Source organism: Vagococcus sp. 211 (genome assembly GCF_056322705.1).
In genome coordinates, this window is record NZ_CM150475.1 from 1,382,046 (window position 1) to 1,439,716 (window position 57,671).

Annotated in this window: 45 protein-coding genes, 2 pseudogenes and 1 other annotated feature (2 of these 48 cut by a window edge); of the genes and pseudogenes, 9 read left to right on the forward strand and 38 right to left on the reverse strand. The window is 36.5% G+C overall.

The genetic code is table 11. The features are described 5' to 3' along the window. The 13 genes and pseudogenes from ACVWM0_RS06800 to ACVWM0_RS06860 form a co-directional block, all read right to left on the reverse strand. On the reverse strand, positions 1-20 hold the start of the coding sequence (locus tag ACVWM0_RS06800; RefSeq protein ID WP_476471890.1) for a UvrD-helicase domain-containing protein. Its footprint begins 2,029 nt before the window's first position; only the first 20 of its 2,049 coding nucleotides appear in the window; the start codon lies at positions 18-20; its stop codon lies off the left edge, out of view. Then, the gene (locus ACVWM0_RS06805; RefSeq protein ID WP_476471891.1) at positions 4-2,388 is read right to left on the reverse strand and encodes an AAA family ATPase; all 2,385 of its coding nucleotides are present in this window, start codon (positions 2,386-2,388) and stop codon (positions 4-6) included. The genes ACVWM0_RS06800 and ACVWM0_RS06805 overlap by 17 nt, the downstream gene beginning before the upstream one ends. Before the next feature lie 298 nt (positions 2,389-2,686). Continuing rightward, positions 2,687-3,409, reverse strand: coding sequence for a helix-turn-helix domain-containing protein (locus ACVWM0_RS06810; RefSeq protein WP_476471892.1), 723 nt, complete (start codon positions 3,407-3,409; stop codon positions 2,687-2,689). Then, positions 3,394-4,053, reverse strand: a complete 660-nt coding sequence (locus ACVWM0_RS06815) for a helix-turn-helix transcriptional regulator (RefSeq protein ID WP_476471893.1) — start codon at positions 4,051-4,053, stop codon at positions 3,394-3,396. The genes ACVWM0_RS06810 and ACVWM0_RS06815 overlap by 16 nt, the downstream gene beginning before the upstream one ends. A 331-nt stretch (positions 4,054-4,384) precedes the next feature. Continuing rightward, positions 4,385-4,796, reverse strand: a pseudogene (locus ACVWM0_RS06820) (transposase). A 1,666-nt stretch (positions 4,797-6,462) separates the two neighbouring features. After that, the gene (locus ACVWM0_RS06825; RefSeq protein WP_476471894.1) at positions 6,463-7,443 is read right to left on the reverse strand and encodes a TIR domain-containing protein; all 981 of its coding nucleotides are present in this window, start codon (positions 7,441-7,443) and stop codon (positions 6,463-6,465) included. Between the two features lie 10 nt (positions 7,444-7,453). After that, complete coding sequence (locus ACVWM0_RS06830; RefSeq protein WP_476471895.1) at positions 7,454-9,832, reverse strand: ATP-binding protein; 2,379 nt, start codon at positions 9,830-9,832, stop codon at positions 7,454-7,456. Between the two features lie 279 nt (positions 9,833-10,111). After that, complete coding sequence (gene sufB / locus ACVWM0_RS06835; protein WP_476471896.1) at positions 10,112-11,506, reverse strand: Fe-S cluster assembly protein SufB; 1,395 nt, start codon at positions 11,504-11,506, stop codon at positions 10,112-10,114. Between the two features lie 15 nt (positions 11,507-11,521). Then, on the reverse strand, positions 11,522-11,989 hold the full coding sequence (sufU, locus tag ACVWM0_RS06840; RefSeq protein ID WP_476471897.1) for a Fe-S cluster assembly sulfur transfer protein SufU: 468 nt from the start codon (positions 11,987-11,989) through the stop codon (positions 11,522-11,524). Beyond that, on the reverse strand, positions 11,976-13,208 hold the full coding sequence (locus ACVWM0_RS06845) for a cysteine desulfurase (protein ID WP_476471898.1): 1,233 nt from the start codon (positions 13,206-13,208) through the stop codon (positions 11,976-11,978). The genes sufU and ACVWM0_RS06845 overlap by 14 nt, the downstream gene beginning before the upstream one ends. 2 nt (positions 13,209-13,210) lie before the next feature. Further along, the gene (sufD, locus tag ACVWM0_RS06850; protein WP_476471899.1) at positions 13,211-14,500 is read right to left on the reverse strand and encodes a Fe-S cluster assembly protein SufD; all 1,290 of its coding nucleotides are present in this window, start codon (positions 14,498-14,500) and stop codon (positions 13,211-13,213) included. An 18-nt stretch (positions 14,501-14,518) separates the two neighbouring features. Next, positions 14,519-15,289, reverse strand: coding sequence for a Fe-S cluster assembly ATPase SufC (sufC, locus tag ACVWM0_RS06855; RefSeq protein WP_476471900.1), 771 nt, complete (start codon positions 15,287-15,289; stop codon positions 14,519-14,521). Between the two features lie 329 nt (positions 15,290-15,618). Next, positions 15,619-16,695 carry an acyltransferase gene (locus tag ACVWM0_RS06860; protein ID WP_476471901.1) on the reverse strand — a complete coding sequence of 359 codons (1,077 nt, stop codon included), beginning with the start codon at positions 16,693-16,695 and terminating at the stop codon, positions 15,619-15,621. Positions 16,696-16,882: 187 nt separating this feature from the next. On the opposite strand from ACVWM0_RS06860, the gene ACVWM0_RS06865 reads away from it, so the two are divergent. The 4 genes from ACVWM0_RS06865 (at position 16,883) to lrgB (ending at position 20,669) form a co-directional block, all read left to right on the forward strand. Then, positions 16,883-18,649, forward strand: coding sequence for a LytS/YhcK type 5TM receptor domain-containing protein (locus tag ACVWM0_RS06865; protein WP_476471902.1), 1,767 nt, complete (start codon positions 16,883-16,885; stop codon positions 18,647-18,649). A gap of 19 nt (positions 18,650-18,668) precedes the next feature. After that, on the forward strand, positions 18,669-19,397 hold the full coding sequence (locus ACVWM0_RS06870; protein ID WP_476471903.1) for a LytR/AlgR family response regulator transcription factor: 729 nt from the start codon (positions 18,669-18,671) through the stop codon (positions 19,395-19,397). A gap of 157 nt (positions 19,398-19,554) precedes the next feature. Further along, positions 19,555-19,983, forward strand: a complete 429-nt coding sequence (gene lrgA / locus ACVWM0_RS06875) for an antiholin-like murein hydrolase modulator LrgA (protein WP_476471904.1) — start codon at positions 19,555-19,557, stop codon at positions 19,981-19,983. Beyond that, on the forward strand, positions 19,983-20,669 hold the full coding sequence (gene lrgB / locus ACVWM0_RS06880) for an antiholin-like protein LrgB (protein ID WP_476471905.1): 687 nt from the start codon (positions 19,983-19,985) through the stop codon (positions 20,667-20,669). Before lrgA ends, lrgB begins: the two co-directional genes overlap by 1 nt. A gap of 53 nt (positions 20,670-20,722) precedes the next feature. Here lrgB and ACVWM0_RS06885 read toward each other — a convergent pair whose 3' ends face one another. The 4 genes and pseudogenes from ACVWM0_RS06885 to ACVWM0_RS06900 form a co-directional block, all read right to left on the reverse strand. Next, the gene (locus ACVWM0_RS06885; protein WP_476471906.1) at positions 20,723-21,541 is read right to left on the reverse strand and encodes a MetQ/NlpA family ABC transporter substrate-binding protein; all 819 of its coding nucleotides are present in this window, start codon (positions 21,539-21,541) and stop codon (positions 20,723-20,725) included. 20 nt (positions 21,542-21,561) lie between these two features. Next, positions 21,562-22,248: a methionine ABC transporter permease gene (locus ACVWM0_RS06890; protein WP_476471907.1), complete on the reverse strand. Its 687-nt coding sequence runs from the start codon at positions 22,246-22,248 to the stop codon at positions 21,562-21,564. After that, positions 22,241-23,272, reverse strand: coding sequence for a methionine ABC transporter ATP-binding protein (locus tag ACVWM0_RS06895; protein ID WP_476471908.1), 1,032 nt, complete (start codon positions 23,270-23,272; stop codon positions 22,241-22,243). The genes ACVWM0_RS06890 and ACVWM0_RS06895 overlap by 8 nt, the downstream gene beginning before the upstream one ends. A gap of 74 nt (positions 23,273-23,346) precedes the next feature. Continuing rightward, positions 23,347-23,604 (reverse strand) — a binding site (T-box leader). A 124-nt stretch (positions 23,605-23,728) separates the two neighbouring features. Next, positions 23,729-26,800 (reverse strand): annotated as a pseudogene (locus tag ACVWM0_RS06900) (type I restriction endonuclease subunit R). A gap of 81 nt (positions 26,801-26,881) precedes the next feature. Between ACVWM0_RS06900 and ACVWM0_RS06905 the strand changes: the two are divergent. Continuing rightward, the gene (locus tag ACVWM0_RS06905; protein ID WP_476471909.1) at positions 26,882-27,460 is read left to right on the forward strand and encodes a restriction endonuclease subunit S; all 579 of its coding nucleotides are present in this window, start codon (positions 26,882-26,884) and stop codon (positions 27,458-27,460) included. Here ACVWM0_RS06905 and ACVWM0_RS06910 read toward each other — a convergent pair. From ACVWM0_RS06910 to ACVWM0_RS06920, 3 genes are all read right to left on the reverse strand, one after another. Beyond that, on the reverse strand, positions 27,399-28,322 hold the full coding sequence (locus ACVWM0_RS06910; protein ID WP_476471910.1) for a site-specific integrase: 924 nt from the start codon (positions 28,320-28,322) through the stop codon (positions 27,399-27,401). The genes ACVWM0_RS06905 and ACVWM0_RS06910 overlap by 62 nt on opposite strands. 124 nt (positions 28,323-28,446) lie before the next feature. After that, positions 28,447-29,661, reverse strand: a complete 1,215-nt coding sequence (locus tag ACVWM0_RS06915; RefSeq protein ID WP_476471911.1) for a restriction endonuclease subunit S — start codon at positions 29,659-29,661, stop codon at positions 28,447-28,449. After that, positions 29,654-31,261, reverse strand: a complete 1,608-nt coding sequence (locus ACVWM0_RS06920; protein ID WP_476471912.1) for a type I restriction-modification system subunit M — start codon at positions 31,259-31,261, stop codon at positions 29,654-29,656. Before ACVWM0_RS06920 ends, ACVWM0_RS06915 begins: the two co-directional genes overlap by 8 nt. Before the next feature lie 193 nt (positions 31,262-31,454). Here ACVWM0_RS06920 and deoC point away from each other — a divergent pair, with 193 nt between their 5' ends. After that, positions 31,455-32,093, forward strand: coding sequence for a deoxyribose-phosphate aldolase (gene deoC / locus ACVWM0_RS06925; protein ID WP_476471913.1), 639 nt, complete (start codon positions 31,455-31,457; stop codon positions 32,091-32,093). Positions 32,094-32,137: 44 nt separating this feature from the next. Here deoC and ACVWM0_RS06930 read toward each other — a convergent pair whose 3' ends face one another. From ACVWM0_RS06930 to abc-f, 4 genes are all read right to left on the reverse strand, one after another. After that, positions 32,138-32,398, reverse strand: a complete 261-nt coding sequence (locus ACVWM0_RS06930; protein WP_476471914.1) for a metal-sensitive transcriptional regulator — start codon at positions 32,396-32,398, stop codon at positions 32,138-32,140. Between the two features lie 34 nt (positions 32,399-32,432). Beyond that, positions 32,433-34,067, reverse strand: a complete 1,635-nt coding sequence (locus ACVWM0_RS06935; protein ID WP_476471915.1) for an FAD-dependent oxidoreductase — start codon at positions 34,065-34,067, stop codon at positions 32,433-32,435. Positions 34,068-34,069: 2 nt separating this feature from the next. Continuing rightward, positions 34,070-34,378, reverse strand: coding sequence for a rhodanese-like domain-containing protein (locus ACVWM0_RS06940; RefSeq protein ID WP_476471916.1), 309 nt, complete (start codon positions 34,376-34,378; stop codon positions 34,070-34,072). Positions 34,379-34,483: 105 nt separating this feature from the next. Further along, positions 34,484-36,016: a ribosomal protection-like ABC-F family protein gene (gene abc-f / locus ACVWM0_RS06945; protein ID WP_476471917.1), complete on the reverse strand. Its 1,533-nt coding sequence runs from the start codon at positions 36,014-36,016 to the stop codon at positions 34,484-34,486. Positions 36,017-36,339: 323 nt separating this feature from the next. Here abc-f and ACVWM0_RS06950 point away from each other — a divergent pair, with 323 nt between their 5' ends. Together ACVWM0_RS06950 and ACVWM0_RS06955 are read left to right on the forward strand one after the other, a co-directional pair. Then, a complete protein-coding gene (locus ACVWM0_RS06950; protein ID WP_476473684.1) occupies positions 36,340-37,152 on the forward strand; it encodes an NUDIX domain-containing protein in 813 nt (270 codons plus the stop codon). Between the two features lie 25 nt (positions 37,153-37,177). After that, on the forward strand, positions 37,178-37,879 hold the full coding sequence (locus ACVWM0_RS06955; protein ID WP_476471918.1) for an alpha/beta fold hydrolase: 702 nt from the start codon (positions 37,178-37,180) through the stop codon (positions 37,877-37,879). A 38-nt stretch (positions 37,880-37,917) separates the two neighbouring features. Here the strand turns inward: ACVWM0_RS06955 and ACVWM0_RS06960 are convergent, their stop codons facing one another. The 4 genes from ACVWM0_RS06960 to ppdK all read right to left on the reverse strand — a co-directional run bounded on the left by ACVWM0_RS06960 (position 37,918) and on the right by ppdK (position 43,780). Next, positions 37,918-39,582, reverse strand: a complete 1,665-nt coding sequence (locus ACVWM0_RS06960; RefSeq protein WP_476471919.1) for a glycerol-3-phosphate dehydrogenase/oxidase — start codon at positions 39,580-39,582, stop codon at positions 37,918-37,920. A gap of 106 nt (positions 39,583-39,688) precedes the next feature. Continuing rightward, on the reverse strand, positions 39,689-40,510 hold the full coding sequence (locus tag ACVWM0_RS06965; protein WP_476471920.1) for a pyruvate, water dikinase regulatory protein: 822 nt from the start codon (positions 40,508-40,510) through the stop codon (positions 39,689-39,691). Next, positions 40,510-41,133 (reverse strand): helix-turn-helix transcriptional regulator, encoded by a 624-nt coding sequence (locus tag ACVWM0_RS06970; RefSeq protein ID WP_476471921.1) that lies wholly within the window; start codon positions 41,131-41,133, stop codon positions 40,510-40,512. The genes ACVWM0_RS06965 and ACVWM0_RS06970 overlap by 1 nt, the downstream gene beginning before the upstream one ends. A gap of 19 nt (positions 41,134-41,152) precedes the next feature. Continuing rightward, positions 41,153-43,780, reverse strand: coding sequence for a pyruvate, phosphate dikinase (gene ppdK / locus ACVWM0_RS06975; protein WP_476471922.1), 2,628 nt, complete (start codon positions 43,778-43,780; stop codon positions 41,153-41,155). A gap of 216 nt (positions 43,781-43,996) precedes the next feature. Between ppdK and ACVWM0_RS06980 the strand changes: the two genes are divergently transcribed. Next, on the forward strand, positions 43,997-44,854 hold the full coding sequence (locus tag ACVWM0_RS06980) for a YitT family protein (protein ID WP_476471923.1): 858 nt from the start codon (positions 43,997-43,999) through the stop codon (positions 44,852-44,854). 50 nt (positions 44,855-44,904) lie between these two features. Here the strand turns inward: ACVWM0_RS06980 and ACVWM0_RS06985 are convergent, their stop codons facing one another. The 10 genes from ACVWM0_RS06985 to ACVWM0_RS07030 form a co-directional block, all read right to left on the reverse strand. After that, on the reverse strand, positions 44,905-47,247 hold the full coding sequence (locus tag ACVWM0_RS06985) for an HAD-IC family P-type ATPase (RefSeq protein ID WP_476471924.1): 2,343 nt from the start codon (positions 47,245-47,247) through the stop codon (positions 44,905-44,907). Positions 47,248-47,261: 14 nt separating this feature from the next. Further along, on the reverse strand, positions 47,262-47,771 hold the full coding sequence (locus ACVWM0_RS06990) for a GNAT family N-acetyltransferase (protein ID WP_476471925.1): 510 nt from the start codon (positions 47,769-47,771) through the stop codon (positions 47,262-47,264). A gap of 127 nt (positions 47,772-47,898) precedes the next feature. Then, positions 47,899-48,339, reverse strand: a complete 441-nt coding sequence (locus ACVWM0_RS06995) for a hypothetical protein (protein WP_476471926.1) — start codon at positions 48,337-48,339, stop codon at positions 47,899-47,901. Positions 48,340-48,576: 237 nt separating this feature from the next. Beyond that, positions 48,577-51,249 (reverse strand): cation-translocating P-type ATPase, encoded by a 2,673-nt coding sequence (locus ACVWM0_RS07000; protein WP_476471927.1) that lies wholly within the window; start codon positions 51,247-51,249, stop codon positions 48,577-48,579. A gap of 210 nt (positions 51,250-51,459) precedes the next feature. After that, positions 51,460-52,203, reverse strand: a complete 744-nt coding sequence (locus ACVWM0_RS07005; protein ID WP_476471928.1) for a tRNA lysidine(34) synthetase — start codon at positions 52,201-52,203, stop codon at positions 51,460-51,462. Positions 52,204-52,219: 16 nt separating this feature from the next. Continuing rightward, the gene (locus ACVWM0_RS07010; RefSeq protein ID WP_476471929.1) at positions 52,220-54,073 is read right to left on the reverse strand and encodes an LTA synthase family protein; all 1,854 of its coding nucleotides are present in this window, start codon (positions 54,071-54,073) and stop codon (positions 52,220-52,222) included. Then, positions 54,058-54,894 (reverse strand): ammonia-dependent NAD(+) synthetase, encoded by an 837-nt coding sequence (gene nadE, locus ACVWM0_RS07015; protein WP_476471930.1) that lies wholly within the window; start codon positions 54,892-54,894, stop codon positions 54,058-54,060. The genes ACVWM0_RS07010 and nadE overlap by 16 nt, the downstream gene beginning before the upstream one ends. A gap of 111 nt (positions 54,895-55,005) precedes the next feature. Next, complete coding sequence (locus ACVWM0_RS07020; RefSeq protein ID WP_476471931.1) at positions 55,006-55,269, reverse strand: type B 50S ribosomal protein L31; 264 nt, start codon at positions 55,267-55,269, stop codon at positions 55,006-55,008. A 91-nt stretch (positions 55,270-55,360) separates the two neighbouring features. Further along, positions 55,361-56,632, reverse strand: coding sequence for a transcription termination factor Rho (gene rho, locus ACVWM0_RS07025; RefSeq protein WP_476471932.1), 1,272 nt, complete (start codon positions 56,630-56,632; stop codon positions 55,361-55,363). A 17-nt stretch (positions 56,633-56,649) separates the two neighbouring features. Then, positions 56,650-57,671: the 3' portion of a UDP-N-acetylglucosamine 1-carboxyvinyltransferase gene (locus ACVWM0_RS07030; RefSeq protein ID WP_476471933.1), read on the reverse strand. The gene runs 244 nt beyond the window's last position; only the last 1,022 of its 1,266 coding nucleotides appear in the window; its start codon lies beyond the right edge, outside the window; its stop codon occupies positions 56,650-56,652.

Genomic DNA, 57,671 nt, shown 5'->3' on the forward strand with positions numbered 1-57,671 from the left:
TCACTAATCAATCGAGTCATTTGTCTCCTCCCAAAAATGTTCCTTCAGTTCTTGTAATCCAAGTTCGATATATTGTGGGATTCGTATTTCAAACTCAGGCTCTGTTGTATTAAGAAAAACTAATCCTGTTGAAAATTTAGACTTTCCATCAGATAATTTAACTTGATACATATAAGAATAATTTACAATTTCAAAGTCTTCATTGATATCTTTAAAGTATTTCATTTTGGGATGAACATACTGTAAAAGCTTTATCAATGATTTCTTATTTTTAAATTCGTCATTATTATTCTTAGAATTAGTCAATACTATTGCTTCTTCAAAACTTGTTGCATAGTTTCCATTAATTTTTCCTTGAGTGAAAAGTGATACATTACAATGAGATATTTTTAATGATTCCATTTCATCAATATGATCTATGATGAAGTTACTGATTCTTTTCTTATCATCAGCAGTTTCATTCAGATTCTCTTTTTTTATAAAAGCTAGTAATGACTGATTAGTAGTGATATACGCGTCAGAATTAACACGGTACTTTAAATCTGTTATTGGCTCAGGAATACGATCTTCTGCATCAACTTTACTCAATTTCACTGTCTTCTCTTCCTCAGAACGTTTCAAATCTAAGTCAGTAAAAATTATTGTTTTTATCTTCAGTAAAGTTAATAAAGTTGTAAATTGATGTGCATAGGCACCATCAATTCTATAAATTTTTAAATGATGTTTGTTCAAAATTTCATCATTATCAATAAGATATCTCAAATACGTCTCTTCGGATACTCCTTCAACTAATACTACTGCATCCGCGAAAAAAATATCTGAAGCTTCTAACCTTAAATATTTTTTTATATATTCAAAAATTCCTAAATCGATTTTCATTTTTGAAGTTAATTCTTCGTCTCTTATATTCTGTACAGTAATTTCATTTTTATTGTCATATCCTAGATAAACAATATTATTTAAAGTATTTCCAGAGTGAATTTTGCTATTTAAAATAGAAGAAGAATGAGTTGTTATAATTATTTGAAAAGTATCTAATTTATTTTCATTTTTACTTCCTAGTAATTTAGCAATGGCCTTAGAAATATTTTTAATAAAAAGCTCTTGCATTTGAGGATGCATAAATGATTCTGGCTCTTCAATACACAGAATATTAATTGCACCATTTACATCTTCTTTCCCATACAATTCAATATAATCAACAATCTCAGAGATTATAACCATTAAATTAGTATATCCTAGACCAAATTGATTTTCAGGAATATAATTTTCATTCTCTTGGTATTCATAAATAATGCTATGATTAAAAATTGTTGGCAAATTGATGTCTGGTTTTAAGTTCATCTTTAAATTTTTAGCTGATTCTACGCTTGTTACTGCATCTTGTAAAATTTTTGTAATGTTATCATCAACAATGTTTTTAGTTTGGTAATTTAATTGATAGATATAATTATCTAAATCTTCAGTCTCATGATTTTTTATATAAGTAGATACGATTTTATTATATGCATTTGTTAATGTCTTACCATCTTTTACTGAATTCGCAGCAATCGTTTTTACTTTTAATAATGAAGATAAAGTAAAATCTTTTGCTGGTTCATCACTACCATCTGGGTAGAAATTTAGAATATAGTATTTACCACAAAAATGTTGCAAATAATTCCTAAAATTTTCTTCTTCAAAAAAATTAATAAATCTTCTTATTTTTTCATTATCACTGACTTTACTTTCTAGCTCCCTTATTGAAGCTTCAGTAGTATTTTTTGAAAAAAGTTTTTCAATATCATCTACAGATAAGTCCAATTGAGACAACCTTACCATTACATCTTTATTTAAATTAGCTAATGAATCTAAAAAATTAACTTTATTATTAATTTCATATTTTATTTGTATATTTACATCTGCTACATCTTCATTTTCTTCAACAGGTTCTTTTTTTACATCTCTGACAATTAGAATATCTTCAAACTTGCCAATTACATCATCTTTATCATTAATACCTATTTCTAAATTAAATTCTAACATTGGTAAGTTCTGAGAAGTAATATTTTTAATTTCCTCCTGAGTTTTCATCCAGATATGCTCGTTATACCATTTACGTAGATAGTTAAAATTAAAGTCAGTATGCTTGAAAACGTCTGATGATCCACTTTTCTTATCTTTCAAACATTTTAATAAAGACAAAATAGTAGTTTTTCCTGAATTATTCTTACCCACCATTAATGTGGAATTTTTAGAAATATATTTTTCTGTTGCTTCTTCACTCTCATTTTTCTTTTCTATATTTAGTTTTAATTCTTCAGCCCAAGTTTCATGTGCAAACTCTATTTTTTGTGAATTTTCTCCAAATTTTCTATAATTTCTAACAGATAGGCTTTTTAAGTACATTCTATTTCTCCTTATGACATATATTCTCAATATTTAATTTGCAAAGTATTGATTTCTTTAATTGATGATTTGAAATTTAAAAAAATTAATTATCTCTTATTCATGTGTTAGAAAAAACAGATAACTTCTTTTTCTAAAATATCCTTTTCTAAACTACTGTGATTTAAACGTTCAATAACAAGATTGCTTTTTCTCAATCTATTTAAATTTACAATTAAACTCTTTGTGCCACCTTTTATTGTTCGAATAGATATTAACTTCTAACAATAGACCTATTTCCAGTTCCCTTACTAATTTTTTATAATTTATATTTATCTACTGGCCACATGATTGCTCCATTATAGTCCAGTTCCTCATCTATATTCTCATCTACTTTATGCTCTAAAAGATTAAATTCTTTTATCAATCTTCCAATTATTAAATTTCGTAGCAATAAAATTGGTTTTTCCTGAACTAGTGGATTTTTCAATTGTTCTGCTATCTCTTCCTCCGTATATGAAACGCTATTCAAACTTAAAAGCTTAGCTTTTAAGTTTTTTGAAAGTAAAAACTTCCCTTTATTGTACTTATACCAATATAATAAAAAGTCTTTCATTTCATTATGTATTGATTCAACTTTTTTCTCATTACGATAATCTGTATTATTTATTTTTTTTGCTATGTTTTTTATGAAATCTTCTGCTATTTTTTTGGGAATTATTATACTTGGTTCTCTAGAACAAATGAAATAATTTTGAATAAAGTCTATTGGGTAATCTTTACCTACTAATATAAGTATTTTCTCACCTAACTTTACATATTCATCATACTTACTTTTTAATTCTATACTATCTCGTAGTAGATAATCTAGAGTAACTCCGAATATCGTTCTTAGTTTTATACAATTTTCCAATGATGGCATAACATTTTCATTTTCCCACTTTACAATTGTTCTTGTCGAAACATTTACTTTTTCAGCTAACTGATTTTGAGTTAAATTTTGTTTTTTTCTTTCTTCTATTATTTTCAAATGAATTCCCATCTGTTAAAACCTTCCTTTTCAAACAATTCTAAATATCCTGTAATATCATCTAGACTTGCTTCTAATTCTTCTAATAAATCTAAATAATCCACTGGGTCTCTTTTATCTTTAATCCCAATAAATCCCGCACTATCATTATATATTCTGCTATATAGTCTATTTTCGTCAACATACTTCACTCTTTTATCCATCATCCACCTACTACAAGATTGATACGCATTTTTGCAAGCAAAATAATCGGCTTGATTGTCTTTTAAAAAATCTTCATAGCAACGCATAATTAAATCATATTTAGGTGCTACAATCCAATGATTACTATTGACTATTTCATATCTAGTTATAAATTCCGTGATATTCTCTATCACACAATATTCACTTATCTCTTTTCCAAATTTATAATATTTTTCATTATCATCAAAAATCGGCTCTATGTTTTCAGAAACTAAATCCTCTATCGTTATATCATACAATTCGCTTAAAAAAGCTAACACTCTCGGATCAATTGTTGTCTCTCCAATCTCCCACCTACGAATCGTATCAACTTGAATACTAATCCCTATTCCATCCTCAACTATTTTTGTTAATTGCTGTTTAGAAAAACCTTTTTTCTTTCTTTCTACTTCCAATTGTTCATTAAGTTGCATATACTTTCTCCTTTCTATTTATAGACATATCATATCAAGATATATTTATGATTTGAAGGAACCTAATTAACTAAAAACGCGTTAAATGGTTCTCTTTATTGAATATTCAATAAAAAATTAAAAATAGTCCATATTGACTGTTAATTTATTAAACCTTCCCTTCTCTTTCTACATCAAAAGTAAAGTTATAGAAAGATGAAATACCTATATAAAGATTAATTTTCCAAAAATGATATTAAAAAACCATAATATAACTTAATTAATACAACTAGATTTTTTACGTGTATCTATAAATAGTAAATATCCACTTCTTAAAGGAATCCAAGTACTCTTATTTACTTATACTATCCTGAATTCTATCATTTAATTTTCGTTCTCTAATGTACTTTTTAAGCGTTTTTTCGATTAAGTTCCACCATACTTACATAGTAGTCTTTCAACCAAAATCCACTCGTACCAAATTTATTTTTCAAGTTACGACTATTCATGAATTAACCTCTCTTCTAGAAACTCCACAAACCCTGACGCACCCATTCTAAGCGGAATACGCATTAGTTTGACGATATGATGATGTGGCATTAGCTTTTATTCCTTCTGTTTCTTTCATTTCACATAGTTTCCTTAAAACTTTGCTAATATCTCGCCGAGATTGCTTATAGTTTTTTTCGACAGTTCTGGGTAAAAATAATGTGATACTTAAAATTCCAACGATTACGTGCTAAACTTTTATCATCATCTGACACAAAGAAATCCCTTACATTTAGATGTGTCAATTAGCAACTTCTATCCAACATAATCAAAAGAGATTCTTATCACTATAACTACTTCTCTTAAAACAGTTTAGACTGCTTAGTCCGCACTTCACATATCTAAAAAAACTGAAAACTTCTAAGGGTGTTATGCTCAATCCCAGTCATTTATTTTTTTCCAATGTAGTCATCATAATATCAATCTCACTTCTCTCTACCTTACCTGAGTCCATGCCAGCAATTCCGATTGAAGCAGATAATTCTGCAAACCTTACACTCTTTTCGTTTCAATAAATTCCTGTTTAAAAGAAATTTCGCAGTATGATTAGTCAAGGAAATTAATTTCCTACGCTTACTTTAAGTATTTTATATTTGACATGCTCCACATTTTTTCAAGGACTTCTTCTTTTACTAACTGCGCAATCTTTTTTTATTTGAATCTGTAAGTGGTAATTCTATACTTGTAATCCAACTTCTTTTATCAGCCATCATATCCGGATCATTATTCTCTGTATAAATAATAAAACCAATTAATGATATTACTTCATAATAAACAATCTACATAATCTTCATTTGATCACTATTTATATCTAAACTATTTTACTTAAATACTCTAATATTCGTTGCACACAAGAGACAAACTTTACAAAATATTTAAATCCGCAAAAACCTCTTTCATAATTCAGCTATTCTATTTTGAACTTCTTCTTAATTCCTTTAATTCCTTTAATTCTATTATCTTATTTTAAGTTTTCATACTCATTTTTGAATTTTTCAATTGCTATTTCTTTAAAAAAACTCGTACTTCAGTTGCTTCTTCTTTATTAAAATAGTTTAATTGAGTATTCACTAAAACTTTTTTAACATTCTTCTTATTTCACTATGTGCGATGACAGATATGAAGCTCGAAGATATTATATATTCCGTTGGACACAAGGATTCAAAAATAACTAAACAAGTTTACAGTTATTACTTCCAAGAACAAGAAGAACATAAGGCTGATAAATTTGCTCAATTTATTGAATCAGAAAAAATCTATTTTAATTAAAAAGGAGAACTCATTATGACTTATAAAAATAATTACAAATCCATTCCCAAGCTATTGCCTCGGGAATGGATTTGGAAAAGAGCCTGAGAGGGAACTACTTGGAAATGATTATGTTACATTATTTACACTCTTTGAAATAGAGAAGTTAAAAAAAAATATACGTGTTACAAGTTTAGTCAAACTACTTGAAAACTCACCATATCACAATAACGGAAGAACATATGACACACCTTGCAACTAGAATATGTTAGATATCCTTTAATTTTAAAAAACGATAATAAAAAATTAATTTTCTTTGAATTTACTGGTGGGACAATTGAAGATTCCAGAAAAAAACTTAATGTTTTATGTAATTCTTTGAATTTAAAATACTATATTCTAAAAAGTTCTGAGACTCATCCTTTGGATAGAACAAGAAGGGATTATGGATTTATTATAACTAAAGTCAATTATGAGTACTACCAACAAAAAGGAGTCATTCCTTTAGCACACATTGTTAATTAAGCTCATTGTTGCTACTTTTATTTCTAAACATCAAAAGAAGCTAGCCATGCTGTTGTATAAGCATTACTAGCTTTTTTCCATTAATATTCACAATTGATTTGTTTTTTTTCATAAATTAACTTCATTAATTTTCACGTCAATCATGCTTTTTATCTCCAAAAAATTATTATTATGCATTGCCGTAAAATTTTGTCCCATTGAACGATTTAAAAACTCAAGAAATGAACCAATTTCATCACATATTCTACCTATCCGTCGAATTGTCACATTTAACTCCACAGTAGAGGTATATGAATCACTAAGATTTTTTAACCTATCACTATATTTTCTTTTCTCGTTAACCCAATATTCAATATACTCATATCGTTTTTCACCATAAATGTTAGGGATAATTTCTGCTTCATTTGGAGTGTATTTTAAATCTGCCTCGTTAATTATTATAAATGCTAACTTTTCAGAATATCTAGTATCTCTCATTAATTCTGTTACTTCATACATACAAGCTTCTGACTTCAGATAGTTATCTGTTATTAATGAAACAATTATATCATTTTCTTTTATTGTATCCATGTACTTTTCAATGTCATCTCGATAAACTAACTGGTTATCTCGATTAATCTTCACTTTGTACCTATACTTTTCATTTAGATTTTCTTCAACTATATCAGCCATCTGGGAAGTTTTATGATTGTAAGAAATAAATATTTTAACAATCTCTGCTTCCTTCATCATATTATGATAGTCACTATAGAATATGGGGAAAATCCCTCCATAATTAACTCCATCACTTTTCATATCTACATCAATCTGTAAAATAATTTTGTTATTTTCATTTAATTCTTTTATTTTAAAATCTTCAAATCCATTTAATTTTTCTACTAACTTCTTTTTTTCAGGTGTTTCAAAGGCGTAGCCTTTGAAATGTAAATCGCAGCCATCGTCTTCAATACCAAATAATAGAGTTCCTCCTCTCATATTTGCAAGTGCTGCAATCATTTTAGCAATCGTCTCTATATCTTCACCAGGATAAATATATCGAATATTTCCCCTCTTCTGCTCTTTTAATAATTCTTTTAAGTTAAGGTTCATTTCAAATCTCCTAATATAAATTTCTTAATGGAATAACAGATATTTTTGTAGTCTTTAAAATATCTCCTAAAGTTACCAATTTTACATTTTCACCATTATCAGTCCATAGCTCGTAATTATTACTATCTAGTACATTCAATTCTTTATCTTCATAGAAAATAATTTTATCTTCGTCACTTGGTCGTATCACAATATAAATTTCATTGTCATTCTTAGTTGCTTTGAAAATAGTGTCAGACAATTTTTTTTCTTGCCATTCTTCAAATGTTGACGGAACAAAGTAATTAACATTACTTGTTAATTTAGTAAAAACATTTTTTGTTGATCGTTCAATTAATTCATCAACTTTTTTCTTACTATAATAAGATTGCTTAGATATATGTTGAAATTGTTGCTTCATTTCATCTGTAATTTCTCCATCAAAATCTAGAAATTCAGCTAAAAATTGTTCATTTGAAACAATTGTATTTAAATCTTCAATAGATATATTTTTTTCAGAAATTATATCTCCAAAATGGTTAAGTTGTTCAGAAAATTGTTTAGATCTAAGTTTAGTTCGTTCCTCATATATAGATGAAAATAATTGTGCACATTCATCTGGTTTCTGTACAAATAGCTTCAAAACCTTATTAAATAACTCGTTGGTTTCTATAGTCCTATTTTCTTGAGTCTCTTTTGAGAGTAATGAATAAATATGATCCGAAATATCTTCAGAAATTCTTTCATTTGATTTCTTAATCATTATATTTTTAAATTTTTCAGGAACCGTTATTTCGGATAATACAATTTTTTTTAGTCTACTTTTATTAATTGTTGTCCATATCTCAATTAATTCTGGCATAAGATTTTCTGTTAAAATCAACTCATTAGGTCGGCAAAAAACACCAACAGAGTTCGGGATATAATATTCTTCAAAACCTTTATCTAGCAGATCATTTAACAACTGATAATAATTATTTAGCCAATTTATATAATCAATTTCTCCTACCCAGTCTGCCAGTTCCTGAATAGTTTTATTTTTAAGCTCTTTTTCAGAAATAGACTTTAAGGTTATATCATTATTTATTACAGTTCTCCAACCATCTATAAACCGATATTCAGGTATGTTAATATTGGGAATCATAGAAACGAGCTTCCAGACTTTTTCTTTAAATTTTTCTGTTGTTGAATTTGGTATACATATTTGAATTTCTCCTTCAAAATCTTTAATTGGTAATAGACTTCCTGTAACCGTCTTTATCACTTCTTCATTCAATATTATAGAATCCAGCTGACTAACTAGTTTCTTTTTATACTCAGAATTTTGTAAATGATCAAATTTACATAAATTAAACGTATCTCTTTCTGGGTTATTTTTAAAACAATCGAGAAGTTTTTTATATTGTGATATAGCTTCTTCAATAATTGCCATATTAACTGGATCTAATTCAAATATTCCATTTCTGTCAATTTCAACATTAAATTTTTTTGAATTCAATACTAATGGAAACGGATACTTTTCTGAACCAATTAAAGGAAAATTACAATTAAGTTTTGCTATATTTTCAGGAATTTCTTCAAAACGGGGGCGACTATTTTCTTCATTTATCGGTACTGCAATAGAGCCTTTAGAAAATTCTAAAGTTAGAATACTCTCCTTCTCATCCAACCCAGATTTTGAAACTGTAGTAATAAAAGCATTTGGGAGCATTTGGCTCTTTTTTAATTCTATCACTTCATATTTACTTTTATTATACTTAATAGAGCCTATTTTTTTATTGAAGCTCAACAAATATTTAAGATGATTAACTAAACTTTCAATCCCATATTCTATTGCTTCAATTGATTCTTCAACATTTTCAGAATATTCTAAATCATAAATAAATTTGGTTGAATTTCGTTCTTCAAAATATTCTATTGTTGTTAGTTTTGTCATTTGTTCAATTAAATCTATATTATCTTTTATTGAATCTCTAATGTCTTCCCTAGATTGTCCAGTTCTATCTAAATCAAGATTAAATGGGCGGTTATCATCTTCTAAAAAGCTTTCTATAGTGATTTTTGGAGAAAGCAAAGTCGTTGTAATAAATCCTGTACCAAATTGCCCTGTAGTTTTATCATCAGACTGCTTACTTGAAATTTGTGTGGCCATGCTCCAAAGATTTTCTTCTTTAAAACCTTTACCATTATGTTCAAAAGACAATTTGGAGTGCCCATCAAATTTAATTTCTATATCAATTTTTTCTCCATCTCTGCAACAATCACTAGCATTTTGTATTAATTCCCATATCCAACGCTTACGAAATATTTTTTGATTTTCTTTACTTGATTTTCTTAATTTTTCTAACTCATTAAATATTGTACCAACAGCAGAATTCAAAAGCATAGTATCTTTAATATCATGTACCAAAAAATCAGCTCCAATATACCTTTTCATTTTCCCTTGAAACACTTCTAAGAATAAATATCACACTTATAACTATTTTTCTATTATTATATCAAATAAACACACTACTAACATCTTGTTTGCGGTTTCTATCTCATTCAAAAAAATATTGAAAAAAAAAGTGTATTCACCAAAATAGAAAAAAGTTTGTTTTAAAAATCCCGTTGGTGCTACTTTTATTTTCAGATATATAAAAAATCTAGAAACATTGAATTAACAACGTTTCTAGATTAGATGTTAGTGTTATCCCACACTACCTTCCATTTCATAACTGATCAGTCTATTCAACTCAACAGCATATTCCATAGGAAGTTCTTTTGTAAATGGTTCAACGAATCCCATAACGATCATCTCTGTCGCTTGTTCTTCTGTTAGACCACGACTCATTAGATAGTATAACTGTTCTTCTGAGATTTTTGATACTTTGGCTTCGTGTTCAAGGGCCACATGACTGTTGTGAATTTCGTTAAATGGAATCGTATCACTCTTAGATAAGTCATCCATAATAATCGTATCACACTCAATATGAGAAATTGATCCTGCACTATCTTTAGCGAAGGTTACTTGTCCACGGTAGTTCACTTCTCCACCATCTTTAGCAATCGATTTAGATACGATTGAGCTTGATGTGTTTGGCGCGTTGTGAATCATTTTAGCACCTGTATCTTGGATTTGGTTAGCTCCAGCAAAGGCAACAGATAACATGGTACCACGAGCGCCTTCCCCTTCAAGGAACACACTTGGGTATTTCATCGTTGTTTTTGCTCCTAAGTTACCATCAATCCATTCAATGGTTGCGCCTTGTTCGGCACGAGCACGTTTTGTTACTAAGTTATACACGTTATCTGACCAGTTTTGGATGGTTGTATAACGGCAGTAAGCATCTTTTAATGTAAAGATTTCTACGATGGCAGCGTGTAAGCTATTGCTTGAATAAGTCGGTGCTGTACAGCCTTCCACGTAATGAACGCTAGCGCCTTCGTCAACAACGATTAACGTACGTTCGAATTGTCCAGTGTTTTCAGCGTTGATACGGAAATACGTTTGTAATGGGACATCAATACGTACACCTTTTGGTACATAGATGAATGTTCCACCTGACCATACAGCCGAGTTCAATGCCGCTAATTTGTTGTCCGTTGGTGGGACTAACTTAGAAAAGTATTGTTTGAAGATTTCTGGGTATTCTTTAAGGGCTGTATCTGTATCAGTGAAGACAATGCCCATTTTTTGGAACTCTTCCTTCATGTTGTGGTACACCACTTCTGATTCATACTGAGCGGAAGCTCCGGCTAAGTATTTACGCTCTGCTTCTGGAATCCCAATTCTTTCAAAGGTTTCTTTAATTTTATCTGGTACATCTTCCCAGTCTCTCGCTGGTTTGTCACTTGCTTGTTGGTAATACTTGATTTTATCAAAATCGATATCTGATATATCAGGTCCCCATGTTTGCATAGGCATTTTATTAAATGTTTCCAATGATTTAAGGCGGAAATCTAACATCCATTCTGGTTCATCTTTTCGTTTAGAAATTTCACGAACGACTTCTTCCGTTAACCCTTGTCCTGTACTGAAGACAGGTTTTACATCATCATGGAAACCAAATTGATACTCCTCTAGTTCTGGTACACCACTCATTTAAGTCACACTCCTCTATTCTTCAGTATGTATATGTCCTTCGACAGTTGTCATATTATCTTGCACAATGCCTCGTTCTAATGCTTTCCACGCTAATGTGGCACATTTGATACGAGCGGGAAACTTCGCCACACCACTTAACATGCGCGCGTCCCCTAAGCCTTTGTTTTTCTCGTCTTCTCCTTGAACTAAATTCAAGAATGAAGCAATTAATTCAATGGCTTCTTTTTCGGTTTTACCTTTGACAGCCACTGTCATCATGCTGGCACTGGCCATACTAATGGAGCACCCATGACCATCAAATTTAACGTCTTCTACCAGACCATCAACGATTTTCAATTGCAGTTGGATGACATCGCCGCATGTGGGATTATTCAACTCAATTTGGCTTGTTGAATCATCTAATATCCCTTTGTTGTGCGGGTGATTGGTATGATCCAAGATGACTTGGCGGTATAGATTGTCTAATTTAGATAAGGCCATGGCTAAAAAACTCCTTCGTTGCTAAGATGGCTTCAATTAAGCGATCCGCATCTTCTTTTGTATTGTATAAATAAAAACTTGCTCTGACGGTTGATTGCACATCCAAATAAGAAAGCAATGGTTGGGCACAATGGTGACCGGCACGAATGGCCACGCCTTCCATATCAAGAGCCGTTGACACGTCATGTGGGTGCAAGCCTTCAATGTTAAAGGCTATCACACCACTGTGTACAGCGGGATCACTTGGTCCATATACCGTTACCCCTTCAATCTCTAATAATTTAGGTAACACATACGCTACAAGCTCCGCTTCATGCGCTTCGATTGCTTCAAGTCCAATGGTTTCTAAATAATCAATGGCCGCACCTAAACCAATCGCACCGACGATGTTGGGTGTGCCTGCTTCAAATTTCCAAGGTAACTCTGTCCAAGTACTGTGATCATGGTAAACAAAATCAATCATCTCGCCACCATACTCCACAGGTTCCATCTTATCTAACCATTGACGTTTTCCGTAAAGTACACCGATGCCTGTTGGCCCACACATTTTGTGACCACTAAATGCAAGAAAATCGCAATTAAGTTGTGCCACGTCTACGACCATGTGTGGCACAGATTGAGCCCCATCTACGACGATGACCCCACCTTTTTCGTGCACCCACTCACCAAGGATGGCAACGGGATTAATCACACCTAAGACGTTAGACATATGCGCCACAGATAAGATTTTTGTCTTCTCTGTGATTTTTGCCTTGGCATCTTCCATATCTAATTGACCATCTTCCAATAAATCGATGTAAACCAGTTTTGCCCCTTTGCGTTTGGCTAACTCTTGCCAAGGTACCACGTTTGAGTGATGTTCCATCTGAGTAATCAGAATCTCATCCCCCTCAGAAACGAGTAAATCCCCTAGACTTTTAGCCAACCAGTTCAAACTTGTGGTTGTCCCTCTTGTAAATAAGACTTCCGCCGTTTCCTTCGCATGGATAAAGGCTCTCACCTTCTCACGTGCCCCTTCGTATGATGTGGTAGCACGTTCTGCCAGTGTATGCACTCCGCGGTGGACATTGGCATTGTCTTGTTCGTAATAGTCTGTGATCGCCTTAATCACCTGTTTGGGTTTTTGGGTCGTCGCAGCGCTATCCAAATAAACAAGAGGTTCATCGTTCACTTCTTGAAATAGGATAGGAAAATCATTTCTTATTTGTTGGTTCAACATGTCTAATCAGCCAACTTTCTATCAATCACTTTCACAAATTCTTCTTGTACACGTTTCACTGGGATAGCTGTAATAACTGATCCTAGGAAGCCACGTGTTACTAAACGTTCCGCTTCTTTTTGTGGTAACCCACGACTCATTAAGTAGTATAATTCATCTGGATCCAAACGACCAGCACTTGCTGCATGCCCTGCCGTTACTTCGAACTCATCAATTAATAAAATTGGGTTAGCATCGCCACGGGCTTTATCAGATAACATTAACACACGACTTTCTTGTTGTGCGTCTGCTCCTTTAGCTCCTTTTAAGATGTGTCCAATACCATTAAAGGTTAACGTACCACGGTCACGAATGACCCCATGTTGTAAAATATGTCCCACAGAATGAGGGGCTTTATTTGTCACACGAGTGTCAATTCCTTGTGTTTGACGACCAGAACTGATCGCAACAACTTTCACTTCTGAATGTGCGCCTTCGCCCACTAAATCAGAATCAAAATCTGCCACAACGTCTCCGTCGTTCATAATACCTAATGCCCAGTCAACGCTTGCGTCACGCATCACGTAACCACGACGGTTCATGTAAGTACTTACTGATTCGCCTAAACGGTCAATGGCCGCAAATTTCACTTTAGCTCCTGGACGAGCAATTACTTCTACCACAATGTTGGCTGAGATTTTTTTCGCGTCGTCTCCTGCTGAGTGAATGCGTTCCACGTAGTTTAATTCACTGTTATCATCTGCGACGATAAGCACATGTTTGACCATCGCGCTTGTGTCACTTGAATTATGTAAGAATAATGACTCAAACGCCTCTTTTACGACCACGTTTTTAGGAACATATAGGAAGACCCCACCGTTCATAAACGCCGCATGGAAAGCTGTTAATTTGTCTTCATTATAAGGAACTGCTTGTGTCATGAAATATTTTTGAACCAAGTCACCATGCTCACGCAATGCTGTAAAGATATCTGTAAAGATAACCCCTTGTTCAGCCAATTCTGTTGGCATTTGTTCGTAAAAAGTTGTTGTACGTCCTTGAAGAATCATTGGGTTATCTTCTAACTCGTCAAATGATGGTAAGACAGGTTCGCCTACCACTTCTTCATTTAAAGAACCAACGTTCATTAATGGCCAACGGTGGATTTTAACACGTTCGATAACGGGTAATGCTAAGTCATCGGCTTGTTTTAATGCATCCATACGTAAGTCTAACATCCATTGTGGTTCTTCTTGACTTGCAGAAAATAATGAAATGTCCTCAAGATACGCTGTTAAATTTGATTCCTTCATATACCTTGTCTCCTCCCACTAAGCTTCTTCTTGATAGTCGATTCCTAATTCTTCACTGATGCCTTTGTATCCTTCAGCCTCTAAGCGTTGTGCTAATTCAGCACCGCCTGTTTTAACCACACGGCCTTCCATCATAATATGAACCACATCAGGAACGATATAGTTTAGTAAGCGTTGGTAGTGAGTAATGATAAGAGAACCAAAGTTGTCTCCACGCATTTCGTTCACGCCTTTTGATACCACTTGTAACGCATCAATATCTAAACCAGAATCAATTTCGTCTAAAATAGCGAAAGTTGGTTCCATCATTAGTAATTGTAGAATTTCGTTACGTTTTTTCTCTCCACCAGAGAAGCCTTCGTTTAAATAACGTTCAGCCATTTCTTGTGGCATATCTAATAATTCCATTTTTTCATCTAATTTATCGATAAAGTCCATAACTGAGATTTTGTCATCTTCAGCGCGTTTTGAGTTGATTGCTGCACGCATGAACTCTGCATTGGTAATTCCAGGAATTTCACTTGGGTATTGAACAGCTAAGAATAGTCCTGCTCTTGCACGTTCGTCAACTTCCATTTCTAATACATCTTCACCGTCAAGTAAAATTTCACCTTCGGTTACTTCGTAGTTAGGGTTTCCCATGATGGCTGCTGATAATGTTGATTTACCTGTACCGTTAGGTCCCATGATGGCATGAATTTCGCCTGTTTTCATGGTTAAGTTAACACCTTTTAAGATTTCTTTGTCTTCAATCGACACATGTAAGTTTTTTATTTCTAAAACGGACATTCTGTTCCCTCCATTATTGGTTAAATAATTAATTCGTGTACCTTACTTATTCTATCCTAATTGAGAATGAACTTCAAATAGTTTTGCTCAAAATTTGAATAAGCCTTATATTTATTGATTTCGCCCCTCATTTTTCACAATCTTCCATTTGAGAATAACTATAATTAAATAAATACTATTACTTAGGTTTTTTAATAATAAAGGGACATCATATAACAAAAAAAACATTATGAGCCCCCCTTCCTTAACGGATAGGTCCTCATAATGTCAATGTAAAAGAGCCGGACATATTTTTTAGTCGTATCTGGCGCGTTGTTCATTCCCAAACGTTAGTTAGACGAGCTCTTCTTTTTGGTTCTTGTTATACGGCTAACGACCTTCCAAATGGCCTCATTCATCTTATCTAAGACATAGGCGGCCATAAAACTAATCACGCATATAAATAAAACAATGACTGGCATATAATTGATTAATTTTTTTCCATCTCCAAGCATGCTCAGTAGGTGTGCGTACACGGTTTTATCCACCATATAAGACATTAAATACATTGGTAATGTCACTTTAGCCACAGCTGTCACCAGTCGATTTTCTTTGAAAGGGATTCTCATCAAGACAAGAAACAAGGTCACAGATTGTAGAACCACCACAATCGATGGGTAATAGCCTTCAGTAAATCCCGCATAAGGATTGGCATAATGGAAATTGTATGCTACTCCAAACAAGGTGATGGCAACATTAAACAGCCCCATAAGCCAAATATCCTGTTTGCGGAGCATTTTAACAACATCATAACGCCGAATATATGACCCAATGCTGTAATACAAAATAGGATACATTTGCACCCAAAAATTTGGGAGGTAGAACACGTCAGTAAGGAACGGAGCATTGTTAACAAAACTAGGCAAGGAACACATAAACAGAAGGATGCCGATTAAATAAGTAAATTGTTTTTTTGTCACGTGATCAAACATGATATTCATAAATGGGACTAACAAAGCTAATCCGATATACATTTCAACATACCAAGCGTACCCTACCATCTTAAAAGCACTAATACGATAGATGGTCTCTTGTACACTAAAGTGTTGGTCATGTAAAAACATAAATAAGAACAACGTCGCAATAGAAGCCAATAAGTATAGTGTATACAACTGGACGATGCTCATGTAATGTTTTTTATCTACCTTTTTATTCGTCATTAAGTAGCCTGTGACAATTAAGAATAGGGGGACGCAACTAATAAACAGTTGATAATTTGCAGCAAAAAACAAGGAAGATTTAGCGCCAAAAGCTTCTTCTGGAATCATGGGCTGAACATTTTTTCTAAAATGAACGGCAATCACCGCAATAGCAGCAAAGGCTTTGACGTAATCAATATTGGGTACTCTTTTTCTAGATTGGCTCATACATAATCCTTTCAATCGTCATAAAGTCATGTCTCTCTTTATGTTAAACCATAACTGCGTAAATAACAATTATCATTCTTTTTATTTAGGACGTTTTTTATTTTTTCCTCCTATACCAATCATCTAAATAAAAATTATGCTAAACTATGACTAGTTGATTTTGAATAAACAAAGGAGTCTTTATTTTATGGTGGAATTATTTATTTTAATGATGGAACGGGTTGGGTTAATTATTCTTTTGGCCTTTTTACTGGTTAATGTGCCCTACTTCAAAAAAATCTTGCTTAGCCGAGATGATTATCGTTCCAAAATGCAACTCGTTATTATCTTTGGGCTATTTGCTATTATTTCAAACTTTACAGGGATTGAGATAAAGGACAATCAAATTGTTCCTAGTAGTATCTTGACCAATCTTCATGACAATGTCTCTATTGCCAATACGAGAACTTTAGCAATTGGGGTTTCTGGTATTGTTGCTGGTCCCTTTGTTGGTAGTATGGTTGGGGTCATCGCAGGAACTCACCGGTTCATTCAGGGAAGTACGTATAGTTTCTTCTATATTCCTTCTTCTATTCTTGTGGGGATGTTATCTGGATGGTTTGGTAACCGGTTAACAAAAAAAGGACAGTTCCCTTCTCCTATACAAGCGGCGGTTATCGGCGCCTTAATGGAGAGTGTCCAGATGTTGTTCGTTATGTTGTTTAGTGGGAGTGGGAGTTTACAGCAAGGTGTGGATCTTGTGAGTTTTATTGCTCTACCCATGATTATTTTGAATAGTATTGGAACCTTTATCTTCCTATCTATTCTCACCACCACCTTGCAACAAGAAGAACAAGCCAAGGCTGTCCAAACACATGATGTGTTAGAACTTGCCGCAGCCACCCTCCCTTATTTTCGAGAAGGCTTAAACGAGCGTTCTTCTCAAGAGGTGGCTACGATTATTCAGCATTACACAAAAGTCAGCGCCATTAGTTTGACGGATAAACATCGCATACTCGCTCATTCTGGGGCGGGGAGTGATCATCATATCCCAGAACTTGAGGTCATCACGGAATTATCTCGAGATGTGTTGAGTAGTGGGAAGTTGTCCATCGTGCATCATAAGGAGCATATCGGGTGTTCAAATCCTAATTGCCCTTTAGAAGCAGCCATTGTTATACCATTGTTTGTCCATAACCAAATCGTTGGAACCCTAAAAATGTATTTTACAGACGCGAAACAGCTAACCCATGTGGAAGAACAATTAGCTAAAGGGTTAGGCACGATTTTTTCTTCTCAAATTGAGTTAGGTGAAGCAGAAGTACAATCCAAGCTCTTAAAAGAAGCTGAAATCAAGTCCCTACAAGCTCAGGTCAATCCTCATTTCTTTTTCAACGCCATTAACACGATCTCTGCCTTGATGCGAAAAGATAGCGACCAAGCACGTACCTTATTATTGCAACTTAGTACGTATTTTAGAGGGAATTTACAAGGTGCCAGACAAACATTGATCCCCTTAAAACAAGAATTGGCACAGGTGGATGCTTATCTTTCCTTAGAACAAGCCCGGTTTCCGAACCGGTATACGGTAACCTTTGATATTCCAGAGGAGCTAAAACACTACGTGGTCCCTCCTTATGCCGTACAGATTTTAGTTGAGAACACCATTAAACATGCCTTTGGGGCTCGGAAAGAAAACAACTTAGCCCACGTCTCGATTAAAGAGGTCGATGGTCATCTAGACATTCGTGTGAGAGACAACGGACTGGGTATCACAGACGAGCGCTTGAATCAGATTGGCAAACAACCCGTTTCCTCTAAAAAAGGAACAGGAACAGCTCTTGAAAACTTATCTCGCCGGATGACCAATCTTTTTGGTGGTGAGGCTCAGTTTATTGTGACCAATCACCCAGAAGGCGGAGCAGAATTCAATTTAGTAATGCCTCTAACAGAACAATCAACAACTATACTTTAATAGAAGGAATGACGTATTTATGACACATGTACTGCTTGTTGATGACGAGCCATTAGCACGAGAAGAATTGACTTATCTAGTGACACAACACCCAAGTATTAGCTCCACATCGGAAGCTGATTCTGTGGAAGAAGCCATGGAGCAAATCATGGATCAAAAACCAGACATCATCTTTTTAGACATTCACTTAACGGATGAGAGTGGCTTTGATTTGGCTGAAAAGCTTCAGAAATTAAAGAAGCCTCCTTATTTAATCTTTGCCACAGCTTATGATGAATACGCCTTAAAGGCTTTCAAGGTCAATGCCATGGATTATATTCTTAAACCTTTTGACGAAGCCATTGTTCATGCGGCTCTTGACAAAGCTTTGGCTATTATTGGTTCATCTGCCCCTAAGCAGGCAAAGAAAAAAGAAGTGGTCGAAACCATTCCCATTCAAGGGGAAGATCGCATCTTTTTGGTTCATCCAAAGGACATTTACCTTGTGTCAGTGGAAGATAAAGAGCTAAGTGTTCATACTGAGAACGAAACCTATCAAACAACAGGAAGCTTAAGTAAGATAGAAAAACGCTTGCCCACAGATATCTTTTTTAAGACCCATCGCAGCTTCATTCTTAACACAACCAAGATTCAAGAAATCCAGCCTTGGTTTAATCACACCTTGCAAGTCACCCTAGATAATGGCTTAAAGGTACCTGTTAGCCGTTCTTACGTGAAGCCTTTTAAAGAAACCATTGGCTTATCTTAAGACATCGTAACACCCCACATTTGCCTAGTGCATTTGAGGGGTGTTTTTTTGTATCATACGCTTACATTTTTGCCTTTCGCGTCAAAACCCACACAAAGTTCTCCATTTCACATATACTCAATGTATCAAATGAACCACATAAAAAGGAGTCTTACAAATGGAAAAAAAAGTGTATTCATTCTTACAACAAGCATTCATCTTTGCCATTATCATGTTAATTTCAAAAGGGATCGCGTTCATCTTACCCATCCCAATGCCAGCTTCAGTGATTGGTTTAATTCTTTTATTCTTAGCACTAAGCACCAACATCGTTAAATTGGAACAGGTTGAATCATTAGGAACGAGTTTAACAGGTATCATTTCTTTCTTATTTGTTCCTTCAGGTATTTCATTATACAACTCACTAGATATTTTAAAAGTTTACGGTGGCCCAATTTTAGCAGTCATCTTCGTTGCTACATTCGTTATCCTAGCAGTTACAGGTTGGAGCGCTTCTTACTTATTAGGTCTTAAAGAACGTTCAGCTAAAAAAGAAAAAGGTTTGGCTTTTGCTAAAAAACATTCTCTAGAGGAGGTACAAAGATAATGACTCCATACGTAGGTATTGTCATCTCATTCGTTGTATTCGGTATCGGTACATTCTTATTCAAAAAAACAAACGGGTTCTTCCTATTCACGCCTCTCTTTGTGGCAATGATTCTAGGAGTGGTCGTATTAAAATTAACAGGTATTAACTATGAACAATACAATCAAGGTGGTAGCGTGATTAGCTTCTTCTTAGAACCAGCGACTATTGCTTTTGCTATCCCTCTTTACAAAAAAAGAGACTTATTACATAAATATTGGTTAGAAATTGTTACAGCAATCACTGTCGGTTCTGCTGTTTCTGTTACAAGTATTATCGTTGTTGGTAAAGTGATTCGTATGCATCCTCAAATGATGTTATCACTGTTACCACAAGCAGCAACAACAGCTATTGCGGTTCCTGTTTCTGAATCAATGGGTGGTATCGTTTCTCTAACTGCCTTCTCTGTTATTTTCAACGCCGTGATTATCTACGCTACTGGTAAAATGGCACTAAAATTCTTCCACATTAACAACCCAATTGCTAAAGGATTGGCACTTGGCTCTGCAGGACATGCCTTAGGGGTATCTGTTGGAATGGAACTTGGGGAAACTGAAGCAGCAATGGCAAGTATCTCAATGATTCTTGTTGGTATCATCACTGTTATCGTTGTTCCTTCAGCAGCTTCATTACTACAGTTAATATAAGAATAAAAAAAGAAAGAACTGAGTCAGACTAACTCGGTTCTTTCTTTTTTGCGTTATTTGACAACTGATATCGTGCCATTCCATTTATCATCAATGAATGCTTTCACGTCATCTGAATGTAGAGCTTCTACCAATGCTTTGATTTTTGGATCGTCCTTATCTTCTGAACGAACGGCAATAATATTAGCGTAAGGAGAGTTTTCTTTTTCAACGAGTACCCCATCTTTGTCAGGGTTCAAATCAATGCCTTCAGCGAAGTTTGCGTTGATTGCGACTAAATCCCCTTCATCGTTTTGGTACGTTGTTGTCATGATGGCTGGGTCAATGTCATATTTGAAGACTAAGTTCTTAGGATTTTTTTCGATGTCATCAAAGGTTGCTTGGGTTAGATCTGTGCCTTCTTTCACTGTGATCAACTCAGCATCTTGTAACATCGTAATCACGCGTCCCCAGTCCGTTTGAGAGTTGCTGACAAGTACCGTTGCTCCGTCTTTTAAGTCCTTCACGTCTTTCACGCTCTTAGAATACAAAGCCATTTTTTCTAAATGGATGGGACCTGCATTGGCAAAGTCATATTTTTTATCTGCCACTTCTTTATCAAAATAAGGCACATGTTGGAAATAGTTTGCGTCCAATTCTTTTTCCGCTAAGGCTTTGTTTGGTAACACGTAATCTTGGAAGACTTTGATTTCTAACTCATAGCCTTGTTCTTTTAGAATTGGCTTCACCTCTTCTAAAATTTCCGCGTGTGGCGTTGGTGACGCTCCTACCACGATGGTTTTATCGTCTTCTTCTTTTGAACCATTCCCGCATGCTGCTAAACCTAACCCCACTACTGCTAATAAACCGAATGTAAGTAATTTTTTCTTCATTTTTTCTTCCTCCTAGAATGTTATCGTTTATCTGTCACTTTCACCAAGACATCTCCCAGCCATTGGATGAAAAAGACAATGATTAATATTAAAATGGTCGCAACCATAATGATGGTATAGTTATTCCCCATAAAACCAGCTTGGTAAGCAAGGGCTCCCAACCCACCTGCACCAATCGCACCAGCCATGGCTGTAAAACCAATCATCGTAATTGTTGTTACCGTTAATCCTGAAATTAAAGCAGGTAAACTCTCAGGGATGAGTACCTTGTAAATCATTTGAAACTTCGTCGCTCCCATGGCTTCACTGGCTTCAAGAACGCCTTGATCCACTTCACGAAACGCAATATCCACAAGCCTTGCATAAAAAGGAGCGGCGGATATTACCAAAGCTGGTAATGCTGCCGTTGGTCCAAGCATGGTGCCAACAATGGCTTTTGTAATAGGAAACAATAAGATAATCAAGATAATAAAAGGCACAGAACGGAAGGTGTTACTAATCAATGACACCCCGTGGTACAACCCCTTTAATACCGGCTTATCGCTTTTGCCAAAGTAGAATAACATTAAACCAATCAGCAAGCCAATCAGTAACACAAACATCATAGAAACAAAGGTCATATACAATGTTTCTTTCGTTGCGACAACGAAGGCTTCTTTTTTCAAGCCTTCAAAATGAAAATAGGTTTCTAAAAATCCCTTATCCATATTGAATCACCTCTACTCCTACACCATATTTTTCAAAGAACACTAGACTCTCACTTAGCCAATTGCTTTCTCCTGTGACTTGAACCAACATGGAACCAAAAGAACTTTGGTTGGTTTGTCTAATGTCTGCTTGAAGGACGTTGATATCAATAGGATAGGTTCTAATGGCTTTGGTGATAACCGCCTCACTGGCTTTATCTCCTTCAAATATCAAACGAACCAACATCCCATCTGGGTAAGCATCTAACAGATATTGCACCGTTTCTTCACTGTCTTCTTGATGTGTCACCACGTCTTGACTGACGAAGGTTTGCGTCACCGTGTGTTGTGGGTTTTTAAAGACTGACAACACGTCTCCTGTTTCGATGATGCAACCATTTTCCATGACAGCGACACGGTGACAAATTTTACGAATCACATTCATTTCATGAGTGATTAGGATAATCGTTAGACCTAATTTGCGGTTAATATCTACTAATAACTCTAACACTTCATCTGTGGTCTGTGGATCTAGTGCACTTGTTGCTTCGTCGCACAGTAGAATCTCTGGATCAGAGGCTAAGGCTCTCGCAATCCCAACCCGTTGTTTTTGTCCTCCCGATAGTTCACTAGGATAGGCCTGCTCTTTCCCTTCAAGTCCCACTAATTTGATGAGTTCTTGTGCTTTCTTTTCTCTTGCAGCCTTTGGTAATTTTCCAAGTTCTAAGGGTAAAACAATATTATCCATCACTGTACGTGACCATAATAAGTTAAAGTGTTGGAAGATCATGCCCACTTTTTTACGGTAATCTCTTAAGGCACTGCCTTTGATTTTGGTAATGTCTTGTCCTTTGACGATCACTTCACCTGACGTGGGTTGTTCTAATTGATTCAATAGACGAATCATGGTACTTTTCCCAGCACCAGAGTAACCAATCATGCCGAATATTTCACCCTCACGGATGGTTAGATTGACATCATCTACAGCGGTGATGGTTTTATCTTTTTTTGTATAGGTCTTAGTAATATGTTTTAATTCAATCATCTCTGCCTTTGTCTCCTTTGCTTTATCAAAATAAAAAAAGCTTCCGTCCTTTATCTATTTTATCTCTAAAATAAACAAAGGACGAAAGCGTTGTTTCGTGTTACCACCTTAATTTATGATTGCTTCACAACAATCATCTCACCCAGTACGCAAGCTAACCTCTGCTTTGAATACTGTTGTCCGGTAACGGGAACTCCCGAAATAAGCTGACCACTGGGGCTGACCTATTTATGCCAAAAGACCATCTTCCATTTTCTTCCTGCTCCCCGTTCACACCAGCCGGAGTCTCTTTAAACTTTCCAAAAATGTACTCTTCTTTTCGTCGCATCTGTATTAACTTAAATGAATCTTAACAGAGTAAAAAATGATTGTCAATGATTTAAAACATAATTAGCAAAAAATAAAACACTCTTTCACTAAGCTAACCTTAGCGAGAGAGTGTTAGAGATACGACACTTACCTTCTTTCTAAAGGAAGAATTTCTCTTTCCATCACTGTTTCAAAATCATTTTTAACATTTCGCCAATATTTCAGACGACTGACAGGATTATCTGTACTTTCCTTATAACCTTGATAGTCAGAAGTGGCTTTCAGCTCACTTTCGCCACTTTGCTTTTCTTTACGCGGGTTATAATTATTGACCACATAGGACAGCTCTTCCTCATTGACATGCCATTTACTTGCTAAATCATTTATCTTGCTACTTTTTGTTTCTTGAATCATTTCTTCAAGCATATAAGACACGTTTTTATCTCTAAACTTTTCAGGCTCTGTCAAAATTTGATCCCACAGCTCTTTCACCAATCGCGCTAATTGGGTATTATTTTTCTCTAATTCCTCTAAATATTTATTGATTTCAGCTGTCGCTTTTTTGTCTTCTCTAGCAAACAACTCGTATTCATCATCACCACTAGGTATAAACGCCTGAATCAACATCAAAATGTATTCATAATTAATGTTGTCTGTCCTAATTGACTCTAATTCATAGGCAATATCAATGTCAATCTCTTCAGAATCTGGGCCTTCAGGGTCTATTTCCCTTGTTTTTAATTCTTCCAAAGCATTCTCATATTTCCCATTAAACTGCTCAATGTCATCTTGACTAATATTGAATTCTGTTCCCAATAATTCCGAATCATAATCACTGTAAACTTGAACCGCAGCAAATGTCGAGTCTACTCCCTGAAAGGCTTTGATAAATCTTTTGAGTTCTGCGGTACTTACTTGCTCTATATCAATAGCAGCAGGCTCAGAGATTACCTCTCTTAATATCTCTATCGCCTCAATGAACGCCGCCTTTGCCTCATCCCACTTAGGAGCAAGCACCTCATTTTCACCACCATTAGAATATAAAACAAGCGCTTCTTTCACTTTTTGTTCAAAGGTACACGGCGCTCTAAAAGTCACCACTTGTCCATATTTTTTATCTTTGTCAAATAACCGATTGGTTCGTGAAAACGCTTGGATTAAATCATGGGGTTTCATAGCCGGACGATCAATGAATAACGTAGATAAACACGGTGCATCAAATCCCGTTAACAAACGATCAACAACGATGACTAAATCCAGTTGTTCTGAGCGATTCTTATACTTATCTTTTTTTCTTGCTAATCGGTCATTGATGTTCCGATTATAAGCTCTTATTGTATCCATCCTAAATTGTGTTCCAAACATGGCATTGTAATGTTCCATGGCTTCTTTCATCTTCTCTTGATTGATAATCGATGCTTCTTCGTTCTCAGATATTGAATAGGTCATGGCTACTTTAGGAAAATCTGGTAAAACACGTTTCGTTGCCTCATCAATGTGAACCGTAGACTCACCGTCTTTTACTTTTTGAATCAACTCAAAGTACTTTTGTGCTTGAGCAATAGATGTTGTTGTTAATATGGCATTATACGTTTGCCCTTTTCCTTTGGTAAACCCTAATTTTTTTCTTGATTTATTGACAATCGAATGAATCACTTCTAACATATGCTCTTCTGTTTCATAGACTTTGTTAGGAAGATCTGCCTCTTTGTCCTCTAACGTCAAAGCCTCTTCATCCAAATCACCTGATGCATCTAATTGCCGAAGGACACTGTCTAGCTCTTCTTCAGAAAAAGTAGACTTATACTCTACTTGAAAACCTAGAACGGCTTTGTCATGAATGGCTTCTTTAACGGTGTACTCATGCAAGCACTCACCTTATTGCTGTGCCGTTGTTCTAGGTAAATCCCCTAGCACTTTTTTAGCATTTTCAGCAAAGATAGGTGTCCCTGTAAACCCGTACCACAGAGAACGGATAAAGAATTCTTGCATCTCTCTTTGTTTCCCTGGGCTCACAGCACGATGGCACTCATCCACAACAAAAGCAACCTTTAACTGTGTTAACTGATTGTATCGTTTGCTTCCTTCTTGGTCTGCAAATCGACGCATCACATGATTTAACTTTTGAATCGTTGTTATAATGACATTACGGTCATTAGATACTAATTTCTTGATTAAGTCATTGACATTATCCGTCTCATCAATATCAATCACGTCATTCTCAGCATAAGAGGTAAAAGAAGACGTTGTTTGTTGATCCAAATCAACCCTATCAACAATGAAAATAGTCTTTTGTAGAGAGGGTATTTGTAGTAAGTTCCGAGCTACTTTATAAGACGTCAGAGTTTTTCCTGAACCTGTCGTATGCCACACATAGCCTGATTGTTGTTTAGCAGATGCTTGTTTCACGGCTTCAATCGCGTGGATTTGATAAGGCCTAAGTAAGATTAGGGCTCTCTTATCATTATCAATCACCGTGTACTGCGTTACCATTTTATGAGCCATAGGAATCGATAAAACATCTTCAGTGAACGACAAATAATCTGTGACAGGCTGGTTATCAGGATCCACCCATTTCGTTAAGAACTGTTCATTCAATTTTGAATCTTGAGCTGTCGCGATATACCTTGTGTCAGTTCCGTTCGTCACGACAAACATCTGTAAGGACGAATATATTCCCGTAAATTTTCCTTCTCTTAAATATTTTTTTATTTGTCTAAAAGCGTCCATGTATGGATGCGATCTGTTTTTTAACTCAATATGAATCATAGGCAGTCCGTTAATAAGTAGCGTCACATCAAACCGACGATTCATATCCATTTCTATTTTCTTATTCGAACGGTATTGATTAATCACTTCGTAGGAAGAAATGCCTCCTGCCACATCTTGGCGATTAATGACACGTAACCGAATCGTACCTAATGACGCATCCTCACGCTGTACTTGAACTTTAGCTACACCATTTTCTCCAGCCAACCATTTAGCTGATTCATAGAAACTTGAAAAGCTTAACTGGTTTTTCACTTGATGAAACTCTTGTTCAGTCAAAGAAACCCCATTTAACACATCTTTATTATTATATTCTAACTTTTCTCGGACATTGTTCCATAAATCCTCTTCTGACCTCAAGTCTTCTCTGTAAGTCCATTGAGAATTTCCTGTAATCAACCGCTTGATTAAATTATCTTCCAATTCTTGCTCTGGCGTGAACTTTACCATGCATAATCCCCCACTTTTTAACCTTTTATGCTTTATTATATCATTAAATATTCACAAAAGATGCTGAATCTATCCTAATAATTGAACTGGAAAGCTTGGGAAGAGCGTAAGTTAGGTGATTATATCATTCAGTATAGTGAAAAAACTAAACAGAATAATCAATATCCTGTTTTCACCTCCTCTAGAAATGGATTGTTTTTTCAGAAGGATTACTATAAAGGGAATCAAATTGCATCCGAAGACAATACCGGATATAACATTGTTCCCAGGGGATACTTCACATATAGGCATATGTCAGATGATCTTGTTTTTAAATTTAATATAAACGATCTAGCTGATTATGGCATTGTTAGTACTTTATATCCTGTTTTCACCACAAATGAGCAATTAGACTCTAAATATTTACAGTATCAGTTGAACGAAGGATCTGAATTTAGACGTTTTTCTCTTTTGCAAAAACAAGGTGGTTCCAGAACATATATGTATTTAAATAAATTACAAAATATGATTTTAACGATCCCAAAATTAGAAGAGCAACAAAAAATAGGTTCATTCTTTAAACAGCTAGATGACACTATCGCTCTTCAAGAGCGACCATCTAAATACTTGATAAATATCGCATTATTTTGTCATTATCCTGATTTTCTAGCTCTTGTATAATATGTAAATAAATTTGTTGTGTAGTACTCATGTTAGCATGCCCTAATCTCCTAGCAACACTTGCTATTGATACACCCGCAAACAACAACAAAGACGCATGGGTATGACGCAATCCGTGAATGGAAATAATTGGAATATCGGCTTTCTTACAATGCCTTTCCAATCGTTGATTAACCGTTGAATTAAACACTCTGCCTTTGATAAAGAATGGATGTTCTTCAGGCAATCCTTCTATCATTTGAGCAAATTGCATATTCGTCTTCCAATCAAGCTGAACCACTCTCTTAGAAGCTTGATTCTTCGTTTCTTGAAAATAGCCAAGTCTATCTTTATAATTCCATGTTTTAGAAATCGTTAACGTTTGATACGCAAAATTAAAATCTTTTGGTGTCACGGCTAACGCCTCTGAAAAGCGCAAACCGGTCTTAGCAATCAACAAAATAAGCCAATCATAAGTCATCTCTTCCGTTAATTCCAGTTGACTTAGTAGCTTTTGTAAATCAAATTGGCTGATATATTTTATTTTCTTTCTACTCGGAGTCTTACCTTTCACTACAACCTTTCTAGTAGGATCTACAAGAATTAGTCTTTCATCAACCGCATCAACAATAGCTCCCTTTAATTGATGATGAAAATCCATTGTGGTTTGTTTTTCATGATTGATAGCATATTCATTTAATATCCGTTGGTACATCCGCCTATCTAATTCTTCCATTGTTGTATCAGGAGCAATCTCACGTAGCCGTTTCAAGGTCATTTTATACTTAGACAACGTTACCTCTCTCACAGCACCCACCTTATAAAGCTCAATCCATTCACGAAAATACTCATGAAACAAGGCATTCTTTCTTTCTGTTAACATAAAAAAACCTCCTATCATATTTCTTCCATTATGATAGGAGGTAACTATATAACTCAATTTTTAATCCTTGTTTTACTATTCTAATTTGTTAATCATGTATTACCTTGAGATATTATCCTCAAATTTAAACAAACATTTTTTGCAGAAAACTTTTTTTCATTGCTTTCAGTTCAGTTACTTCCCGCTCTTGAAGTGCGATAGTGTCGTCTAGTTGTTTGAAGAAGTTCCCTATTTTGGTTTGTTCTTCAACACTTGGAATTAAACATGGCGTTTCTTTAATTACCTTTAATCCTAAATTTTTAATTGTAGTACCTGTTAAACTACTCATAAAATATTTATAGACTTGATTAGTCTGTAACAAATAATAAACATATTCTTTACTATATTCACCTACAATTAAATAGGCAGTACTTTTTCCTAACATAATATTTTCACCGTTATATCTGGCTAGATTACCAATGGTTCCATTTATTGACATTAATATTGTGTTTTCATCCAGCAAATTATCATTTTTTGTTTTTTGTAATTCATCAACATACTTTGTTTCATCATTTACCAAAACACGTCCATCGACCAAATTGTTTCCATTAATGAATGGAACTAAACCATCTTCACGATACTTAGGAGTACCATGAATCCCATCGCCGACTTTAATTAGTCCATCCCCAAACGTACGCTGTTCCCAATCATCAGTAAATCCTTTGAAACGAATTTCAGGAACCTTTTCATCCTTTTTAGGAAACATTTTCTGTAAAAAGCCTTTTTTCTGCTCTTTAAGTAAATCTAACTTACGCTCTTGAAGAGCGATAGTGTCATCTAGCTGTTTAAAGAATGAACCTATTTTTTGTTGCTCTTCTAATTTTGGGATCGTTAAAATCATATTTTGTAATTTATTTAAATACATATATGTTCTGGAACCACCTTGTTTTTGCAAAAGAGAAAAACGTCTAAATTCAGATCCTTCGTTCAACTGATACTGTAAATATTTAGAGTCTAATTGCTCATTTGTGGTGAAAACAGGATATAAAGTACTAACAATGCCATAATCAGCTAGATCGTTTATATTAAATTTAAAAACAAGATCATCTGACATATGCCTATATGTGAAGTATCCCCTGGGAACAATGTTATATCCGGTATTGTCTTCGGATGCAATTTGATTCCCTTTATAGTAATCCTTCTGAAAAAACAATCCATTTCTAGAGGAGGTGAAAACAGGATATTGATTATTCTGTTTAGTTTTTTCACTATACTGAATGATATAATCACCTAACTTACGCTCTTCCCAATCGTTAGTAAATCCATTAAAACGTATGACTGGTGTTTCCTGTTTAGTCATGACTATCACCACGCTTTAGATAAGCTAATAAGTCATTCAACTCTTCTTGTGCTTCTGGTGTGGCTGCGACTAGGTCAGACATCATCTCTGTGAGAGCTGTTTTGGCTGTAGTAATGCTTGTCTGAACTTCTGTTAATTCTTTTGCAACATGGCTTAAAGAAATGGGCTCTTCTTCTTCAAAAGTATCAACATATCTAGGGATATTTAAGTTACAGTCATTGGCAACAATCTCATCAAATGTCGCAACAGAAGCGTATTTTTCGATTGCTTCCCGTTGATTGTAAGTCTCAATGATTCTATCGATATGACTCTCTTCTAATATGTTTTGATTTTTCTCTTTTTTAAATTCTTGAGAAGCATCAATGAATAAAATATCTTTTGTTTCCCTGTTTTTCTTCAAAATAATCACGGTAGTTGGGATACTTGTGTTAAAGAAAATATTAGCTGGTAAGCCAATCACTGTATCGATAGCCCCCATCTCTAAAAGAATTTTTCTTATTTTGCCTTCTGCGGCACCTCTAAATAAAACACCGTGAGGTAACACAATGGCCATAACGCCAGTGTCTTTTAAATGATAGTAACCGTGTAATAAAAAGGCAAAATCTGCTTTAGATTTTGGTGCGAGCACTCCGTACATAGCAAATCTTGGGTCATCTAAGAACCCTTTATCAGCGGTCCACTTAGCACTATATGGCGGATTCATTAGGACGGCATCAAAGTTCGTTGGCTCTTCTGTTGGCCAATCACTGTCCAGTGTATCACCGTTATTTAAATGTTGGTTAGCAACATCCACCCCATGTAGAATCATATTCATACGCGCTAAGTTATAGGTAGATGTGTTCAATTCTTGTCCAAAATAATTAACGGTTCCTGGTTCATTAGAATACTTCTTAACATTTAGTAGTAAGGAACCTGATCCCATGGCAGCATCGTACACACTAAATCCACGCTGATTTTCTTTTCCTTGTAAGACAATGCGTGTCATTAAAGTAGAGACGGCTTGTGGGGTATAGAATTCACCTGCTTTTTTACCAGAATCAGAGGCAAATTGTCCGATTAAGTATTCGTAGGCATCACCTAGGGTATCACCTTCATGGGCAATGTCTAAGCTATCTAATTCTTTCATAACAGCAGCAATCGTTTGATTTTGTTTTTGTGGTGTTGAGCCTAATTTTTTTGAATATAAATCCACATCTTCAAATAAATTTTCAAATAATTCACTGCTTTGCTCGATGTTTCTAAAGCCTTGAGCTAAGTCTTCTAATTGAAACCGCCCTTTTTGAATTTCTTTTACTAATGCAGTAAACGTTAATTCCGGCTCTAAAACATAGGAAAAATCATAGTTTAATTCTTTGATTAAGTCCTCTTTCAAATCAGCTTCTTGAAAAGCAGCTTCATAGACAGCTTGCGCCTCGCTTAAAGAGTGTACCTCTTCTTCTAACAGGTCTGCAGCATGATAAATCATTCTATCAGATAAATACTTATAAAAAACTAATCCTAATAAATAGTTTTTATAATCTGTGGCATCCATTTTTGAGCGCATAATGTCTGCACTGTTCCATAATGCTTGATAAAGCGTTGTTGACTGGTCAATTGACATAACTTCCCGACTCCCTCTATTTCCAATAGTAATAATTATAACATCTTGTTATATCTTAGCCCACTTTTCCTTAATAAACCATGATAATTCCTCTTATTTTTAAGGTTCTAACTTATCAAAGCCTTCAAAAAATGGTAGAATAGTTGTGTAGTATTAGCGTTTACAAATAATACACAATAGAAGGAGCTTTTTTATGAACTTAGCAAAATATGTTGATCACACTTTATTAAAGCCTGATGCAACAAGAGATCAAATCAAAACATTATGTGAGGAAGCAGCTAACTATGACTTCGCGTCAGTCTGTGTCAATCCTTACTGGGTAAGCTTCGCTAGTGAGTTACTACAAGGGGCAGAATCAAAAGTATGTACGGTTATTGGTTTTCCTTTAGGAGCTAGCACAACAGAAACAAAAGTATTCGAAACAAACAATGCCATTGACAATGGAGCTGGCGAAATTGATATGGTTATCAATATCGGAGCATTAAAAAATAAAGAGTATGACGTAGTCGAAGCAGACATTAAAGCTGTTGTTGACGCAAGTCATCCAAGAGCTTTAGTGAAAGTCATCATTGAAACTTGTCTATTAACAGACGAAGAAAAAGTAAAAGCGTGTGAGTTATCTGTCGCTGCTGGTGCTGAATTCGTTAAGACATCTACTGGTTTTTCAACAGGTGGCGCAACCTTTGAAGACGTGAAATTAATGAAAGACACTGTTGGAGATAAAGCCTTAGTTAAAGCTTCTGGTGGTGTTCGTTCAAAAGAAGACGCTCTAAAAATGATCGAAATGGGTGCTGACCGTTTAGGTACAAGTTCTGGCGCTAAATTAGTTTAAGACCAAAAAAACCACTTCCTATTTTACTAGAAAGTGGTTTTTCTTTATTTCTTGACGATTAAATCAATGGCTTCTTTGATTTTTTCGTCTTTTTCGTCTTCGCTCAAATGGTCTATGGCTAGACATTCTTTCAAGTTTTCAGCCACAATGACTCCAATAGCTCGGTCAATGCTTGATCGAATGGCAGACAGTTGAATGACCACATCACGACAACTTTTATCTTCTTCAAGCATCTTTAAGACCCCACGAATTTGGCCTTCTGAACGCTTCAGACGATTTTCAATTTTCTTTTGTGTTTCATCCATCTATTATGGCCTCCTAAAAAATCGATTGATTCAATTATCTATTAACAGACTTGTAAAGTAAATAAGAACCGTCTAAATTTTTCACCTTAAAGCCATGTTGTACTAACATTCTTTGAGCGATGTAGCTACGTTGCCCACTGTGACAGCTTAAAATAATTTCTTTTTCTTTTGGTAACTCGTCCATACGGCTTCTTAAATCGTTCAACGGAATGTTAACAAATCCATCAATGGTACCGCGTGCGTACTCTGTTTCTGTACGAACATCTAATAAATGAGCCCCTTCTTCTCTTAATCGTGGCAAGTCTGATAGTTGAACAACTTCAGAAACACCTTCCATTAAGTTCAGTGCGGCATAACCTACCATGTTGACAATGTCTTTTGCTGCGCCAAATGGTGGGGCATAAGTGAATTCTAATTCTGGTAAATCTTCCACCGTTAAGCCACCTTTAATCGCTGTGGCAATGATGTCAATGCGTTTATCAGCGCCATCTTGTCCCACTGCTTGCGCCCCATAAATTTCACCCGTTGTTGGGTTGAATAATAATTTCAAGAAGATCATGCTTGCTCCTGGGTAGTAGCCTGCATGGTTTTTACCATCCACATGAATGACTTTGTAATCATATTCTAACGTTTCTAATTGACGCTCTGTCAATCCTGTTGAAGCAATGGATTGGTTGAACACACGCACAATGGCTGTTCCTAAGCTACCACGGTTTTTACGAGGCATGCCTGCAATCACGTCGGCAACTTGACGACCTTGACGGTTAGCAGGTGATGCTAAGGCAATCATGGTATCGTCTCCTGTGATGATATGCTTAACAATGATAGCATCTCCAATAGCATAGATATCCTTCACTGATGTTTCGTAGTTCTCATCAACTAAGATACCCCCACGCATACCTAGGTCAATCTTAGCTGTTTCTGCTAGGCCGCTTTCAGGACGTACCCCAACTGACATGATGACTAAATCAGTATCAATTGTAGAACCATCATTTAATACGACTGTTTTTCCTTCGTTTCTTAGTTCTGTCATGCCTTTTTCAGTTAAAACAGTAACGTTGTTGTCTTCTAGTTCATTTGAAATGAATGAAGCCATTTCTGCATCAACGGTTGGTAACACGTGACTAGCCATTTCTACCACAGTCACATCTAATCCACGTAATACTAAGTTCTCAGCCATCTCTAAACCAATAAACCCAGCACCAACAACGACTGCTTTTTTCACGTCTTTGTTTTCTAAGGCTGTCATAATTTTGTCAACGTCAGGAACATTGCGTAATGTAAAGACATTTTGTGCCTCTTCTAATCCTTGAACAGGAGGAACAAAGGGTTTAGCTCCTGGTGATAAGACTAAATTATCATACTCTAGTTCATAGTTTTCGTCATTGCTGACAATGGTTACTTTTTTGTTGTCTTTATCAATCGTCGTCACTTCACTATTCACACGAACGTCTAAATTGAAGCGTGCTTTTAATTTTTCAGGTGTTTGAACTAACAAATCATCTCTGTTAGAAATTTCCCCTGAGACAAAATAAGGTAACCCACAGTTCGCAAAAGAAACGTATGGTCCTTTTTCTACAATAACAATCTCCATGTTTTCATCTAATCTTCTTAATCTTGTTGCTGCTGACATACCGCCTGCAACGCCACCTACTATAACTGTTCTCATCCCTATTTCCCCACTTTCACTTTGCCTGGCCACATCATCATGCCGCCTTGAATGTTTACTGCGTCAATGCCTTGGTCAATTAATGCTTGAGCCGCACGTTTACTGCGAGCGCCTGACTGACAAATCACATAGACTTTATCTTTTTTTGCTTTATATTGTTGAATGCGATCTAAAGGCACATTTTTTGCTTTAGCAATGTGTCCTTGTTGAAACTCCATTGGGCTACGTACATCAATCAGCTCAATGGGTTGCGTTAATAAATTCTCTAATTCCATTGCGGAAATACTTGGTGTTTTCTTAAATAAAAACATATATCGTCCTCCATACAAGTAATGTGTTGATAGGTATAATATACCCCCTACCCTATTTTAAAGAAAGTTATATGCTCAAAAAAAGAGAAGAAATATTTCTCCTCTTTATTTTAACGCCTGAAGGACTTGATTTAGAGCGTATTCCAGCTCTTCTTTTTTATGATTATCTGTTTCTACGGATAATTCAGAAAGTAAACTTGTCTTCCTCATCTCTAGCACTAATCGATCTTGATTGGCTGTGGATGCCATCTGTTCCTCTTCTGGTGCTATCAGGCGGTGCCCTTTTATTTCTATCACCTTATTAGCCACGTTTTGAATAAAGGCTTGATCATGACTGACAAACAAAAGGGTGCCTTGATAACTTCTAAGCGCGTGTTCTAAGGCTAACAAAGAGTCTAAATCTAAATGATTCGTGGGTTCGTCCAAAATAAGCACATTGTTATCACTTAAAATAAGTTTAGCTAAAGCAACTTTGGTCTTCTCACCCCCGCTTAACACCTGTAGAGGTTTCATCATGTCTTCCCCTTTAATCAAAAGATGAGCCAATAAATCACGGGTATCTTGTGGTGAATAAAGAGAAGTGGATTGGACATTATCAAACACAGTGTCTTCTTCCTCTGGTTGTTCAAAGGATTGACTATAATACCCTAATGTCGCTTTTTTTGCACGGTCAATCATAGGATGCCCTTCTAATATGGCTTTAAGCAATGTGGTTTTCCCACTGCCATTAGGGCCAATAAGGGCCACATGGTCCCCAGGACAAATAGTAAAGCCACCACCTTTAATTAAAGGTTTCTTTCCAACCTTTAGCTGCAGGTCACTCGCTGTGATGACTGTTTTACGGTGAATCACTTGACTGTCACCAAAAGGAATATAAATCGGGGCTTCTTTCCTCTGTTCTTGTACTACGGCCATTTTTTCTAGTCTGGTTTCCATAGCTGTAATCTGTTTATTCAACGCCTTTTTAGCGGTTTGTCCCTTGCCTCTTTTATGTAAACGGGCTTCTGAATTCCCCATACGTGAGGGGGCTTTTTTGATGTTATGACTTTTACCTCTTAAGGTATCCACAGCTTCCTCTAAACTCGCCTTTTCCCGTTGGTAATTCTCATAGTGGCGTTGATGCTCTCTTTCTTCGATACCTTTTTGTTCCAAATAGGTATCGTAATTCCCTTCATATAAACGCACGTTTCCATCTTTAATTTCAATGATATGGTCACATACTTCATTTAAAAAATGACGATCATGAGACACAATCATAACTAGTCCTTGATAGCGTTGCAGTTGATGCAACAAATACTCCCTACCTGGTTGATCCAAGTGGTTCGTTGGCTCATCTGCTAATAACGTCTCCCCTAAACTAGTCATGCTTTCTCTGATTTTTATTTTCGTTTGCTCTCCGCCACTTTTCACGCTTGTCTCATCCAACAGTTGTGTAATCATGGTCGCTGTTCCATCGAGGTGAATCTGACCTTCATCGTACGCTTGTGTTCCAGCAATCATGTTAAGAAACGTGGTCTTACCGCTTCCATTGCTCCCCACAATCCCTACGCGTTGATTCCCTGATAATGAAAGAGTCGGAATATCCAGTAATAATCGACTCCCTATGTATTTCTTTACTTGTTTCATGTGCAATGACATAAAAAAACATCCTTCCGTTGCCGGTAGGACGAGGGTATTTTCTATACGTGAATAAGACAAAGTAACCCCCTCAAAAAGGGCGTATTACATTTGTTCTTCTATGGTATAGGTAAAAATGGGCACACTCATCCACTAGCATTTTTTAGTATTAAAAAATTAGTTAGCGAATTCTGTCCACATAGTCTACGTACCTATACCTTTCTTTAAGTTAGACATATCTTAACAAATCTTCCCTTTATTAGCAAGTTTAACTTTTTAAGATGACAATTTTTGGATAAAATGATAATCTAGGGTGTGTGATTAAACAAGAAGGAGCGTTACTAGTGACTGCATTTGAATCCAAAAAACAAGAACAATTATTTTATACTACCCAAGCAACCGAAACAGAATACCTTGCTTGGTATAAGCAACAGCATTTCCCTAGTCATGAAATGCCTTCTGTAACAGTGGATATTGTCCTATTTTGTTACAATAGACAAGACGATGACTTTAAATTATTACTAATTAAACGTAATACCCATCCTTATCAAAATTCTTGGGCATTACCAGGTGGGTTTGTGAGACGGGGCGAAGCGACCTCTGAAAGCTGTATTAGAGAAACAATGGAAGAAACCAATGTCTCTATCACGCGTCAAAACATTGAGCAACTCCATACCTTTAGTACCCCTGATCGTGACCCTCGTGGTTGGGTCATGACGGTGAGTTATTTGGCCTTTATTGGGGAAGAACCTATCAAAGCCGGGGACCAAGCCTCAGAAGCGTCATGGTTTTCACTCAGTCGAGACGGGGACACTATTTCTTTAACTAACCCTAACGAAGAGAACATCACCCTTAACTTAACAACGGGAGAATCCTTAGGGCAAGAAACCTTAGCCTTTGACCATTCAGATATCATCATCAAAGCCTTTGACCGCATTCAACACAAGATGTATCATGAACCTAAAGTATTGCACGTATTAGGAGATGAGTTTACGATCACTGAAGCACGCAAAGTCTTTGCGAAGTTTTTAGGTGTAGACTATAAAGACATTGACCATTCTAACTTCAAAAAAGCCATGCTGCCTCATTTTAATGAGATTGGTGAAAAAGCAATCGGTGTTGGACGACCTTCAAAGATTTACGAAATGAAAGAGTAACGAGTAACTGAAAGTAGGGATTGTGATGGAAAAATTGTTGTCAACAAGAGATGGCTCTCATATTTATTACCGAGTTGTCGGTCAAGGAGAACCCTTACTGTTCATTCATGGTAACAGTGGCTCTTCTCGTTATTTTAAACGACAGCTCGCTTTTTTTTCTAAACAGTTTAAAGTCATTTTAATGGACACTAGAGACCATGGGCATTCTTCTAATGCTTCTGATCAATTAACCTTTGAACAAATTTGTCAGGATATTCGGGAAATACTAGAGAATGAAGGACTTAAAAAGGTATCGATTGTAGGATTTAGCGACGGGGCTAACATTGCTTTAACCTACGCCAATCGCTACCAAGATTCTGTAGAGAAATTAGTCCTAGCTTCTCCAAACGTTCGCTTTAAACAATTAAAAAAAGCACAACAATGGAGTTCACATTCTATTTTCTTTGTGACCAAGTACTTACTTGGTTTAAGAAAAAAAAGCCGAGTGATTCGTTTAGCGATGAAGGACTTACCCATTGATAAGGAAGATTACTCTAAGTTGGAGCGACCTGTGTTATGTTTTATCGGGGATCACGACATTGTAACGCCTGAATCTATGAAAGCATTCATCTCTGAATTACCTCATGCCACCCTGGATGTCATTAAGCATTGTGGTCACTCTATTCCTAAATTACGACCGACTTATTTCAACCAACAAACCTATCGTTTTTTAACTCAATCGGTATAAAAAAGAGGCTTCTCCCTAAATAGGAGAGCCTCTTTTTCTTATGAATAATCGTATTCTGTGTGACGTTTAATTTCAGTGTAAACCTCTTCACGAATCTTATCTACCTTATCTGATTCCCACTCATAGTAATCCGCCATGGTTTCAATGACCTCTTCTTTTATCGCCTGACAGGTTTCTATGTCAAATAACATAAAACCAGTACGACGTAATAAGAAGTCAATAGGATGTTGTGCCATCTCATGCTCTAAGGCATAACGTAACATAGCGTAGATACCGTCTGGTAAGCCTGTATCGTTTTCCTCCTTGAGATATGGGTACACCGTTAGCACATTAGCGCCGTATAATTTAATGAGGTAATAAGCTTGCTCGGTTGTGAGTCCATATTCCATTAAACCGATTCTAAGCGCCTCTCTTTCAAATACTTCAAACCCTTCACTTCCACCAACTTCACCACCTGAAAGGGGTAAGTCTGCTGTTTGACATTGTTTGTATACATAGCCTTCTTCATGTGCTACTAAGTCCTTCAAGACTTGATTAACAATCTGTTCAGCCATCTTACGGTAGCCCGTTAACTTACCTCCAGCAATGGAATACAATCCTTTATCTGAATGAAATATCTCATCCCGTCGAGAAATTTCTGAAGGATTCTTGCCTTCTTCATGAATAAGTGGTCTAACCCCAGCCCATGCTGATTCTACGTCAGAAAAAGCAAGAGGCGTGATATCAAACATTTGGTTGACCCCTTCAATGATATACGTTACATCTTCTCTTAATACTTTAGGTTCTTCTGGGTTCTTATCATAAAACGTATCCGTTGTACCAATGTAAACTTTTCCAGCACGTGGAATCGCAAACATCATACGGCCATCATGATAAGGTGTGTCAAAATAGATCGAATTATCAATAGGAAACTTACTTTGATCGACTACAACATGGACGCCCTTTGTTAAGTGGAGGTGCTTGCCTTTATTAGAATGATCCATCTCTCTAATATGGTCTACCCAAGGTCCTGCCGCGTTGATGACACGTTTAGCATAAATAGGATACTCCTGTTCGTTCAAGGTATCCCACACACGAACCCCTATGATCTGTCCTGTTTCAGCTGCGTATAATAATTTGACTACTTTCGTATAATTGGCAATATATGCCCCTAATTCGCTCGCTTTTTTCATGGTCTCTAAGGTTAATCGACTATCATCTGTTCTATACTCAACGTAGACACCCGTTCCTTTTAGTCCCTCTCTTTTTAAGAAAGGTTCTTTTAGAATCGATTCTTCTTTATTCAACATATATTTACGTTCTTCTTTTTTTACTCTCGCTAGACGGTCATAAATGTCTAAACCAATACCCGTGGTAAAGGAATTAAATGTCCCTTCACTATAGAAAGGTAGCATCATTTTTAGTGGCGTCGTCACATGAGGCGCGTTTTCGTAAACAATGGCACGCTCTTGCCCGACTTCAGCGACTGTCTTCACATCAAATTGAGCTAAGTAACGCAACCCACCGTGAACGAGCTTTGTGGAACGACTAGATGTCCCTGAGGCAAAGTCCCGCATCTCAACTAACCCGACTTCTAAGCCACGGGTCACAGCGTCTAACGCAATCCCCGCACCTGTTATCCCGCCACCAATCACTAAGATATCTAATTCATGGTGAGACATATACTCTAAGTTTTGCACTCTTGTTTCATTAGAAAAAACCATTTTGTTTCCTCCTTCATAGATAACATACCTTTATTTTATCATATTTTGACTTTTTGGCCTATTAAACAGACACAAAAAGCCTGATAATCGCTATCAGGCTTTTCTTTTACAAACTTTTGATATGTTCTTCAATTAATTGTGCAGATTCTTCAATGGATTTGTTTTCTACATTAATGATGGTTGCTCCTAATTGTTCGTACAATTCATGGGCATATTTTAATTCTTCTTTGATACGGCTTAGAGAAACATAAGAAGAACTTCCTTTAAGGCCCAATGATGACAACCGTGATTCTCTGACTTTCATAATATAATGAGGGTCTGCTGTTAAGCCGATGACACGAGAACCATCCACTTGGAATAGCTCTTTAGGTACTGGAACTTCTGGTATTAAGGGCAAGTTAGACACTTTAAATGACTTGTTTGCTAAGTACATACTTAAAGGGGTCTTAGAGGTACGAGACACACCTAAAATCACAATGTCCGACTTAATAAAACCTTTAGGGTCTTTCCCATCATCGTATCTTACCGAAAATTCGATGGCTTCCACTCGGTTAAAGTAATCTTGATCCAAGTGATACAATGAGCCACTCTCATAACTAGGTTGCTGAGAGGTTTGCTTTGAAATGATATTGATCAAAGGAGACATATAATCCACATGATCAAGTCCTGTTTCACTTGCAAAAGCATGGCATCTGTTGTTTAATTCTTGGCTTACAAGAGTTGTAATAACAACCGCTTGTTCTCTTAACGCATCGTTTAAGATACTATCCAACACTTCTTTAGAGTCCACAAAGGGAAACTTTTTCATTTCATATTTTTCTAATTCTGGGAATTGTGCTAACACAGCATTTATCATGCGCTGAGCTGTCTCCCCGATAGAATCTGAGATGACAAATAATTTTAATTGGGTTTTCTTTGATGTTTCCACTACTCTGTTTCTCCTCCTAGTTTGACAAAATGAGTCATTATTTGTGTCTTCGTAATCTTTCCAATCACTTGTTTGGACCCTCTTTTTTCAACAACTGGTAAAGAGTCCACCTCATGTTTGACTAATAAATGCCCAGCTTCCAAAATAGTCATCTCTGGATACGCTGCGACTAAATTAGGCATGCGTGTCATAATAATAGCCACTGGTAAGGTGGTATCTGGATTAGAAATCAAACTTCGAAGCAAATCTTTTCGGGAAACGAGCCCCATCAACTCTTTTGTTTCTTTATCAATCACATACAGTGACCCACAGTCATACATAAACAGAGACGTCGTTGCATCTAGTAAACTCGTTTCAGGATAAACCATAACAGGGGATGACATAAAGTCCTCGACTTTACCATCAAACATCTGTTCTTTCAAAAGCGGCTTAAAACTGAGACCAGAATAAATATAGCCTACTTTAGGTCTGGCATCTAGTATTCCAGTCATTGTTAGCACAGCTAAATCGCTGCGCAGTGTCGGCTTAGTTAAGCCTAACTGCTCAGCAATTTTATCGCCACTAATGGGTTCATTATCTTTAACAATATCAATTATTTTCTTTTGGCGCTCAGATAATTCCATCTATTTTCCTCATTTTAAGTTATTGATTCTTTTTAATCGTACTTTGGGCAGCAGCAAGGTACGCGATTGGTACTCTAAACGGTGAACATGACACGTAGTCTAATCCTAAGCCATCAAAGAATTCAATGGATCTTGGGTCGCCTCCTAATTCACCACATACCCCAATTTTAATCTCAGGGTTCACCTCACGGGCTTTACTTACAGCGATTTCCATTAAGCGTCCCACACCTTCAATATCAATGGTTTGGAAAGGATCCACTGGTAATACACCGTTCTCAACATAGTGGCCAATAAATTTAGCCGCATCGTCACGTGAGAAACCGTAAGCCATTTGAGTTAAGTCATTCGTACCAAAACTAAAGAAATCTGCTTTCACTGCTAATTGGTCTGCAATAAAACAAGCTCTTGGAATTTCAATCATTGTTCCAATGGTATAGAAAATATCCACTTGTTCTTCTTTGATAATAGCATCTAGGTTTTCTTTTAAGCTATCTCTTAAGGTTCTTAATTCTGCTTCCATTCCTACTAATGGTATCATAATCTCTGGTTGTACGTCTAACCCTTGTTCTTTTTTCAGACGGATGGCACTGCGAATAATTGCCTCACCTTGCATCAAGTATAATTCTGGGTAAGTCATTGCTAAACGACAACCACGGTGACCTAACATTGGGTTAATTTCATGTAATTCATTCACACGACGTTTTAAGTCCGTCACAGGAACTTCAATATCTTCTGCCACACGAATAATGTCCCCTTCGTTCATTGGTAAGAATTCATGCAATGGTGGGTCAAGTAGACGAACCACGGCAGAACGATCTTCCGCTGTTTTAAAGATATCATAAAAATCTTGTACTTGGTACTCTAAAATAACATTAAGAGCTGCTTGACGTCCGTCAAAATCTTCTGAAAGAATAAAACGACGCATTTCTTTTAGACGTTCTGGGGCAAAGAACATATGCTCTGTTCTAACTAAACCAATACCTGTTGCATCAAAATCAAATCCTGTTTTAATATCTGGAATGGTTTCAGCATTCATTCGAACGCCCATACGTGATTCTGCTTTTGCCCAGCTTAAGATTGTTTCAAAATCGGCATTTTTCTCCGAATTCTTCACATCAATCGCGCCTAGGTAAATATTACCATTGGTGCCATCCACAGAAATCGTGTCACCTTCTGTCAATACCCCACCAGGGTAAGTAACCGTACGTAATTCTTCGTTAATATCTAATTCATTACAGCCAGCCACACAACAGGTTCCCATACCACGAGCAACCACTGCAGCATGAGACGTCATACCGCCACGACTTGTTACAATCGCTTCACTGGCAATCATGCCTTCAATGTCTTCTGGAGATGTTTCTTGTCTTACTAAAATAACTCGCTCCCCTTTTTGAGCCAATTCTTTAGCAGATGCTGCGTCAAAACAAATTTTACCTGTAGCAGAACCAGGACTCGCTGGTAAGCCAACACCTGAAACAAGAACAGCTTGTTCCAATGCTTCTTGTACAAAGACAGGGTGCAATAATTGATTGATTGAATCTGGATCAATCATCATAATGGCTTGTTGTTTCGTAATTAAGCCTTCTTGCTCTAATTCCACAGCAATTCTTACAGCCGCTTGAGCTGTTCTTTTACCATTACGTGTTTGTAATAAGTACAGCTTGCCTTTATCAATTGTAAATTCGATGTCTTGCATATCCCCATAATGTTTTTCTAAACTTTGAGCCATGTCTGTAAATTGTTGGTATACTTCTGGCATTTTGTCTGCAAGAGTTTGGATCTCTTGAGGGGTTCTAATTCCTGCTACAACATCTTCCCCTTGTGCATTAATTAAGTATTCACCGTATAATTTGTGTTCCCCAGTTGATGGGTTACGAGTAAAGGCAACCCCTGTGCCACTCTCTTCCCCGCTGTTACCAAAGACCATTAATTGAATGTTCACGGCTGTCCCTAAATCATCGGCAATGTCATGTAATTCGCGGTAAATTATCGCACGGTCATTGTCCCAAGATTTGAAGACTGCTTCCACAGCTTCCAGTAATTGTGCTTGCGGGTCTTGTGGGAAAGGTTTATTTAATACTTCTATATAAATGTTTTTAAATTCTTCTACAATGTTTTTTAAATCATCTTCCGTTAAATCACTGTCCAATTCAACGCCTTGTTTTTGTTTGTAGTAAGACAAATAGTTTTCAAATTTTTGACCGCTAATGCCATATACCACATCTCCAAACATTTGCAATAATCGACGGTAACAGTCATAGGCAAACGTTCCATTTCCTGTTTCAGCCTTTAAGTACTCAACGTTCACGTCATTAAGTCCTAAGTTAAGAATCGTATCCATCATCCCTGGCATTGAGAATTTCGATCCACTTCTGACAGATAATAGCATTAAGTTTTGTTTAGAATTAAATTCTTTGCCACTTTCTTTTTCTAACTGTTGTAAATGTTGTGCCATCTCATCCAATGTTGTGGCTTGCAATTGGCACCCGTTTTTTAAATATGTCATACACGTTTCAGTTGTAATGGTAAATCCGCCTGGAACTGGTAAACCTAAACGAGTCATCTCTGCCAAGTTCGCTCCTTTTCCACCTAATAAATCTCTCATTGTCGCGTTACCTTCTTTAAAACTGTACACATGTTTAGTCATTATGTTACCTCCGATTAGTTTTATATCATCTGATTTACATTATATAGCACACATCATACAATTGCAATAAGACGTACTATATAATTATATAAAGTTTTATTAAGGGATTAGAACCTACCAATAAGACCTAAAAAAACTTCCCTCTTTTTCTCTGTGATTTCCTATTGATTATACGCCCTAAATCGTTTAAGATGGCTAAATGAAGGAGATATGAAAATGAACAAACTAAAAAAAAAATTCGGCGCTAAAACGGTAGAAACCTTACTTATTGTTATAGGTACACTACTTATCGCTGTGGGTTTTAACACCATGTTATTACCTAATAAAATCGTGTCTGGCGGGATTAACGGTCTAACAATCATCCTGTATGAAAAATTCCAACTACCACCAAGCGCTGTTTTATTCGCAACTAATATTGTCTTATTAATTTTATGCTACATCTTATTAGGTAAAAAATCATTTATGAAAAGTTTATTGGGAAGCTTATTAGTACCATTTTTTGTGTCGTTATTAAGTCATCTTGGCACTGCCACAAAAGAGCCCATGTTAGCAGCTATATTTGGCGGGTTAATTGTGGGATTTGGTATTGGTCTGGTTTTCTTAGGAGATGGATCCACTGGAGGAACCACCCTAATTGCCCTAATCATCCATAAATACACTGGACTAAAAGTAGGGATTTTATTAGGAATCTGTGACAGTTTGGTCTTATTATCAGCCCTATTTGTCTTTAATTTACAAACCGTTTTGTATGCACTTATTGCGTTATTCTTAACAAGTAAAATGGTTGATTTTGTCCAAGTTGGTCCAATACAATCAAAACAATTGCTTGTCATTACAGAAAAAGAGGAATCCATTCGTCAATTATTTTTAAAACAATTTCAGCAAGGTGTTACCTTTGTTCCAATTGAAGGTGGGTATGAACTTGCTCAACATAAAATGTTAATGGCTGTCATTCCAGACACTCAATTTTTGTCCATTAAACAAAACATCCTATCCATTGATCCACAAGCCTTTATTATTACAACAGATATTAATGAAGTCCTTGGCAAAAATTATTGCGAAGCTTCTCGCTAAGAGAATTAAAAAGACCTGACTCACATTCAAGTGAGTCAGGTCTTTCTTTTTCATTTGAGCTCTTTTGTTACAATGATTCGGTGAAACACGTAACGCAACCCATGAAACAACGGATAGGAAGCTAACGTTAAAGGCACTGCTAGTAACAATAATTTGATATCAAATAAATTAACCAGAGAGAATAAGGAGTCAAAGAAGATAAATAAAATTAAAAAGAGGCTAAATAGAATACCTATCATGCCATTTATCTTCCAAGTGACTGGTCTAGCAATATAATAGAGAGCCACAAAACAAACCACGCCTGTCAACCAGACGATCACTGTTGATTTTTCACCATAACTCCAGCCAAAATAATTGCCAAAAACTTCTGTTATCACTGTAAATAACACCACGCTAAGCCCCGCAGAAAGGGCTGGTTCGAACACATTTTTCAAAAACTTCCCTTTGATTGGCGCCGTGTTAGGTCTTAACGCTAAAAAGAAGGAGGGAATTCCTACTGTTAATGCGCTAATTGGGCTTAACTGAATCGGCTGGAAGGGATAAGGCGAAGACAAGAAGATAAACAACACAGCTAAAATTAAAGAATAGACTGTTTTAGTTAAATACAAAGAGGCCACACGTTGTATGTTGTTGATTACCTTTCTACCTTCTAACACCACATCCACCATTGAGTCAAAATTGGAATCCAATAAGACAAAATCTGCGATGCCTCGAGCGGCGTCACTGCCATTGGCCATCACAATACTACAATCTGCTTGTTTCAAAGCGAGAATATCATTCACGCCATCTCCGGTCATCCCCACGACGTGCCCCTGCTCTTGTAATGTGGCAATGAGTGTCTTTTTTTGTTCTGGGGATACTCTACCAAACACACGGTACTCTTTGACTAACTCAGGGATTTCTTCATCAGATACCGTGCTCATATCAATTTTTCGATTCGCTTTAGATACCCCTGCACGTTCCGCAATTTGAGCCACTGTTTCCGGATGATCTCCAGAAATAATACAAATATCTACCTCTTGCTCTTTGAAATAAGCCAGAGTTTGTGGTGCTTCTTCCCTAATATTATCTTCTAAATAAATGAACCCAATTAAAGATAAATCGTCCGGTAACGAGGTGGTTAATTCCGCTGTGTGTGACTCAGCTACGGCAATGATTCGAACCCCACGAGACATATGCTCCGACATTTTCCTCTGTTGAGCATAAGTAAAATGACTGAATAAGTATTCAGGTGCTCCCATAAAATAAGAAGAATGCCCTTCAAACGAGACAGCACTCCACTTTCTAGCTGAAGAAAAGGGAATTTGTTGCTCCTTGACTTTCGGTGTCTCTCCTTCTTTGAAATGATCCATCAATGCTTGTCCTGTCGCGTTGTCTTCGTTCAACTGATGCACAATATCACTAATTAAAGCCGAAAAAGAGCTAACAGACACATCATGTGCTACAACTTCTACTTCTGTCACACCTAATTGCCCACTGGTTAACGTCCCTGTCTTATCTAAACACAACATGTCCACACGAGCCAAGGTTTCAATCGACCCCATGGTTTGCACTAAGACATTCTTTTGGCTTAATTTAATCACACCAACAGCTAATGCGACAGAAGTGAGTAAAATAAGGCCTTCTGGTATCATGCCTATCATGGCAGCCGTACTTCCCAAGATTACTTCATCCAGATGGACTCCCGTACCAATGCCTGTCATCATTAATAAAGCCCCGACTGGAATGATTAAGAAAGTTAACAACCGAATTAAGCGCGTCATCATTTGAATCAATTCGCTATAAATCCCTGTACTTTGTTTGGCTTCTAATGCCATTTGGTACGTGTAACTTTCTTTTCCTACCTTCGTGGCCTGCATCACTGCGCTCCCACTAATAACAAAGCTACCTGAATAAAGTGCGTCACCTTTCTTTTTGGTCACAGGATCTGATTCACCTGTTAGTTGTGACTCGTCGATTTCTAGCCCCTCTGTATCAATCACCAAACCATCTACAATGATTTGTTGCCCTCGTTTGATTTCAAGTAAATCATCTTTCACTACTTCGTCTTGATTTATTTCTACACGTTCATAGTGTCTTATCGCCGTCACTTTTCCTTGATTCAGCAAACTCAGAGAATCGATGTTACGCTTGGCTCTCATCTCTTGATAAATACCAATGCATGTGTTCATCACAATCACACCTAGGAACAACAAGTTCTTATAACTCCCTGTATAGATAATAAACCCAGCTAATACAAGGTTAATAAAGTTAAATAAGGTCACGCTATTTTCCAAAAAAATCTGCTTCATATTACGCGTTGTTGAGGGTAAGGAATAGTTATTTTCCCCTCTCGCACGTCTTATGGCTACCTCTTGGTCACTAAGTCCTGGATATTCGCTCTTTTTTTGCATATTAACACCTCTTTTTACTTATCTTGCCACTCATATAAATTAAATGTCACCATCTCTTTAGCGCTCTCTTCATAGATGTCTTTCGTTCCAACTAATGTAAAGCCTAATGATTGGTACAACTGATTTAGTACCTGTTTGGTTGCCATACAGTCTAAACGAACGCTTTTTGGTTCGAGTTCTCCTACGATACCTTCAAACAATAATTTTGGGATACCTTTTCCCGTATCCTTATCATGTAAGGCTAGTTTGTGTAAGTAATACGTCCCTGTGTGAGCCGTATCCTCCCAAAGGGTTTTGTCCCAATCGGTTAAGTCTTCGTACAAATAAAGCATGCCTTGTATCCTGTCACTATCTTCAATTAACCACACATTGTTCTCCTCTAGCCTGTTAAGGAGTGTTTCATCTTCCCCACCAGTTAATATATGAGACCACTGAGTGGAACCTTTGGCTTTAATCCTATTAGCTGACGCTGTTAATATGCTATGTAAGGCTTGATAATCATGCGTCTTCCCTGTTCTAATCATCACTAATAACCCCTCATTTTTTAATCATACTCATAGAATAACATGCTTTTTACCTTCTGAACACGTCCTTAAGTCTGAAATAACACACTTTAAGAAAAAATAAAAAAAGTAGAAAATTTTCTACTTTTTATCTCTTCATAATAAGTTCTGTGATGCGTTGGATACTAAACGAGATAGCATCTGTTGCTGCATCTTGCTCTTTTTCTGATTCATTGAACATATCAACGTCCACAGTGCCTTCTTCAGCTTTAATCGACTCTACCATTTTTTGACAAGATGCTACATAGTCAATAAAGGCTTTGTCTAATTTTTTATGAATACCTAATACCTTTACAGGTGGTTTTAATGCTGTTATGTTTCCTGAAATCACTTTGTAAGTTCCTGTCCCTGTTGAGAATAAGTTTTTGATAGTTGTTAATTCTTCAACGGTTAATCGATCGACTTCATTATTATCAATCGCTGTTCTTACGATTTCAAAAGATGGGTGCATGGTTTCTCCAACTTGTTCAGAGTCTGTCACCACATTATTTATTTTTCTAATATAAACGCCTAAATTTGGTTTTTTCAACTGTCTCCCTCTTTCATAAAAAGTATCATCTTTTACATTTTACCTTGTTTTAACTAAAATGAAAAGCCTGAATCATACTTTCCTTCATATATGGGCTTTTATGTTTGTGATTTATTAATAAATAAAGACGTTAATAACAAGCCTGATAAGACTTTTCTAATAGATTGTCTGTTCACATCGTTTTTTAATTCATTTAATCCACATAAAAAAGAAGCCCTTATCAGGCTTCTTTTCTTTTTATTTATAAAGCGTTTTTCGTTGAACGGCTTTGACAATTTCAACAATTGGCACAATAGCAAATGAAGCACCTGCTACGATTAACCATTGATGTAAGTCTAGATGAGCCACTCTAAAGATATCATTAAATCCTGGAACAATAATCGTTACTGCGAGTAATGAGAAGGATAATAGAATCGCATAGTTGAAAATTCTGTTTTTAAATACGCCTACTTTAAAGATTGATTCATGAACTGATTTCACGTTAAACGCATGGAATAACTGAATTAAACCAAGTGAAGCGTAAGCCATTGTTAAGGCATCTGCATGAATCGCGTCATAACCACTGTGAACAGGGTATGTAATTGCATATAAGTAAACACCTAAGGTTAAGGCTGCTTCAAGTATCCCTTGATAGATAATACTACTCATCACACCACCAGAGAAAAAATCTGAATCTCTTCCACGAGGTTTTAATTTCATTACGTTTTTCTCAGCTGGTTCTAGTCCCAAAGCAATAGCTGGGAAGGTGTCTGTTACAACGTTAATCCATAATAAGTGGACTGGAAGTAACGTATCCCAACCAAGTAATGTGGCAATAAATAAAGTTAATACTTCCCCTAAGTTAGCAGCAAGTAAGTATTGAATTGTTTTTTGAATGTTAGAGAAGACTTTACGCCCTTCTTCAACGGCAACAATAATTGTTGAGAAGTTATCATCTGCAAGAACCATATCACTGGCACCTTTTGATACTTCTGTTCCCGTAATTCCCATACCAATACCGATATCTGCGGTTTTAAGAGCAGGAGCATCGTTGACACCGTCTCCTGTCATGGCAACCACTTTACCATCTTTTTGCCATGCTTTAACAATTCTTACTTTATGTTCTGGCGATACTCGGGCATACACTGAATATTTTTCAATATTAGCCGCTAAGTCTTCATCTGACATTTCATTTAAGTCGCCACCTGTGATGACCGCGTCGCGTTCCCCTTTTGTGATAATGCCTAAACGAATCGCAATCGCTTCAGCTGTGTCTCTGTGGTCACCTGTAATCATAATTGGGCGAATACCAGCATCTTTGGCTACTTTCACGGCTTCTGCTGCTTCTTTACGTTCTGGATCAATCATACCAACTAAACCTGAGAAAATTAAGTCTGTTTCTACTGTCTCTGTGTTTAGAGTACTTGGAATACTATCCACTACTTTATAAGCCATTGCTAACACACGTAAGGCTTGAGTCGCTAACGATTTATTTGTTTCTAAAATTAAGGCCGTTTGTTCTTCTGTCATTGGTGTGACAGTGTCGTTAACATCCACTGATACACAACGTTTTAATAATTCGTCTGGCGCCCCTTTAACTGTGACTAAATATTGGCCATTGTCCATTTTATGGAACGTTGACATTAATTTACGCTCTGAATCAAAAGGGACTTCTGCTAAACGAGGAGAGCTAGATAAGAAAGCTTTCACATCTAGTCCTTTATCCAATCCAAATTGAATTAATGCTGTCTCTGTTGGGTCTCCGATTAAGGTACCATCATCTGACATTTTTGTGTCGTTACACAGCGTCATAATTTGAAGTGTTTTATTCTCAAAATCAAAAGCATCAACGGGTTCTTTGACCTCATTATTTGTAAACACTGCCTCAACCGTCATTTGGTTCATTGTCAATGTACCTGTTTTGTCTGAACAGATAATATCAGTGCTTCCTAATGTCTCAACGGCGGGTAATTTTCTAACTAGGGCATTTCGTTTCGCCATTTTTTGTGTCCCAAGGGCTAAAATAATGGTAACGATGGCTGGTAATCCTTCTGGAATTGCTGCTACAGCTAGAGATACTGACGTCAATAACATCTCAATCCACGTGTGATCCCCTTTCATCATTCCAACACCAAACATGATGACACAAATAGCAAGGATCGCTACGGTTAATACTTTACCTAATTTATTTAAATTCTCTTTTAATGGTGTATTGGTTTCGTCTGCTTGGGCTAACATGTTGGCGATTTTACCTACCTCAGTGTTCATCCCTGTACCAATGACTACCCCAACACCACGACCATAAGTAACGTTACTGTTCATGTATGCCATATTGACACGGTCACCAATACCGATGTCTTCTTTGTCTAATACCACGTCTTCTTTTTCAACTGGAACAGATTCACCTGTTAACGCTGCTTCTTCAATTTTTAAAGAGGCCAACTCAACCAATCGTAAATCCGCAGGAACCACATCTCCCGCTTCTAACAACACCACATCTCCTGGTACAAGTTCTGTACTCTTGACCGTTTTGGTTGTGTTATCCCGATTAACATTCGCATTAGGTGTGGACATATCTTTTAATGCCTCAATGGCTTCTTCTGCTTTGGCTTCTTGAATCACACCAAAGATAGCCATAATGAAGACCACGACAACGATCATAATTGCCTCAACTCTGTCTCCCATAATAAAAGATAGACCCGCAGCAAAGAGTAAAATGATGATCATGAAATCTTTAAATTGATCACCTAGTTTACTCAACCAACTTTTCTTCTTACCTTCGTCCAACTGATTGTGACCATATTCTTGCAAACGTTTTGACGCTTCAGCACTGGTTAATCCTTCAGTACTTGTTTCAAATTTAGCAAGAATTTCTTCCTTTGACTCAACATAAAACGGATCGTTCAGTTGCTGTCTTCTGTGTTCTGACATGTTACATCTCCTCCTATTTGTTTGAACGTAAGTCAATAAAAAAAGACTTACGTATGCAAAATAACATACATAAGTCTCACTATTTAAGACAATACCAGGAAATTTTTTCCATGATGGTGACATTGCCGCAACACTGCTGGTTGCCAGTTACTCCCTTATGATCAATTCATTGAAATTATATCATGTTATTAAAACATTCTCAATTATTAACTATTCTTTTTCCAAAGACCACGCATCATTTTTTGTTGGGTGTTCCATTCCTTGAATGAATCGTTGACGAACCAAAGGATACTCTTTGGACAAGGTGGTCACCAATTGTTTCATCTCTTCTCTCTTTGTCTTTTTATCAACAGGACAAGGATTAAAAATAATAGGGACATCATGCTCTGTCACATAACGAATAATATCTTTTTCTTCTATATAAAGTAAGGGCCTAATAATCGATACATCTGTTTGACTAAGATACGTCATTGGATCAAAGCTTTCCATTTTACCATGAAATAAAAAATTCAAGAAGTACGTTTCAATCGCATCATCTAAGTGATGCCCCAAAGCAACTTTCTGACAACCCAACTCATTCGCTCGTTTGTACAAATAACCTCGGCGCATTTTAGCGCATAAAGAACAGGGACTCTTTTCTTCTCTAATATCAAATACCACCTTGGCAATATCTGTAGGCACGACTTCTAACTCGTATCCTCTAGATGCTACTAGTTCTTTCATTGGGGTGATATCCATATCAAATCCCATCTCTAAACAAATGGGAACAATCTCAAAAGAAAATCCTAGACGCTCTTGTTTAGCGATTGTATCTAACCATAGAAATAAAGCGGTACTATCTTTACCTCCGCTCATTCCTATCGCGACTTTATCCCCCTTTTCAATCATGTGATGGTTCAAAATGGCTCGTCTAATAGGGTTATAATATTTTCGGTTGTCCTGTTTCACTGTCATAAAATCACTCTCGTCTTTACTGGAATAAGGCTAAACTGTAATGCTCTCCTTCGGTTACATCATACTGAATCATCTGGTACCTGTCATAAATTTCTTGTTCGGACGGTGTCAAACTAACTTGATTTTGCCATTGTTTATGGTAATAGTAGTACTCTTTTTCAAAAGCTGGTAAAAAATCATACATTTCTGACAAGAGGATATCAAAACCATTTTTTTCAATACCTGGCGTATCACTGACAAGCATTGGAAAATAAAAAGGACTAAGGGTTTTTGATTGCGTTGGCATGGTTGTCCTTGTGTCATACAAAAAATACTCCGTCAAGTGACTATTAACTTTACTATTAGCTTCTAACGTCTTTTCAGAATAAACACTTGGTAAATGATCGCCCCAAAATACAACTACTGTCTCTCTATCTGTTACCTGGTTTAATTGGTCAATGAACTCAGACAAAGCTTCTGAAGTGTAGGCAATGTCTTGAGCATAGTTGGCTAAATGATCGTCATTGCCTTCTCCCTTAACCTGATATTTTTTAGTATCATATTTATTCCCATAAGGCATATGCGTTTGCATCGTGACAAGATGAATAAATTGTGGGTTCTCTTGATCTGTTAGTTGGTCCAAGACTTCATTAAAAGCTGATTCATCGGATATATAGCCGTTAGGTGTTAATTTATCTCGGTGTGTCATGGTCTTCTCGTCTAAAAATTGGTCAAAACCAAAGGCTTGATACACATCTTTTCGCTTATACATAGAGGTATTATAAGGATGAATCGCTGTTGTGTCATAACCTTGGTGCTTCAAATTGGAGACAAGAGATGGAAAATGTTTTTCTTTGGATACTAACATGGTATAAGGTGTCGTCATTTGTTGGCTAAACAACCCCATAGATAGACCCGTCAGTGCTTCAAACTCAATGTTTGCTGTACCGCCTCCGTAGTTTTGAGAAAGCATTTGGCCACTCATAACAGAAGCATTCGCAATATCACGGTAGATTGTTAGTGGATCTGGGGTCAACTCAAAGCCTGTCATTCGTAAAGGATCTGAAAAACTCTCTGACATAATGTAAACCACATTAGGCGCTTCTTTGGCCTGATCTGCCTTATTCAATACCTCCGCCTTGTTTTGATACTCAGTCACAATGGCTTCCATCTTATCTTTAGAATAGCCTGCTGGTTTTTCCATGGCATCAACTCGCAAATTGTACATGAAGCCACCCATAAAACCTGTGTTATAGTAATTCATTTTTTGGCTGTAAGGAATCCACTTCGCAGTCTTATCGTATTCTTTGCGTAAAACATTCCCTGGCTGATTAAATTGGCTTGTATAACATAAAAATAAACTTGTAAGGAGTAACACCCCCAACCTTATGTACTGCCATCTCTTAGGTAGCTTAAGGGACTGTTTTATTGTCCAAATAAGAGCCCCTATTAACAGGCACGCTAGTAGTAAGACCAGGATGAATAAGGGCCCACCTATAATGTCCTTCATCATTGTCCACTCAAAGGCCATTTTCAAATCATCTGGATAAATGGGTTCCATTCGGAGTGCCATCTTTTGGTAATTAGCCATACCAATCCCAGAAAGGAGCAAGAAATAGATACCATTTCCCACATAAACAGAACCAATCAGTGAGACAATCCATAGGTTTAAGCACAACAAGACCAAACTTCCTAATAGAAATTTTTGTGTATGCCACGAAAATATAAACAAGGTAGCTAGTCTAAAAGAGCCGTTATTTTGCGACAATTGGAGTAAGTAATGACTCACAAATACCGTGAGGAGCGTGACCATTATTTTTGTTATGGGAGAGGCTAATCCTCTTTTTAGTTTGTTCTTAACTGTCTTCACTCGTCTTAAGACTCTCTCCAAAACGTATCATACTGAGTAATTGGTAAATGGCGTTTATGCTCCCCTTTTTTAAACCACGTTTCAATCACTTCTGTTGCTTCATTTGATACTGTTTTACCTTCTAAATAATCATCTATGGCCTCGTATGTGACACCTAAAGCAACCTCATCAGCGATCATTGGTTTATTCTCCTCTAAATCCGCTGTGGGTATTTTTAAATAGAGAGCAGGATCTGCTTCTAAGTACTCTAATAGTGCACGACCTTGTCGTTTATTCAAACCATATAAAGGTAGAATATCCGCAGCCCCGTCCCCAAATTTAGTGAAGAACCCTGTCAGATTTTCTGCGGCGTGATCTGTTCCAATCACCGCACCGTGATGTTCACCGGCTAAAGCGAACTGAACAATCATGCGTTGACGGGCCTTGATGTTTCCTTTATTGAAGTCACTAATGCTCAGCTGGCTGCTTTCTTGAAACTCTTGGACTAAGCTATCTACGGCTGATTTAATATTAATCACATATTCTTTATCCGGTTGAATAAAGGCAATGGCTTTTTTTGCATCCTCTTCATCGTTTTGTTGACCATAAGGCAAACGGACCGCTACAAACTCATAAGACATGTTTCCTGTCTCTTCTCTCATCTCTGTTATTGCCATTTGAGCTATTTTCCCTGCTAAAGTTGAATCTTGTCCACCACTAATCCCTAAGACAAAAGACGTTAGAAATGGGTGTTTTGCTAAATATTCTTTTAAAAAACCAACACGAGAGGCTATTTCATTTTCTACGTCAATCGTCGGTTTGACTTGTAGTTCTTGTATAATTCGTTCTTGTAACTCTGTCACTGTCATCCCTCCTAATATAGACCATATTATAACATATCTGACACAAGACGCTTCTTAAAAAAGCATAAAAAAAAGACTTCTCTAATATAGAGAAGTCTAAGCAGATAAAGCTTACTCTGCAGCGTTTTCGTCTTTGAGACCGTATTTTTTGTTGAAACGATCCACACGTCCGTCTGCTTGTGTAAATTTTTGACGTCCAGTATAGAATGGATGTGAGTCAGATGTAACCTCAACACGGATTACTGGGTAAGTGTTACCATCTTCCCATTCTGCTGTTTCTTCTGAGTGTTTTGTAGATCCAGATAAAAATTTGAACCCTGTAGTTGAGTCCATAAAGATTACTGGATGGTATTCTGGATGAATTCCTTGTTTCATAATCATTTCTCTCCTTTGCCCTGATTCATTTGCTGAAACAGAGTTAATTTATAACGATATCATTCTAACATGTTTCATTCTCTTTAGCAATTCATTTTTTTGAAAATGTGGCATCTTTAAAAGCTTTATAAAAAGCCGTATTATCTTTTGTATTTTTTAAGATACGTAACAATTGATTGGTTACTTCAATTGAGTCACCCTTCATGCTACGGCGTAATTTCCATACGTCTTCTAATTTTTCCGGTGATAGAAGGAGTTCTTCTTTTCTCGTTCCAGAACGCTTAACATCAACGGCTGGGAAGACACGTCTTTCTGACAGTTCTCGAGATAAATGAAGTTCCATATTACCAGTTCCTTTAAATTCCTCGTAAATAATGTCATCCATACGACTTCCTGTGTCCACAAGGGCCGTCGCAAGTATTGTTAAACTACCGCCCTCTTCAATGTTTCGTGCTGCACCAAAGAAGCGTTTTGGTTTATAAAAAGCTGCTGGATCGACCCCGCCACTTAAAGTACGACCACTTGGTGGGACAACTAAATTATAAGCACGGGCTAACTTAGTAATACTGTCCATTAAGATAACCACGTCTCGTTTATCTTCTACTAAACGTAAAGCTCTCTCTAATACGAGCTCTGCCACTTTCGTGTGGTTTTCTGGTCGCTGATCAAAGGTAGATGACACCACATCCCCATTCACGGAACGTTCAATATCTGTAACCTCTTCCGGACGTTCATCAATTAATAGAATAATTAATTCTACCTCGGGATAATTTTCACTAATCCCATTGGCAATTTCTTTTAGCACACTGGTTTTACCCGCTTTGGGTGGTGCGACAATTAACCCACGTTGACCAAACCCAACTGGTGAAAAAATATCAAGCATACGAGTTGCTAATCGACCTTTATTTGTTTCAAGTTGGATTTGTCTCTCTGGATAAAGAGCTGTTAATGCTGGGAAATGGGGACGTTCTTTGGCTTCTTCTGGGTTTTTACCATTGACGGTCTCAACGTGCATCAACCCATAATAGCGTTCTGATTCTTTCGGTGGTCTAGCTTTCCCACCTACTTTGTCCCCATTTCTCAAGCTAAAGCGTCTAATTTGAGAAGAGGAAATATAAATATCTTCTTGACTCGGTGAATAATTAATAGGACGTAAGAAGCCATACCCATCTTGAGAGGCCATCTCCAATACTCCTTCAACAATGAAAAAACCTTGTTTTTCAGCTTGGGCACGTATGACAGCGAGCGATAATTCTTTTTTGTTCATTTGGCTGTAGTAAGGAATCTTAAACTCTTTGGCGTAAGCATAAATATCTTTTAGTGTTTTATGCTCCAGTTCTCCCATTGTTAAATAATCTTTCATTTTGTCTTCCTTGTCTGCTAGTTAGTTACTTCCATAAAAATGTCAGCACCTAATGCGGTTAATTTATCAATGATGTTGTCGTATCCACGTAGAATGTTTTCAACATTAGAAATTTTTGTTGTTCCTTGGGCCATGATACCTGCTGTTACTAAACAAGCACCAGCTCTTAAGTCACTTGCAGCAACTTCAGCTCCTTGTAACACTAAGTCTGGATGACCATTAATAATAATCATATCCCCTTCAACGGACGCATCAGCACCCATTCTAGCAAGTTCTGGAATGTGGTTCACGCGTTTTTCATAAATGGTATCAGTCACAATGCTTTTACCTGTTGTTAATAATAATAAGGGTGTTAAAGGTTGTTGTAAGTCAGTCGCAAATCCAGGGTAAGGAACGGTTGTGACTTGAATTGGTTTTAAGTCTGTTGATGGATGAACCATGATAGAATCTTCACCAATCGCCATATTAACGCCCATCTCATCTAGTTTACTAATAAAGCTCTCTAAATGCTCATGAATGACATTTTTAACTAAGACACCTTCACCATAAGCAGCTGCTAATGATAAATACGTTCCAGCTTCAATTCGGTCAGGGATAATCGAATGACGGCAACCGTGAAGTTCTTTGACTCCATCAATTCTGATCTCATTTGTTCCCGCACCACGAATGTTAGCTCCCATATTATTTAAAAGGGTAGCTACATCAATAATTTCTGGTTCACGGGCAGCATTCTCAATCACAGTACGTCCTTCCGCTTTAACTGCGGCTAACATAACGTTAATCGTTGCTCCAATAGATACCATATCCATAAAAATACGGGTACCAGTCAAACCTTCTGACGCATTTAGATGCGTTGCACCATTTTCAGTCGTAACCGTGGCACCTAGTGCTTCAAATCCTTTAATATGTAAATCAATCGGGCGAGGGCCTAAGTAACAGCCACCAGGCAATCCTACAACGCCTTCACCAAACTTACCTAATAAAGCCCCCATAAAGTAATAAGACGCTCTTAAACTATTGATTTTGCCACTTGGCATTG

Bases quoted from the DNA above. Each gene is read 5' to 3' on its own strand.
- ACVWM0_RS06845 (WP_476471898.1), bottom strand. From the start codon at position 13,208: ATGTTGAACCAACAAATAAGAAATGATTTTCCTATCCTATTTCAAGAA.
- ACVWM0_RS06990 (WP_476471925.1), bottom strand. From the start codon at position 47,771: ATGATTAGAACAGGGAAGACGCATGATTATCAAGCCTTACATAGCATA.
- ACVWM0_RS06935 (WP_476471915.1), bottom strand. From the start codon at position 34,067: ATGAGAACAGTTATAGTAGGTGGCGTTGCAGGCGGTATGTCAGCAGCA.
- sufB (WP_476471896.1), bottom strand. From the start codon at position 11,506: ATGAGTGGTGTACCAGAACTAGAGGAGTATCAATTTGGTTTCCATGAT.
- sufC (WP_476471900.1), bottom strand. From the start codon at position 15,289: ATGTCCGTTTTAGAAATAAAAAACTTACATGTGTCGATTGAAGACAAA.
- abc-f (WP_476471917.1), bottom strand. From the start codon at position 36,016: ATGTCATTGCACATGAAACAAGTAAAGAAATACATAGGGAGTCGATTA.
- ACVWM0_RS06815 (WP_476471893.1), bottom strand. From the start codon at position 4,053: ATGCAACTTAATGAACAATTGGAAGTAGAAAGAAAGAAAAAAGGTTTT.
- ACVWM0_RS06870 (WP_476471903.1), top strand. From the start codon at position 18,669: ATGACACATGTACTGCTTGTTGATGACGAGCCATTAGCACGAGAAGAA.
- rho (WP_476471932.1), bottom strand. From the start codon at position 56,632: ATGAAAGATTATTTAACAATGGGAGAACTGGAGCATAAAACACTAAAA.
- ACVWM0_RS07000 (WP_476471927.1), bottom strand. From the start codon at position 51,249: ATGTCAGAACACAGAAGACAGCAACTGAACGATCCGTTTTATGTTGAG.
- ACVWM0_RS06985 (WP_476471924.1), bottom strand. From the start codon at position 47,247: ATGCAAAAAAAGAGCGAATATCCAGGACTTAGTGACCAAGAGGTAGCC.
- ACVWM0_RS06910 (WP_476471910.1), bottom strand. From the start codon at position 28,322: ATGTTAACAGAAAGAAAGAATGCCTTGTTTCATGAGTATTTTCGTGAA.
- ACVWM0_RS06920 (WP_476471912.1), bottom strand. From the start codon at position 31,261: ATGTCAATTGACCAGTCAACAACGCTTTATCAAGCATTATGGAACAGT.
- ACVWM0_RS07005 (WP_476471928.1), bottom strand. From the start codon at position 52,203: ATGACAGTGAAACAGGACAACCGAAAATATTATAACCCTATTAGACGA.
- ACVWM0_RS06940 (WP_476471916.1), bottom strand. From the start codon at position 34,378: ATGTTTTTATTTAAGAAAACACCAAGTATTTCCGCAATGGAATTAGAG.
- ppdK (WP_476471922.1), bottom strand. From the start codon at position 43,780: ATGACTAAACATGTGTACAGTTTTAAAGAAGGTAACGCGACAATGAGA.
- ACVWM0_RS06890 (WP_476471907.1), bottom strand. From the start codon at position 22,248: ATGGATAAGGGATTTTTAGAAACCTATTTTCATTTTGAAGGCTTGAAA.
- ACVWM0_RS06885 (WP_476471906.1), bottom strand. From the start codon at position 21,541: ATGAAGAAAAAATTACTTACATTCGGTTTATTAGCAGTAGTGGGGTTA.
- deoC (WP_476471913.1), top strand. From the start codon at position 31,455: ATGAACTTAGCAAAATATGTTGATCACACTTTATTAAAGCCTGATGCA.
- ACVWM0_RS06860 (WP_476471901.1), bottom strand. From the start codon at position 16,695: ATGAGCCAATCTAGAAAAAGAGTACCCAATATTGATTACGTCAAAGCC.
- ACVWM0_RS06955 (WP_476471918.1), top strand. From the start codon at position 37,178: ATGGAAAAATTGTTGTCAACAAGAGATGGCTCTCATATTTATTACCGA.
- ACVWM0_RS06970 (WP_476471921.1), bottom strand. From the start codon at position 41,133: ATGGAATTATCTGAGCGCCAAAAGAAAATAATTGATATTGTTAAAGAT.
- lrgB (WP_476471905.1), top strand. From the start codon at position 19,983: ATGACTCCATACGTAGGTATTGTCATCTCATTCGTTGTATTCGGTATC.
- ACVWM0_RS06980 (WP_476471923.1), top strand. From the start codon at position 43,997: ATGAACAAACTAAAAAAAAAATTCGGCGCTAAAACGGTAGAAACCTTA.
- ACVWM0_RS06895 (WP_476471908.1), bottom strand. From the start codon at position 23,272: ATGATTGAATTAAAACATATTACTAAGACCTATACAAAAAAAGATAAA.
- sufD (WP_476471899.1), bottom strand. From the start codon at position 14,500: ATGAAGGAATCAAATTTAACAGCGTATCTTGAGGACATTTCATTATTT.
- ACVWM0_RS06825 (WP_476471894.1), bottom strand. From the start codon at position 7,443: ATGAACCTTAACTTAAAAGAATTATTAAAAGAGCAGAAGAGGGGAAAT.
- ACVWM0_RS06915 (WP_476471911.1), bottom strand. From the start codon at position 29,661: ATGACTAAACAGGAAACACCAGTCATACGTTTTAATGGATTTACTAAC.
- ACVWM0_RS06930 (WP_476471914.1), bottom strand. From the start codon at position 32,398: ATGGATGAAACACAAAAGAAAATTGAAAATCGTCTGAAGCGTTCAGAA.
- ACVWM0_RS07020 (WP_476471931.1), bottom strand. From the start codon at position 55,269: ATGAAACAAGGAATTCATCCAGAATACCATCCAGTAATCTTTATGGAC.
- ACVWM0_RS06960 (WP_476471919.1), bottom strand. From the start codon at position 39,582: ATGGTTTTTTCTAATGAAACAAGAGTGCAAAACTTAGAGTATATGTCT.
- ACVWM0_RS06805 (WP_476471891.1), bottom strand. From the start codon at position 2,388: ATGTACTTAAAAAGCCTATCTGTTAGAAATTATAGAAAATTTGGAGAA.
- ACVWM0_RS06865 (WP_476471902.1), top strand. From the start codon at position 16,883: ATGGTGGAATTATTTATTTTAATGATGGAACGGGTTGGGTTAATTATT.
- ACVWM0_RS06810 (WP_476471892.1), bottom strand. From the start codon at position 3,409: ATGGGAATTCATTTGAAAATAATAGAAGAAAGAAAAAAACAAAATTTA.
- lrgA (WP_476471904.1), top strand. From the start codon at position 19,555: ATGGAAAAAAAAGTGTATTCATTCTTACAACAAGCATTCATCTTTGCC.
- sufU (WP_476471897.1), bottom strand. From the start codon at position 11,989: ATGGCCTTATCTAAATTAGACAATCTATACCGCCAAGTCATCTTGGAT.